Source organism: Dokdonella fugitiva (assembly GCF_004342425.1).
GTDB lineage: Bacteria > Pseudomonadota > Gammaproteobacteria > Xanthomonadales > Rhodanobacteraceae > Dokdonella_A > Dokdonella_A fugitiva.
On sequence record NZ_SLWQ01000002.1, the window covers coordinates 341,415 to 396,405 of the forward strand.

At 66.7% G+C, this 54,991-nt stretch carries 60 protein-coding genes and 3 tRNA genes (1 of these 63 running past the window's edge); 5 read left to right on the plus strand and 58 right to left on the minus strand.

What is annotated here, in order from left to right; genetic code table 11:
- The 3 genes from EV148_RS05760 to EV148_RS05770 all read left to right on the plus strand — a co-directional run.
- A protein-coding gene (locus EV148_RS05760; protein WP_131994849.1) for an NADPH-dependent 2,4-dienoyl-CoA reductase crosses the window boundary here: on the plus strand, positions 1–741 show its end. 1,272 nt of this gene lie to the left of the window's left edge; only the last 741 of its 2,013 coding nucleotides appear in the window; its start codon lies off the left edge, out of view; it ends in the stop codon at positions 739–741.
- Positions 742–830: 89 nt separating this feature from the next.
- Positions 831–1,586, plus strand: coding sequence for a M15 family metallopeptidase (locus EV148_RS05765; protein ID WP_241987994.1), 756 nt, complete (start codon positions 831–833; stop codon positions 1,584–1,586).
- Between the two features lie 78 nt (positions 1,587–1,664).
- The gene (locus EV148_RS05770; protein ID WP_131994855.1) at positions 1,665–2,276 is read left to right on the plus strand and encodes a glutathione S-transferase family protein; all 612 of its coding nucleotides are present in this window, start codon (positions 1,665–1,667) and stop codon (positions 2,274–2,276) included.
- A gap of 129 nt (positions 2,277–2,405) precedes the next feature.
- On the opposite strand, the gene EV148_RS05775 is transcribed toward EV148_RS05770, so the two are convergent.
- The 8 genes from EV148_RS05775 to EV148_RS05810 form a co-directional block, all read right to left on the minus strand.
- A complete protein-coding gene (locus tag EV148_RS05775) occupies positions 2,406–2,882 on the minus strand; it encodes a hypothetical protein (protein ID WP_131994858.1) in 477 nt (158 codons plus the stop codon).
- 54 nt (positions 2,883–2,936) lie between these two features.
- Positions 2,937–4,088, minus strand: coding sequence for a bifunctional 2-methylcitrate synthase/citrate synthase (prpC, locus tag EV148_RS05780; RefSeq protein WP_131994861.1), 1,152 nt, complete (start codon positions 4,086–4,088; stop codon positions 2,937–2,939).
- Positions 4,089–4,128: 40 nt separating this feature from the next.
- Complete coding sequence (locus tag EV148_RS05785) at positions 4,129–4,692, minus strand: hypothetical protein (RefSeq protein WP_131994864.1); 564 nt, start codon at positions 4,690–4,692, stop codon at positions 4,129–4,131.
- A gap of 17 nt (positions 4,693–4,709) precedes the next feature.
- A complete protein-coding gene (prpB, locus tag EV148_RS05790; protein WP_131994867.1) occupies positions 4,710–5,600 on the minus strand; it encodes a methylisocitrate lyase in 891 nt (296 codons plus the stop codon).
- Positions 5,601–5,679: 79 nt separating this feature from the next.
- Positions 5,680–8,625 carry a bifunctional diguanylate cyclase/phosphodiesterase gene (locus EV148_RS05795; RefSeq protein ID WP_131994870.1) on the minus strand — a complete coding sequence of 982 codons (2,946 nt, stop codon included), beginning with the start codon at positions 8,623–8,625 and terminating at the stop codon, positions 5,680–5,682.
- Between the two features lie 160 nt (positions 8,626–8,785).
- Positions 8,786–10,855 carry a S46 family peptidase gene (locus EV148_RS05800; RefSeq protein WP_131994873.1) on the minus strand — a complete coding sequence of 690 codons (2,070 nt, stop codon included), beginning with the start codon at positions 10,853–10,855 and terminating at the stop codon, positions 8,786–8,788.
- 158 nt (positions 10,856–11,013) lie between these two features.
- Positions 11,014–12,000, minus strand: coding sequence for a malate dehydrogenase (locus tag EV148_RS05805; protein ID WP_131994876.1), 987 nt, complete (start codon positions 11,998–12,000; stop codon positions 11,014–11,016).
- Positions 12,001–12,060: 60 nt separating this feature from the next.
- Positions 12,061–13,257 carry an aminotransferase class I/II-fold pyridoxal phosphate-dependent enzyme gene (locus EV148_RS05810; RefSeq protein ID WP_131994879.1) on the minus strand — a complete coding sequence of 399 codons (1,197 nt, stop codon included), beginning with the start codon at positions 13,255–13,257 and terminating at the stop codon, positions 12,061–12,063.
- Between the two features lie 180 nt (positions 13,258–13,437).
- Here EV148_RS05810 and EV148_RS05815 point away from each other — a divergent pair, with 180 nt between their 5' ends.
- Positions 13,438–13,704 carry a GlsB/YeaQ/YmgE family stress response membrane protein gene (locus EV148_RS05815; RefSeq protein WP_131994882.1) on the plus strand — a complete coding sequence of 89 codons (267 nt, stop codon included), beginning with the start codon at positions 13,438–13,440 and terminating at the stop codon, positions 13,702–13,704.
- 167 nt (positions 13,705–13,871) lie between these two features.
- On the opposite strand, the gene EV148_RS05820 is transcribed toward EV148_RS05815, so the two are convergent.
- From EV148_RS05820 to EV148_RS05835, 4 genes are all read right to left on the minus strand, one after another.
- A complete protein-coding gene (locus EV148_RS05820; RefSeq protein WP_206750688.1) occupies positions 13,872–14,300 on the minus strand; it encodes a hypothetical protein in 429 nt (142 codons plus the stop codon).
- Between the two features lie 7 nt (positions 14,301–14,307).
- Positions 14,308–14,784 carry a GNAT family N-acetyltransferase gene (locus tag EV148_RS05825; protein ID WP_131994888.1) on the minus strand — a complete coding sequence of 159 codons (477 nt, stop codon included), beginning with the start codon at positions 14,782–14,784 and terminating at the stop codon, positions 14,308–14,310.
- 76 nt (positions 14,785–14,860) lie between these two features.
- The gene (locus tag EV148_RS05830) at positions 14,861–15,565 is read right to left on the minus strand and encodes a GNAT family N-acetyltransferase (protein ID WP_199222721.1); all 705 of its coding nucleotides are present in this window, start codon (positions 15,563–15,565) and stop codon (positions 14,861–14,863) included.
- Between the two features lie 130 nt (positions 15,566–15,695).
- Entirely contained in the window at positions 15,696–16,223 is a 528-nt protein-coding gene (locus tag EV148_RS05835; RefSeq protein ID WP_131994891.1) for a peptidylprolyl isomerase, read from the minus strand.
- A 169-nt stretch (positions 16,224–16,392) separates the two neighbouring features.
- Between EV148_RS05835 and typA the strand changes: the two genes are divergently transcribed.
- Positions 16,393–18,225 (plus strand): translational GTPase TypA, encoded by a 1,833-nt coding sequence (gene typA / locus EV148_RS05840; RefSeq protein WP_131994894.1) that lies wholly within the window; start codon positions 16,393–16,395, stop codon positions 18,223–18,225.
- A gap of 84 nt (positions 18,226–18,309) precedes the next feature.
- Here the strand turns inward: typA and EV148_RS05845 are convergent, their stop codons facing one another.
- The 46 genes from EV148_RS05845 to EV148_RS06070 form a co-directional block, all read right to left on the minus strand.
- Positions 18,310–19,698, minus strand: a complete 1,389-nt coding sequence (locus EV148_RS05845; protein ID WP_131994897.1) for a class II 3-deoxy-7-phosphoheptulonate synthase — start codon at positions 19,696–19,698, stop codon at positions 18,310–18,312.
- An 82-nt stretch (positions 19,699–19,780) separates the two neighbouring features.
- A complete protein-coding gene (locus EV148_RS05850) occupies positions 19,781–20,299 on the minus strand; it encodes a disulfide bond formation protein B (RefSeq protein WP_131994900.1) in 519 nt (172 codons plus the stop codon).
- A gap of 45 nt (positions 20,300–20,344) precedes the next feature.
- Entirely contained in the window at positions 20,345–21,631 is a 1,287-nt protein-coding gene (locus tag EV148_RS05855; RefSeq protein WP_158287343.1) for a Dol-P-Glc:Glc(2)Man(9)GlcNAc(2)-PP-Dol alpha-1,2-glucosyltransferase, read from the minus strand.
- On the minus strand, positions 21,628–22,017 hold the full coding sequence (gene rplQ / locus EV148_RS05860; protein ID WP_131994906.1) for a 50S ribosomal protein L17: 390 nt from the start codon (positions 22,015–22,017) through the stop codon (positions 21,628–21,630). The genes EV148_RS05855 and rplQ overlap by 4 nt, the downstream gene beginning before the upstream one ends.
- A 260-nt stretch (positions 22,018–22,277) precedes the next feature.
- Positions 22,278–23,276 carry a DNA-directed RNA polymerase subunit alpha gene (locus EV148_RS05865; RefSeq protein ID WP_131994909.1) on the minus strand — a complete coding sequence of 333 codons (999 nt, stop codon included), beginning with the start codon at positions 23,274–23,276 and terminating at the stop codon, positions 22,278–22,280.
- Positions 23,277–23,353: 77 nt separating this feature from the next.
- Positions 23,354–23,986: a 30S ribosomal protein S4 gene (gene rpsD, locus EV148_RS05870; protein WP_131994912.1), complete on the minus strand. Its 633-nt coding sequence runs from the start codon at positions 23,984–23,986 to the stop codon at positions 23,354–23,356.
- Between the two features lie 15 nt (positions 23,987–24,001).
- Positions 24,002–24,394, minus strand: coding sequence for a 30S ribosomal protein S11 (rpsK, locus tag EV148_RS05875; RefSeq protein ID WP_131994915.1), 393 nt, complete (start codon positions 24,392–24,394; stop codon positions 24,002–24,004).
- A gap of 18 nt (positions 24,395–24,412) precedes the next feature.
- Positions 24,413–24,769, minus strand: coding sequence for a 30S ribosomal protein S13 (gene rpsM, locus EV148_RS05880; RefSeq protein WP_131994918.1), 357 nt, complete (start codon positions 24,767–24,769; stop codon positions 24,413–24,415).
- 114 nt (positions 24,770–24,883) lie between these two features.
- The gene (gene secY / locus EV148_RS05885; RefSeq protein ID WP_131994921.1) at positions 24,884–26,197 is read right to left on the minus strand and encodes a preprotein translocase subunit SecY; all 1,314 of its coding nucleotides are present in this window, start codon (positions 26,195–26,197) and stop codon (positions 24,884–24,886) included.
- A 4-nt stretch (positions 26,198–26,201) separates the two neighbouring features.
- Positions 26,202–26,642 carry a 50S ribosomal protein L15 gene (rplO, locus tag EV148_RS05890; RefSeq protein WP_182517943.1) on the minus strand — a complete coding sequence of 147 codons (441 nt, stop codon included), beginning with the start codon at positions 26,640–26,642 and terminating at the stop codon, positions 26,202–26,204.
- A 59-nt stretch (positions 26,643–26,701) separates the two neighbouring features.
- Complete coding sequence (gene rpmD / locus EV148_RS05895) at positions 26,702–26,908, minus strand: 50S ribosomal protein L30 (RefSeq protein WP_131994927.1); 207 nt, start codon at positions 26,906–26,908, stop codon at positions 26,702–26,704.
- Entirely contained in the window at positions 26,901–27,413 is a 513-nt protein-coding gene (gene rpsE, locus EV148_RS05900) for a 30S ribosomal protein S5 (RefSeq protein ID WP_131994930.1), read from the minus strand. The genes rpmD and rpsE overlap by 8 nt, the downstream gene beginning before the upstream one ends.
- A 176-nt stretch (positions 27,414–27,589) precedes the next feature.
- The gene (gene rplR, locus EV148_RS05905; protein ID WP_131994933.1) at positions 27,590–27,943 is read right to left on the minus strand and encodes a 50S ribosomal protein L18; all 354 of its coding nucleotides are present in this window, start codon (positions 27,941–27,943) and stop codon (positions 27,590–27,592) included.
- 80 nt (positions 27,944–28,023) lie between these two features.
- A complete protein-coding gene (gene rplF, locus EV148_RS05910) occupies positions 28,024–28,551 on the minus strand; it encodes a 50S ribosomal protein L6 (RefSeq protein ID WP_131994936.1) in 528 nt (175 codons plus the stop codon).
- A gap of 20 nt (positions 28,552–28,571) precedes the next feature.
- Complete coding sequence (gene rpsH, locus EV148_RS05915; protein WP_131994939.1) at positions 28,572–28,967, minus strand: 30S ribosomal protein S8; 396 nt, start codon at positions 28,965–28,967, stop codon at positions 28,572–28,574.
- A 102-nt stretch (positions 28,968–29,069) separates the two neighbouring features.
- Positions 29,070–29,375, minus strand: coding sequence for a 30S ribosomal protein S14 (gene rpsN / locus EV148_RS05920; RefSeq protein WP_131994941.1), 306 nt, complete (start codon positions 29,373–29,375; stop codon positions 29,070–29,072).
- A gap of 22 nt (positions 29,376–29,397) precedes the next feature.
- A complete protein-coding gene (gene rplE, locus EV148_RS05925; RefSeq protein WP_131994944.1) occupies positions 29,398–29,937 on the minus strand; it encodes a 50S ribosomal protein L5 in 540 nt (179 codons plus the stop codon).
- 11 nt (positions 29,938–29,948) lie between these two features.
- Positions 29,949–30,263, minus strand: a complete 315-nt coding sequence (rplX, locus tag EV148_RS05930) for a 50S ribosomal protein L24 (RefSeq protein WP_131994947.1) — start codon at positions 30,261–30,263, stop codon at positions 29,949–29,951.
- 13 nt (positions 30,264–30,276) lie between these two features.
- Positions 30,277–30,645: a 50S ribosomal protein L14 gene (gene rplN, locus EV148_RS05935; RefSeq protein WP_131994950.1), complete on the minus strand. Its 369-nt coding sequence runs from the start codon at positions 30,643–30,645 to the stop codon at positions 30,277–30,279.
- 28 nt (positions 30,646–30,673) lie between these two features.
- Positions 30,674–30,937: a 30S ribosomal protein S17 gene (rpsQ, locus tag EV148_RS05940; RefSeq protein ID WP_131994953.1), complete on the minus strand. Its 264-nt coding sequence runs from the start codon at positions 30,935–30,937 to the stop codon at positions 30,674–30,676.
- 1 nt (position 30,938) lies between these two features.
- Positions 30,939–31,133, minus strand: a complete 195-nt coding sequence (gene rpmC, locus EV148_RS05945) for a 50S ribosomal protein L29 (RefSeq protein WP_131994956.1) — start codon at positions 31,131–31,133, stop codon at positions 30,939–30,941.
- On the minus strand, positions 31,133–31,546 hold the full coding sequence (gene rplP, locus EV148_RS05950; protein WP_131994959.1) for a 50S ribosomal protein L16: 414 nt from the start codon (positions 31,544–31,546) through the stop codon (positions 31,133–31,135). Before rplP ends, rpmC begins: the two co-directional genes overlap by 1 nt.
- Positions 31,547–31,549: 3 nt before the next feature.
- A complete protein-coding gene (rpsC, locus tag EV148_RS05955) occupies positions 31,550–32,257 on the minus strand; it encodes a 30S ribosomal protein S3 (protein WP_131994962.1) in 708 nt (235 codons plus the stop codon).
- A 17-nt stretch (positions 32,258–32,274) separates the two neighbouring features.
- Positions 32,275–32,604 (minus strand): 50S ribosomal protein L22, encoded by a 330-nt coding sequence (rplV, locus tag EV148_RS05960; protein WP_131995520.1) that lies wholly within the window; start codon positions 32,602–32,604, stop codon positions 32,275–32,277.
- An 11-nt stretch (positions 32,605–32,615) separates the two neighbouring features.
- Positions 32,616–32,894, minus strand: coding sequence for a 30S ribosomal protein S19 (gene rpsS, locus EV148_RS05965; RefSeq protein ID WP_131994965.1), 279 nt, complete (start codon positions 32,892–32,894; stop codon positions 32,616–32,618).
- Between the two features lie 3 nt (positions 32,895–32,897).
- Positions 32,898–33,725, minus strand: a complete 828-nt coding sequence (gene rplB, locus EV148_RS05970) for a 50S ribosomal protein L2 (RefSeq protein ID WP_131994968.1) — start codon at positions 33,723–33,725, stop codon at positions 32,898–32,900.
- Positions 33,726–33,773: 48 nt separating this feature from the next.
- Positions 33,774–34,064 (minus strand): 50S ribosomal protein L23, encoded by a 291-nt coding sequence (gene rplW / locus EV148_RS05975; protein ID WP_131994971.1) that lies wholly within the window; start codon positions 34,062–34,064, stop codon positions 33,774–33,776.
- Complete coding sequence (gene rplD / locus EV148_RS05980) at positions 34,061–34,663, minus strand: 50S ribosomal protein L4 (RefSeq protein ID WP_131994974.1); 603 nt, start codon at positions 34,661–34,663, stop codon at positions 34,061–34,063. The genes rplW and rplD overlap by 4 nt, the downstream gene beginning before the upstream one ends.
- Before the next feature lie 10 nt (positions 34,664–34,673).
- Entirely contained in the window at positions 34,674–35,318 is a 645-nt protein-coding gene (gene rplC, locus EV148_RS05985) for a 50S ribosomal protein L3 (protein ID WP_131994977.1), read from the minus strand.
- 22 nt (positions 35,319–35,340) lie between these two features.
- The gene (gene rpsJ / locus EV148_RS05990) at positions 35,341–35,652 is read right to left on the minus strand and encodes a 30S ribosomal protein S10 (RefSeq protein WP_131994980.1); all 312 of its coding nucleotides are present in this window, start codon (positions 35,650–35,652) and stop codon (positions 35,341–35,343) included.
- A gap of 387 nt (positions 35,653–36,039) precedes the next feature.
- Positions 36,040–37,230 carry an elongation factor Tu gene (gene tuf / locus EV148_RS05995; protein WP_131994983.1) on the minus strand — a complete coding sequence of 397 codons (1,191 nt, stop codon included), beginning with the start codon at positions 37,228–37,230 and terminating at the stop codon, positions 36,040–36,042.
- A gap of 90 nt (positions 37,231–37,320) precedes the next feature.
- Positions 37,321–39,411, minus strand: a complete 2,091-nt coding sequence (gene fusA / locus EV148_RS06000) for an elongation factor G (RefSeq protein ID WP_131994986.1) — start codon at positions 39,409–39,411, stop codon at positions 37,321–37,323.
- Between the two features lie 131 nt (positions 39,412–39,542).
- Positions 39,543–40,010, minus strand: coding sequence for a 30S ribosomal protein S7 (rpsG, locus tag EV148_RS06005; RefSeq protein ID WP_131994989.1), 468 nt, complete (start codon positions 40,008–40,010; stop codon positions 39,543–39,545).
- Between the two features lie 79 nt (positions 40,011–40,089).
- Positions 40,090–40,464 (minus strand): 30S ribosomal protein S12, encoded by a 375-nt coding sequence (gene rpsL, locus EV148_RS06010; protein WP_131994993.1) that lies wholly within the window; start codon positions 40,462–40,464, stop codon positions 40,090–40,092.
- Between the two features lie 300 nt (positions 40,465–40,764).
- Positions 40,765–44,970, minus strand: a complete 4,206-nt coding sequence (gene rpoC / locus EV148_RS06015) for a DNA-directed RNA polymerase subunit beta' (RefSeq protein ID WP_131994996.1) — start codon at positions 44,968–44,970, stop codon at positions 40,765–40,767.
- A 118-nt stretch (positions 44,971–45,088) separates the two neighbouring features.
- Positions 45,089–49,258, minus strand: a complete 4,170-nt coding sequence (rpoB, locus tag EV148_RS06020; protein ID WP_131994999.1) for a DNA-directed RNA polymerase subunit beta — start codon at positions 49,256–49,258, stop codon at positions 45,089–45,091.
- Between the two features lie 302 nt (positions 49,259–49,560).
- A complete protein-coding gene (gene rplL, locus EV148_RS06025; RefSeq protein ID WP_131995002.1) occupies positions 49,561–49,932 on the minus strand; it encodes a 50S ribosomal protein L7/L12 in 372 nt (123 codons plus the stop codon).
- A gap of 57 nt (positions 49,933–49,989) precedes the next feature.
- The gene (gene rplJ, locus EV148_RS06030; protein ID WP_131995005.1) at positions 49,990–50,508 is read right to left on the minus strand and encodes a 50S ribosomal protein L10; all 519 of its coding nucleotides are present in this window, start codon (positions 50,506–50,508) and stop codon (positions 49,990–49,992) included.
- Positions 50,509–50,905: 397 nt separating this feature from the next.
- Positions 50,906–51,607, minus strand: a complete 702-nt coding sequence (gene rplA, locus EV148_RS06035) for a 50S ribosomal protein L1 (RefSeq protein WP_131995008.1) — start codon at positions 51,605–51,607, stop codon at positions 50,906–50,908.
- A gap of 2 nt (positions 51,608–51,609) precedes the next feature.
- Positions 51,610–52,038, minus strand: coding sequence for a 50S ribosomal protein L11 (gene rplK, locus EV148_RS06040; protein WP_131995011.1), 429 nt, complete (start codon positions 52,036–52,038; stop codon positions 51,610–51,612).
- A gap of 187 nt (positions 52,039–52,225) precedes the next feature.
- The gene (gene nusG, locus EV148_RS06045; RefSeq protein ID WP_131995014.1) at positions 52,226–52,786 is read right to left on the minus strand and encodes a transcription termination/antitermination protein NusG; all 561 of its coding nucleotides are present in this window, start codon (positions 52,784–52,786) and stop codon (positions 52,226–52,228) included.
- Between the two features lie 9 nt (positions 52,787–52,795).
- Positions 52,796–53,182: a preprotein translocase subunit SecE gene (secE, locus tag EV148_RS06050; RefSeq protein WP_131995017.1), complete on the minus strand. Its 387-nt coding sequence runs from the start codon at positions 53,180–53,182 to the stop codon at positions 52,796–52,798.
- Positions 53,183–53,261: 79 nt separating this feature from the next.
- A tRNA-Trp gene (locus EV148_RS06055) sits at positions 53,262–53,337 on the minus strand.
- 128 nt (positions 53,338–53,465) lie between these two features.
- The gene (gene tuf, locus EV148_RS06060) at positions 53,466–54,656 is read right to left on the minus strand and encodes an elongation factor Tu (RefSeq protein WP_131994983.1); all 1,191 of its coding nucleotides are present in this window, start codon (positions 54,654–54,656) and stop codon (positions 53,466–53,468) included.
- A gap of 63 nt (positions 54,657–54,719) precedes the next feature.
- A tRNA-Thr gene (locus EV148_RS06065) sits at positions 54,720–54,795 on the minus strand.
- Between the two features lie 120 nt (positions 54,796–54,915).
- Positions 54,916–54,989, minus strand: a tRNA-Gly gene (locus EV148_RS06070).
- Between the last annotated feature and the right edge of the window lie 2 nt (positions 54,990–54,991).

The following is a 54,991-nucleotide window of genomic DNA, read 5'->3' on the forward strand; positions in this document are numbered from 1 at the left end:
TTCCACGAGACGCTTCGCTACTACGCGCGTCGCATCGAGCGCGATGGCATCGAGCTGCGCCTCGGCACGCGCGCGACGCCGGAGCAGCTGCAGGGTTACGACGAGGTCGTGCTGGCGACCGGCGTGACGCCGCGCGCGATCACGATTCCGGGCAGCGAGCGGCCCAACGTCGTCAGCTACGTCGACGTGCTGCTGCACGGCGCGTCGGTCGGTGCCCGCGTCGCGATCATCGGCGCGGGCGGCATCGGCTTCGACGTCGCCGAATTCCTCGTCGAACCATCGCCGTCGCCGACTACCGACGTGGCGCGCTGGACGCGCGAATGGGGCGTCGACATGACGCTTGGCGCGCGCGCGGGCCTCGCCAAACCCGCACCGGAAGCGCCTGCGCGCGAGGTCTGGCTGCTGCAGCGCTCGCCGGGGAAGCCCGGCAAGCGCCTCAACAAGACCACCGGCTGGGTGCACCGGGCGACGCTCGCGGCGAAGCGCGTGACGATGCTCGGCGGCGTTTCCTACGAACGCATCGACGACGAGGGATTGCACATCCGCGCCGGTGACGAGGCGCGCGTGCTCGCGGTCGACACCGTGGTCGTCTGCGCGGGCCAGGAACCGAATCGCGCGCTGCACGCGGCGTTCGGCGGCGACGCTGCGCGCGTTCACCTCATCGGTGGCGCCGACGTCGCGGCCGAACTCGATGCGAAGCGCGCGATCGAACAGGGCACGCGCCTCGCCGCACGCCTGTGAGCGCGGCCGCTCGCCGGCGATCGGTGCAGGCGCGAATCCAGCGCGCGCGCGTATGGCAGAATGATGCAGGCACACCGTCGAGGACGACCGTGCACGCACGCCCCCTGCCGATCCGCATCCTTGCGCTCGCCCTGTGCGCTGGCGCCACCGCGTTCGCCCACGCGCGCGAGCCTGCCGCGCCGGCAGCGTATTTCCACATCGAACCGGTGCGACCGGTCGCCGAGCTGTTGCCGATCGCGCTTGCGGCGAAGCCACCGGTCGAGCGTGGCGAATTCCGCGCCCCCGACCTCGTCGAGCTGGCCGGGCTCGACCCGCGCATCCATCTCGACATCCGCTACGCGAGCTCGCGCAACTTCCTCGGCACGCCGCTGTACAGCGAGGCGCGGGCGTTCCTGCAACGCCCCGCGGCCGAGGCGCTCGTGCGCGTGGGCGATGCGCTCGCGCGCGACGGCTACGGCCTGCTCGTGCACGACGCGTACCGGCCGTGGTACGTGACGCGCCTGTTCTGGGACGCGACGCCGGCCGACAAGCACGACTTCGTCGCCGATCCGGACAAGGGCTCGCGCCACAATCGCGGCTGCGCGGTCGACCTCACCCTGTACGACCTGGCGAGCGGCGAAGCGGTCGAAATGCCGAGCCTCTACGACGAGATGACCGAGCGCGCCTACCCGGGCTACGCCGGCGGAACCGCCACGCAACGCGCACGCCGCGACCTGCTGCGCCGGCGCATGGAAGCGGAAGGGTTCAGCGTGTATGCAACCGAATGGTGGCATTTCGACTATCGCGGCTGGCGCGCCTACGCGATCCAGAACGTCCGTTTCGAGGACATCACGCCCAGGCCCTGACCACGCCGGCAAGCGCCGGTTCGCTGCCCGTCGGCAGCGGGCGGCGGCACGCACCGTTTTTCACCCATGGAGACCCGCATGAAACTCTACTACTCGCCCGGCGCGTGCTCGCTCGCCGACCACATCGTGCTGGAATGGATCGGCAAGCCGTACGAGACGCAGCGCGTGAGCCGCGAGGAGCGCGCGAGTGCCGACTACAAGCAGCGCATCAACCCGGCCGGCGCCGTGCCCGTACTCGAAGAGGACGGCTGGTTGCTGACGCAGAACGCGGCGATCCTCAACTACCTGGCCGACCGCTTCCCGGAAGCGAATCTCGGCGGCGACGGCACGCCGAAGGGCCGCGCCGAGGTGAACCGCTGGCTCGCATTCGTCAATTCCGACGTGCATCCGGCATTCAAGCCGCTGTTCGGCGCGACCGCGTATCTCGAAGATCCGGCGACGATCGAGAGGACCAAGGACGCGGCGCGCAAGAGCCTGCGCGTGTTGTTCGAACGCGCAGACGCGCAGCTCGCCGGGCGCGAATGGATCGCCGGCGAACGCTCGATCGCCGATCCGTACCTGTTCGTGACCCTGCGCTGGGCGAAGGGCCAGGACATCGACCTCGGCGGGCTCGACAACCTCGCGAAGTTCGTCGCGCGCATGGAGGCGGACGCGGCGGTGCGGAAGGTGCTGGCGGAAGAAGCCGCCTGATGGTTCGTGGCCGTGCCGGCGCTCCTGCCTTGCGGGCGGGCATTTTTCGAGCGCCCGGCGGGACCCGGGTGGATGCGCTCGCATCGATGGGCAGAGGCGTGCTCGCTGCGTCCAGCCCTACGACGCCCCCTACGCGATGGCGGAGCGGACGATGCGTTCCCATTCCTGCGCGAATTCGGCGCTGCGCGCCTTCGCGATCGCGGCGGTGACGTCAGGCAGCAGGGCGAGCAATTCGTCCGCGCTGCCGCAGCGCTCGATGCGCAGCTGGGTCATGAAGCCGCGCAGGCCGAGGTGCTCCCTCACCGCCTCCGACATCAGGCCGCTCAGCGTGATGTAGCGCTGTGCGGCCGGCGAAGGCACCGTCGACGCCGGCTCGGGAGCCGCGGCGGCCGAACCGAGCGGCGCGATCAGGCCGAGCGTCGCGAGCTGGTCGATCGCGTCGGCGGGCGCGCGCAGGGTTTCGCCGATGCGCCGCAGCTGCACGATGTCGCGCTGACCGTCGACGAGCAGCAACAACGAGCGCACGGGTGATGCGAGCTTGTGCTGGCGCGTGCCGATTTCGGCACGGCCGGCTTCGGTCTTGGCGTAGACGATGGCTGCCTGCATGCGCCCCCCGGCGCGGCTGCTCTCGATTCCAGTATCGCCGCGCGCAGCGATCCGTCAAGGGCGTTTTTCGATCGGCACGAAGGCCAGGTCCTCGGGCCCGGTGTAGTTTGCGCTCGGGCGGATGATCTTGCCGTCGATGCGCTGCTCCACCACGTGCGCGCTCCAGCCGGAGGTGCGCGCGATGACGAACAGCGGCGTGAACATCGCGGTCGGCACGCCCATCATGTGGTAGCTGACCGCGCTGAACCAGTCGAGGTTAGGGAACATCTTCTTGATGTCCCACATGGTCGCTTCGAGCCGCTCGGCGATGTCGAACATCTTCATGTTCTGCTGCGCCGCCGAAAGCTCGCGCGCGACCTCCTTGATCACCTTGTTGCGCGGGTCGCTCATCGTGTAGACGGGATGGCCGAAGCCGATCACGACCTCCTTGCGCTCGACGCGCGCGCGGATGTCCGCCTCGGCTTCGTCAGGCGCGTCGTAGCGCTTCTGGATCTCGAACGCGACCTCGTTGGCGCCGCCGTGCTTGGGGCCGCGCAGCGCGCCGATCGCGCCGGCGATCGCCGAGTACATGTCGCTGCCGGTACCGGCGATCACGCGCGCGGTGAACGTCGACGCGTTGAACTCGTGCTCGGCGTAGAGGATCAGCGAGGTGTGCATCGCGCGCACCCACAGCGCGCTCGGCTTCTCGCCGTGCAGCAGGTGCAGGAAGTGGCCGCCGATCGAGTCGTCGTCGGTCTCGACCTCGATGCGCTTGCCGTTCACGGCGAAGTGGTACCAGTAGAGCAGGATCGAGCCGAGCGAGGCCATCAGGCGATCGGCGATGTCGCGCGCCCCCGGATGGTTGTGGTCGTCCTTCTCCGGCAGCGCGCAACCGAGCGCGGAAACGCCCGTGCGCATCACGTCCATCGGATGCGCCGAGGCCGGCAACTGCTCCAGCACGGCCTTCACCGAGGCAGGGATGCCGCGCAGCGCCTTCAGCTTCGCCTTGTAGCCGGCGAGTTCCGCGCGGTTGGGCAGCTTGCCGTGCACGAGCAGGTGCGCGATCTCCTCGAACTCGCAGGTGGTCGCGACGTCGAGGATGTCGTAGCCGCGGTAGTGCAGGTCGTTGCCGCTGCGACCGACCGTGCACAGCGCCGTGTTGCCGGCGGCGACGCCGGACAGGGCGACGGACTTCTTGGGTTTGAACGGCGTGGCGGTGTCGGTCATGGTGTTCTCTCGTGATGGCTCTTTCGCATGCACATTTGCGTCAATCCCCGAAGGCTTCCGCAGCGGGAAGTGCCGGGCAGGAATCGACGGGTTTCTGGATCGCCTGGGCGGTCGGGTCGTCGGCCGCATACGCCCAGCATTCGTCGAGGGTCGAGCAGTAGCAGATGTCGACGGCGGTGTGGCCGCGGCTGGCGGCGCGGAACCGGTGATAGGTGTCGGCGTCGCCGAGCACGAGCATCGGCACCACCTCGCCGCCGCTGATCACGTTGCCGCCGATCGTCGAGGTGCGCAGCGGGACATGGCCGAGGCCGAGCGCGTCGGTCACCTCGCGCCAGGTCCGCATCGGCTTGCCGTCGACGCGTACGCGCACGCTCCTGACGATCGCGGGCCCCACGCCCTTGTTGAGCAGCTTGACCGAATTCTCCGTGTCGTAGCTCGCGAGCATGAGATAGGGCCACACCTGCGCGCGCACCTGGCTGCGCTGCAGGTAGGCCGTGTAGCCGGACACGAGCAGCGCGAGCGCGCCGACCAGCGACGCGATCACGGCAGCGAGCGCGTCCCAGTTGCGCGCACGGGCCTGCCCGGGGGACGGCGAACCGCTCATCGATCGTCGCCCGCCGGTCAGCCGTCCGAACGCCCGCCGGCGAACAGCGCGTCGAGCTTCTGCTCGTAGGCGTGGTAGCCGAGGAAATCGTACAGCTCCGCGCGCGTCTGCATGCTCGGTACCACGGCCTTCTGCGTGCCGTCGCGGCGCACGGCCTCGTAGAAGTTCAGGGCCGCCTTGTTCATCGCGCGATACGCGCCGCAGCAGTACAGCGCGATGTCGACCTCGGCGCCACGCAACTCGCCGGTGGTGAAGAACGGCGTCGAACCGAACTCGGTGAGATTGGCGAGGATCGGCACCTTCACCGCGCGGCGGAAGCGGCGGTAGTCCTCGAGCGTCTGCATCGCTTCCGGGAAGATCATGTCGGCGCCCGCCTCGACGTAGGCGACCGCGCGCTCGATCGCCGCGTCGATGCCCTCGACCGCGGCCGCATCGGTGCGCGCCATGATCACGAACGTCGGGTCGGTACGCGCGTCGACCGCCGCCTTCACGCGGTCGACCATCTCGTCCTTCGACACGACTTCCTTGCCCGGCCGATGACCGCAGCGCTTCTGCCCGACCTGGTCCTCCATGTGCACGGCGGCGACGCCGGCGTTGACGAACGAGCGGATCGTGCGCGCGATGTTGAAGGCGCCGCCCCAGCCCGTGTCGATGTCGACGAGCAGGGGCATCTGCGTCGCGTCGACGATGCGGCGCGCGTCGGTGAGCACGTCTTCCATCGTGCTGATGCCGAGGTCCGGCATGCCGAGCGAATTCGCCGCCACGCCACCGCCGGACAGGTACAGCGCCTTGTAACCCACGCGCTTGGCCATGAGGCCGGCGTAGGCGGTGATCGCGCCGACGACCTGCAGTGGCCGCTCTTCGGCGACGGCTGCGCGGAACTTCGCGCCGGCGGAAAGGCTGGTCATGAGGGTGCTCCGGATGCTGACGATGCGCCAGCCCGGCATTTTAACCCACCCGGGTCCCGCGCAACCCGAACGTCGTGCCTCAGCCGGCGCCGGCCACCGCCGCGGGCACCGCGTCGGCCCAGCGCTCGATCGGCGCCGGGCGGCCGAGCAGGAAGCCCTGGCCGAACTCGCAGCCCATGCGCAGCAACGCATTGCGCTGCGCCGGCGTCTCGATGCCCTCGGCGATGACCTGGATGCCGAGCGCGCGCGCGAGCGCGAGGATCGCCGCGACGACGGTGGTCGTCGCCGGCGTGCCTTCGTCGAGCGCGTGCACGAACGAGCGGTCGATCTTCAGCATGCGCAGCGGCAGCGAGTGCAGGTAGCTCAGCGACGAATAGCCGGTGCCGAAATCGTCGAGCGCCGCGCCCACGGCGAGCCCGCGCAGCCGCTCCAGCGTGCCGCGCACGCGCTCCGGGTCGTCGAGCAGCGAGCCCTCGGTGACCTCGATGATGAGGCGTGCGGGATCGAGGCCGGTGCGCTCGAGCAGGCGCACGAGGCGGCGATCGAAGTCGGCGTGCTGCAGGTGCAGGGCCGAGACGTTGATGGTGAGGAACGGCCGGGTCCCGTGCAGTTGCTGGATTGCGCTGCAGGCGGCCTCGAACACGCGCCAGTCGATCGCCTCGATGTGGCCGCCGTCCTGCGCGACGCGCAGGAACGTGGCCGGGCCGAGCACGCCGTCGCGCGGATGGTTCCAGCGCATGAGCGCCTCGTAGCCGACCACCTCGCCGTCGGCGAGGCGGCAGAACGGCTGGAAATACGGCTGGAATTCGCCGCGACGCAGCGCCTGGCGCAGTTCGCCCTCCATCGCGAGCACGTCGATCGCGGATTTCGCAAGCGTGTCGTCGAACAGCATGTAGCGCTTGCGGCCGAGCTCCTTGGCGCGGTACAGCGCGATGTCGGCGTCGCGCAACAGTTCGTCGGCGACGATGTAGTTGCCGTCGCCGATCGCGATGCCGATGCTCACTGACGGGTCCAGTTCGCGCCCGGCGAGCTGCAGCGGCACCCCGAGCGTGTCGAGCACGCGCCGCGCGACGTCTTCGGCCGCGGCGCGGTCGCCGACGTCCTCGATGAGCACCGCGAACTCGTCGCCGGACAGGCGCGCGACCATGTCCGGCGCACGCACGCACTTGAGCAACCGGCCTGCGACGGCCTTCAGCATCTCGTCGCCGGCCAGGTGGCCGAGGCTGTCGTTGACGACCTTGAATCGGTCGACGTCGAGGTACAGCAACGCACAGCGCCGGCCCGGCTCCTCGCGCAGGCGACCGAGGATGTGGTCGAGCCGCTCGCGCAGGAAGCCCCGGTTGGGCAGGCCGGTCAAGGCATCGTGCATGACCTGGTGCTTGAGCTGGTCCTGCGCGCGCTCGCGCTGCAGGATCTGTTCGCTCAGCTCGCGCGTACGCTCGGCGACGCGTTGCTCGAGCTCCGCGTTCGCGCGCTGCAGGGTCGCGGCCGAACGGCGGCGGTGGATGCTGTTGGCGATCTGCAGCGCGGCGAAGCTGAGCAGTTCCTGGTCGGCCGCGCCGTAGGACACCGACTCGGTGTAGCTCTGCACGACGACGACGCCGATCGGCTGGTCGTCGACGCGCAGCGGCACGCCGAGCCAGCAGAACGCGGGGCGGCCGATGCGCGCCGGGTCGACCTCGCCCCGGCGGCCGAGCTCGGCGATGCGCTCACTGTCGCCGAGCAGCGCCACGCCCGTGCGCAGCACGTATTCGGTGAGGCCACGGCCGACCTCGCGCGACGCGGTGCGGCGCGCACCCGCATCGACGTAGTACGGGAACGACAGGATGCGGCGGTCGTCCGAGAGCAGCGCGATGAAGAAGTTCTCGGCATTGAGCAGCTCGCCGACCACTGCATGCAGGCGTTCGTAGAACTCGTTCTCGTCGATGTCCGCGGTGGCAAGCTGCGCAATGTGGAACAGTGCCGCCTGCAGGCGCTCCGCGCGCTGTCGTTCGAGTACTTCGAGCTGCAGGCCGCGGTTCGCCTCGGCCAGCTCGAGCGTGCGCAGGCGCACCTCCTGCTCGAGGTCCTCCTGGTTGCGCTTGCGTTCGAGCGCGGTGAGGATGTGGCTGCCGACGAACTCGAGCAGGGCGCGATCCTCGGGCGTGAAGCGCAGGCCCTCCCGGTAACTCTGCACGACGAGCGCGCCACGCGCCTTGCCGTTGCGCAGCATCGGCACGCCGAGCCAGTCGTGGCTGTCGGGGCCGACCGGCTTCAGCGGCGCGGCGACCTGCTTGCGCAGCTCGTCCATCGTGCCCATCAGCGCCCTGCCCTCGATGATGAGGTGCCAGGTCAGCGTGCCGCGCAGGCTTTCCATCGGGATGTCGCGCGAGGTGTCGGGCACTTCCTTGTCCTCGACGTCGGCGAAGTAGAGGAAGCGCAAGCTGTCGCTCTCCGCGTCGTAGCGGACGATGAAGAAGTTCTCCGCGTACATCAGCGTGCTGACGATGCGATGGATGCCGCGCAGCAGGTCCGGCATGTCGCGGTCGGAACCGGCGAGGTCGGAGATCGCGAACAGCGCGCGCTGCAGTGCCTCGGAGTGCTCGAGCTGCTTGTGTGATTCGTGCAGGTCCTGCAGCTGCAGGGCCCGGCGCAGGTGGATGCCGGCGAGGCGCATGCACGGCGCGAGTGCGTCGAGCACGGGCGCCGACACCTCGTTGGGGAACAGCAGCAACAGGGCGGCGCGATCGTCGTCGAGGCGCACGTCGACGCGGCGGCCATCGACGCGCAGCGGCTCCTCGCCGGCCATCAGCGCGGCGACGCGCTGCATGTCGGCCCGGTCCGGGCGCCCGCCCCCCTCGATGCCGATCGCCTCCGCGACGTCCTCGAGCCACATGACGACGCGCGCGCTGCAGCCGAAGTGGCGCTGCACCATGTCCACGATCGCCCGCGCGGTTTCGCGCGGCGCGGTCAGCTCGACCAGTCGCAGTAGGCACTCCAGCTGCACCGCGTCGCCCGACGGCAGGTTTGTGGAACAGTGGACCATGGGACTCCGCCCGTGCATGGCAGGCTGCGGCCGCGGCACCCCTTCGCCGCAGGACGCCACCAGTGCAGCGCGCGGCGCTGCAGGTGTCAATAGTGGACGCGCCGGGACGACCGCGATCACGGCCCGGCACCCGGTCGACCCCGGCCGGCTGCCCGGCGGATCAGTACCGAGCGGACTCGAGTTCGCGCACGAGGCGCTCCGCGCCGTAGACCTTGCCGAGCGCTTCGAGGATCGCGCTGCTGTGCACGGACACGGTGCGGTTGAGCCGCTCGTCGTACCAGTAGTTGCCGCCGAGGGAATGGATGTTGCCGTCGAACACGAGGCCGACGATCTCGCCGCGGGCATTGACGAGCGGGCTGCCCGAGTTGCCGCCGATGATGTCGTTGGTCGTCACGAGGTTCATGCGCTTGCGCAGGTCGAGGCGGTCCTTCGCGGCGAGCCACGATGCCGGCAGCGCGAACGGATAGGAACCGGTCGCATGGGCGAACGTGCCGGCGATGTCGGTGAACGGCGGCACCGCCGTGCCGTTCTCGTCCCAGCCGCGCACCTCACCGAACGAGAAGCGCTGGGTGAAGGTCGCGTCGGGATAAACGCTCGCGCCGTATTTCTCGAAACGCGCGCCGGCAATGAGTTCCGAATTCTTGTCGACGACCGCCTCGACGTCGTTCTCGTAGCGCGCGCGGATCGCGCGCGCCTCGGGGTCGACGGTGCGCGCGAGCACGATGAACGGATCGTCCGACTTCGCCACGGCTTCGGCGCCGCCGTCCCAGAGCGCCTTGCGGACGGCCGGGTCGCCGAGCCGCGTGCCGGCGACGAGGCGACGGGCGACCGCGTCGGGCGCCTCGTTGCCGAGGATCTTGCGCACGAGGGCATCGTCCGTGCCGAGCGCCTCGCGCAGCTTGGCGAGCGACCAGCCGAGCGTCACCTGCTCGTAGTCAGGGTAGACCGGCGCACTCGACAGCAGGTGCTGCGTCACGCTGGGCAGCTTCGAGTCGGTGTACTCGCGCAGGCGCTCCGCGTTAGGCTTGCCGCGCTCGAGCGTGCCACGCACCAGCGTACGCGCGTGCGCGTAGTATTCGGAGAAGAAGCCGCGGCGCGCTTCGAGGTACTTGTAGCGCGTTGCGATCGAGCGATACGCATCCATCGCCCCGGCGATCGCCTCCCACGCGCCGCCGTACTTCGCCTTCCGCGCGGGGTCGGCGTCGACGAACGCGCGCAGCTCGGCTTCCTGCTTGCGCTTGAGCGCGAAGACGGCCGGATCCTGCAGCGCGAGCAGGCGCCCGCGCAGTGCCTTGAACGCGTTCTCCACGCTGAACAGGTCGTGCTGGCCGATACGCCAGTGTTCGGGCGATTCGCTGCGGAACTGCGTGATCAGGCCGCGTTGCTCGGCGAGCAGGAACAGGCGCGGCACGAGGTCGAGGTCGCGCGCCGATTCGAGCTCGGCGATCGTGAGCTGGCGATCGGTGCCGCCGGGATTGCCGATCGTGACGACCATCTCGCCTTCGGCGGCGCCGTCCTTCGAGAACGGGAAATAGTCGGCGACCACGGCCGGCTTGTCGTTTTCCCACGCGCGCAGCATGCCCACGTCGAGGTCGTAACGCGGGAAGTTGAAGTTGTCCGGATCACCGCCGAAGAACGCCATCTCGAACTCGGGCGCGAACACGAGGCGCACGTCCTGGTAGCGGTGGTACTTGTAGAGGGCGTAGACGCCGCCGTGGTAGAGGTCGACCACGTCGCAGCGCGTGCCGGCGCTGTCCTGGGCGACGCATTCCTTCTCGATCTCGGACTTGATCGCCTTGTCGGCCTTGCTGAACGCCTGTCCGCTCCTGCCGGCGGTCGCCTTCTTCACGCGCGCGGTCACGTCGGTGATCGTGTCGAGTCGGTTGAGCTCGATCTCGGGGCACTTGATCTCGTCCTTTTCCTCCCTGGCGAGGAAGCCGGACTTGATGAAGTCCCGGTCGGCGGTCGACAACTGCTGCACGCACGAATTGACGCAGTGGTGGTTGGTCAGCACGAGGCCTTTGGGCGAGACGAACGAGCCCGAACAGCCGCCGGCGAGGCGCAGCGCCGCGTGCTGCGCATGCGCGGTCCATTCGGCGGTCGGCGTGAAGCCGTACTTCGCCTGCAGTTGCGCCGTCGGCAGGTTGTCCGGCGTCCACATGCCTTCGCCGGCGAGCGCGGCCGAACCGGTCGCGAACGCGAGGAAGATGCCGACTGCGAGCTTGTACATGACCACTCCTTCGGTTCGAGCCCGCGCCGGAAGGCGCGCGCTGAGGGCACGTCACGGTCGCTTCGTGGGGCAACCGGCCGTCGAAACGAACCGCCGGGCCGCGCCGCGACACGGCAGGAAAACACGGGCGCTGCCCGAGCGGGCGGCGCCCTCGTGGATCAGCGCTGGGCGAACAGATGCTCGACGCCGGCGCGCTCCTCGCGCAGTTCCTTGTCGGTCGCGTCCATGCGCTCGCGCGAGAACGTGCCGATCTCGAGGCCCTGCACGATCGTGAACCTGCCGTCCTTGATCGTGACCGGGTAACCGTAGATCACGCCGGGCCGGATGCCGTAGGAACCGTCGGACGGGATGCCCATCGAGACCCAGTCGCCGTCCGCCGTGCCACGCGCCCAGTCGCGCATGTGGTCGATCGCCGCCGATGCGGCCGACGCCGCCGACGATGCGCCGCGCGCCTTGATGATCGCCGCGCCACGCTGCTGCACGGTCGGGATGAACGTGTCCTTGTACCAGGCGCCGTCGACCGCATCGATCGCCGGCCTGCCCTTGATCGTCGCGTGATGGATGTCCGGGTACTGCGTCGAGCTGTGGTTGCCCCAGATCGTCATGCGCTTGATGTCGGTCGTGTGCGCACCGGTCTTCTCGGCGAGCTGCGACAGCGCACGGTTGTGGTCAAGGCGCACCATGGCGGTGAAGCAGTTCGGGTCGAGGTCCGGCGCGTTCTGCTGTGCGATCAGCGCATTCGTGTTGGCCGGATTGCCGACCACCAGCACCTTGACGTCGCGCTTGGCGTGGTCGTTGAGCGCCTTGCCCTGCGGCGCGAAGATCGCACCGTTCGCCTCGAGCAGGTCCTTGCGCTCCATGCCCGGGCCGCGCGGGCGCGCGCCGACGAGCAGCGCGTAGTCGACGTCCTTGAACGCGACGTTGACGTCATCGGTGGCGACCACGCCGGCGAGCGTCGGGAACGCGCAGTCGTTCAGTTCCATCACCACGCCCTGCAGCGCGGGCAGCGCCGGCGTGATCTCGAGCAGGTGCAGGATCACCGGCTGGTCAGGGCCGAGCATGTCGCCGGCGGCGATGCGGAACAGCAGGGCGTAGCCGATCTGGCCGGCGGCGCCGGTGACGGCAACACGGACGGGGGTCTTCATGGGGTGCTCCAGTGAACGTTGAACGGGATCGGCGCGCGGCGCTCGCGGCGCCGCGTGCACTCACTTCAGTTCGGCGAAGAACTCGCGGAACCGCTTCAGCCCTTCCGGCAGCTGCGCCGTCGGGCAGGTGTAGGAGATGCGCAGCGCGTTCGGCTCGCCGAACGCGGAGCCCGGTACGCAGGCGACGCCCTTGACCTCGAGCAGCGCGTCGCAGAGGTCCACGTCGTTGGCGATCGTGCGCTCGCCGTGGCGCTTGCCGAACGCGCAGGAGATGTCGGGGAACACGTAGAACGCGCCCTGCGGACGCGGGCAGACCACGCCCGGGATCGCGTTCATGGCCGCGAGCACCTGGTCGCGCTTGGCCTGGAACTCGGCGCACTTCTGCGTCGGCACGTCCTGCGGACCGGCGAGCGCGGCGACCGCGGCCGCGGTGACGATCTCGGGCACGTTGGTGATGTGGTTGGAATTGAGCGTGACGAACGCCTGCGCGACCTTTTCCGGGGCGGCGATGAAGCCGACGCGCCAGCCCGGCATGCCGTACGTCTTGGAGATCGAGTCGACGTGGATCGTGCGCTCGCGCAGTTCCGGCCGCGCATTGACGAAGTTGTGGTAGCCGATGCCGTCGAACACCATGCGGTTGTAGATGTCGTCGCAGACGATCCACACGTCCGGATGCTTCACCAGCACGTCGGCGAGCGCGGCGATCTCGTCCTTGGTGTAGACCATGCCGGTCGGGTTGTTCGGGTTGTTGAACAGGAACACCTTCACGCCCGGCAACGCGGCATCGAGCTGGGCCGGCGTCAGCTTGTAGTTCTGGCTGGCCGGGCACGGCATCAGGCGCATCTTCGCGTCGACGATCTCGGCGATGTCGACGTAGGTGGTCCAGTACGGCACCGCGAACGCGATCGTGTCGCCCGGATCGAGCAGGGCCTCGGCGAGGTTGTAGAGCACGTGCTTGGCCCCGATGCCGGCGGCGACGTTCTTGCGCGTGTAACCGCCGAGGCCGGTGCCCTCGAGGTGGTGCAGGAAGGCATCCAGCAGCGCATCGGCACCGCGGTTGGAACCGTACTGGCCGCTGTCCTTGGCGAGCGCGTCGCGGACCGCGGCATACACGTGCTCACCGGGCAGGAAGTTCGGCACGCCGATCGAGAAACTGACGATGTCGCGACCTTCGGCCTTGAGTTGCTTGGCCTTTTCGGCGACCGCCATGATGGCACTGGGCTTGGCGCGGCTCATGCGCGCAGCGAGAGTCGGCATGCGATTCCTCGGCAGGAGACGGGGCTCGAAATGGAGCCGGACAGCCCAAAATTCTAGCACAGCGTCGCGTCCGGCCCGGCCGGCGTGGCGATGCCCGTGCGGGCGACGCGTCGCAACAAGCCATGCCTCGGGCGCATGCGCTAGAGTGCCAGCGGCCTTTCGCCGCCAGGAGGAGTTGCCATGCACTACCTGTGGATGTTCATCGTCGGCCTGCTCGTCGGCATCGTCGCGAAGTTCCTCATGCCCGGGAAGGATCCGGGCGGCTTCTTCGTCACCGGCCTGCTCGGCGTCGCCGGCATGTTCGTCGGCGGCTTCCTCGCCCAGACGCTCGGCTTCAAATCCGCGGTCAGCGGCACGATCGAACCGTCCGGCTTCATCGGCGGCGTGATCGGCGCGATCATCCTGTTGATCATCTACCGCCTGTTCCGTCGCAACCGCCCTGCCTGACGAACAGGGCAGGCAACGAGAGGGCCGCGCGAGGCCCTTCCAGCGAAGTGTCGAATCGCCATCAGCCTCCGCTGGTGGCATTTTTTTCGTCGCGGAGCCCAAGCCGGCGTCACCGACGTGACGCGGGGCTTGGCCGCCGGGCGTCCGGACCGAGACTTCGTCGGGCGCTAGCAGGCCATCGCGGCCAGTTTGCGCGGCGCAAGATGCAGGTAGCTCCGGCGCACGAGCTCGCTCACGTCTGCCCAGTCGATCGGATCATCGAGCTCCAGCCCCATGATGTCGGGAAACCACTTCGGCCGGAAGAACGGCGGCGCGTTGAAGCGTTCCGGCTGGAACGCCTTCTCCACCGTCCGGAACGTGATGAGGCAGGCCGGCCCCTGCAGACCGGAGGCTTCGGCGTAAGCGGGCGGCCATCCTTCATCCAGCATCAGGACATGCGCGAAGGTTTTCTGGCGCACGCGCCAGCGAACGCCGACCCACGCGTTCTCCTCGCAGCTTTCCGGAAGGCCAGCGCAGATCTTCCGGAGATTTGCCAGCACCGGCTGCGGCGGAAGGGCCGCTTGCCTGCCACCGTGGAATCGCTTCATGGCGCCCATGCCCGTTTCACGTGGGCGGCTCGAGCGCACGACGCAGGATGACGACCGGAATCGCGCGGGCGTCGACCTCGAAGCCGACGATCTGGAAGCCGCTGCGCAGGTTGAGCACGATCATCGGATTGTTGGCGGCACGCGCACGGGTCTCGATGAACGGATAGCCGAGTTTCGCAACACGCTCGTGCTGCAGGCGCATCAACGCGGCGGCCACGCCCGTCCGGCGCGCTACCGGGCGTACGCCACCCAGCCAACTGTAGAAGAGATGGGCACCGCGGCGGTAGCCGAGCTTGAACCCGATCACCTCGTCCCGATGCGAGGCGAACAGCAATAGCGGGTCGGCCACGTTTTTCAGCCGGTCGAGGTAGGTCGGGTCGAACCCGGGAAAGATCTCGCTGCAAACGGGCAGCAACAACGCAGCGACTTCGCTCGGTTCAATATCGGGAAAACGATATTCCACGTCTTCGGGACGGATGGCGGGAGCATTCATCGGATATCGACTGGTCCGTGGCGGTTCGAGCCTGCGCATCCAATCCGGAACACGGGGACATCGAAGGGGCCGGTGATCAAGCCGGTGACATTCCGCGCGCCCCGCCCGAGGCGGTATCGACGCCGAGCGCGCGCTCGAACCGCCAGACGTCGAGCGGGAAAGGACCTTCGGCCGTGTCGGCAGGCACGCACTCCACGCCGGTCATCGTCCAACCGGCCTTGCGATAGAAGCGGGCCGCACGCTCGTTGCCGATCGCGCAGGCAAGCCAGGGCCGGGCGATTCCCCTGGCGAGGAAGCGTGCCTCGGCATCGGCCATCAAGGCCTGCGCCACGCCTTGGCCACGAGCCTCGGCGGCAACGTAGATCTGGTAAAGCTCGTCACCCTTGATCCAGTGGAAGCCGAGCGGCGCGCCGGGTTCGCCGACGGTCCTCACCGACTCCATCGCGGGGCGCAGGCGTTCCACGAAGCTCTCCGCGGTCCTGAGCCGTGCCAGTGCCACGGGCAGGATGTCCGCATGCGCATCGGTCCACCCGTGGTGCCACAGGCGAGCGAGCGGGAGCAGGTCCTCACCCAGCGCGTCACGTACTTCCATCCGCACCTCGCGACCAGATGATCGAAGCCGGCGTTCGCCGATTTGAACACGGAGCACACGAGGCACACAGGACGAAAATTTGCCCGATTTGCTTTCTTCGTGTGCCGGGCGTGCTTCGTGTTCCGAGCCTTGTTTGCGCGCCGGCAGCCGGCTGCGGTTCGGCTGCCGCACGGGTTCCGCAATGCGCATGCGGCGAAGGCGACGGCTGCGAGCGATCGCGCGGATCGGTGATGCCGTCGTGCCACCCAGGCGGCGTTCGGCCGATCCGGCGCATGCGCCGGATCGGCAGGCCGGGACTTGCTCCTGCCGGCGCGGAGCCTCAGGCGCGGTCGAGCACCGCGTTCCACGCATCGAGGTGGGCCTTTTCCTGGGCGAACAGGGGCGCGGTGTCGCCCTGGATCGTGATCGACTCGATGCGGTCGCCGCCCTTGATCCTGTCGACGATCGCCTGGTCCGCCGGACCGACGACGCTGCCGAACACGCTGTGCTTGCCGTCGAGCCACGGGGTCGGCACGTGGGTGATGAAGAACTGGCTGCCGTTGGTGCCGCGGCCCATGCGCGAGCCGGCGTTGGCCATCGACAGGATGCCCGGGCGGTCATGCTTGAGCGCCGGCACGATCTCGTCGTCGAACTGGTAGCCCGGTCCGCCCGTGCCACTGCCCTGCGGGCAACCGCCCTGGATCATGAAGTCCGGGATCACGCGGTGGAACGTCTTGCCGTCGTAGAAGCCGCGGCGCGCGAGGTTGGCGAAGCTCGCGACCGTCATCGGGACCTGGTCGGCGAACAGGTGCAGGTGGATCGTGCCGTGCGCGGTGGCGATTTCGGCGGTCAGCTCGGGGAGGGACATCGGGGTGCTCCGGGTTCGTGGGACGCGCAGCCTAACCGATCCGCGCGCGGGATTCCCGGCCGGCCCGGCAGCGCCCGCGAATTCCCGCTATACTATCCGGCTGACTTTGCGGCTTCGCCGCCCTCCCACCCCAGACCGGCCGCACCGACGGCCGCAGGCCCCCGCCCCGATGTCCATCGAAAACCTCCGCAACATCGCGATCGTCGCCCACGTCGACCACGGCAAGACCACCCTCGTCGACTGCCTGCTCAAGCAGTCCGGCACGTTCAGCGAACGCACCGTGCTCGCCGAGCGCGTGATGGACTCGAACGACCAGGAAAAGGAGCGTGGCATCACGATCCTGTCGAAGAACACCGCGATCACCTGGCAGGGCAACCGCATCAACATCGTCGACACGCCGGGACACGCCGACTTCGGCGGCGAGGTCGAGCGCGTGTTGTCGATGGTGGACACCGTGCTGATCCTCGTCGATGCGATGGACGGGCCGATGCCGCAGACGCGCTTCGTCACGCAGAAGGCGTTCCAGATGGGTTTCCGCCCGATCGTCGTGATCAACAAGATCGACCGCCCTGGCGCGCGCCCCGACTGGGTGCTCAACCAGACCTTCGACCTGTTCGACCGCCTCGGCGCGACCAATGAGCAGCTCGACTTCCCGGTGGTCTACGCCTCGGCGCTGCACGGCTACGCGAGCCTCGACCCGGAAGCGCGCTCGGGCGACATGACGCCGCTCTACGAGGCGATCATGCAGCACGTGTCGCCGCCGCAGGTCGACCTCGACGGCCCGTTCCAGATGCGCATCAGCCAGCTCGACTACAACAACTACGTCGGCCTGATCGGCATCGGCCGCGTGCAGCGCGGCAAGGTGCGCACCAACATGCCGGTCACGATCATCGACCGCGAGGGCAAGCGCCGCAACGCCAAGGTGCTGCAGGTGCTCGGCTTCATGGGCCTCGAGCGGCGCGAAGTCGCCGAAGCGGAAGCCGGCGACATCATCGCGGTCAACGGCATCGAGGCACTCGGCATCTCCGACACGATCTGCGCGCCGGAAGCACCCGAGCAGCTGCCGGTGCTGACCGTCGACGAGCCGACGATCAGCATGACGTTCCAGGTCAACAACTCGCCGTTCGCGGGCAATCGCGACCACAGCGGCGGCAAGTTCCTCACCTCGCGCCAGCTGCGCGACCGCCTGCTGCGCGAAACCCTGCACAACGTCGCGCTCAGGGTCGAGGAAACCGACGACCCGGACAAGTTCAAGGTGTCCGGCCGCGGCGAACTGCACCTGTCGGTGCTGATCGAGACGATGCGTCGCGAGGGCTATGAGCTCGCCGTGTCGCGCCCGGAAGTCATCATCAAGGACATCGACGGCGTGCCGAGCGAGCCGATCGAACAGCTCGTGTGCGACCTCGAGGAGCAGTACCAGGGCGGCGTGATGGAGCGCCTCGGCATGCGCCGCGGCCAGCTCGTCAACATGGAGCCCGACGGCAAGGGCCGCGTGCGCCTCGAGTACATGATCCCGGCGCGTGGCCTGATCGGCTTCCAGACCGAGTTCCGCACGATCACCGCGGGCACCGGCCTGCTGTTCCACGTGTTCGACCACTACGGCCCGAAGGCGGAAGGCGCGATCGCCAAGCGCCCGAACGGCGTGATGATCTCGAATGGCCAGGGGCCGGCGCCGGCCTACGCGCTGGTCGGCCTGCAGGAACGTGGCCGCCTGCTGGTGAGCGAAGGCGACGAGATCTACGAGGGCCAGCTCGTCGGCATCCACGCCAAGGACAACGACCTCACGGTCAATGCGCTGCGCGCGAAGCAGCTCACCAACATCCGTGCCGCCGGCAAGGACGACAACGTGCAGCTGACGCCGCCGATCCGCATGTCGCTCGAGCAGGCGCTCGAGTTCATCGAGGACGACGAACTCGTCGAGGTCACGCCGAAGGCGATCCGCCTGCGCAAGAAGCACCTCACCGAGAACGACCGCAAGCGCGCCTCGCGCCAGGCGGCCTGACGGTCCGCACGGGTGCCGCACCGCGCGCCTCGCACGAGGCGCGCCGGCAAATGCGGCGGCGGCGATTCGATCGCCGCGCGAGGATCAGCGACTCGCCTGCAACGCGCCGCGCTTGCGCACGATCAGCATCGCCAGCTCGAGCGATTGTTCGTAGTTGAGGCGCGGGTCGACCTGCGACTTGTACGCGCGCGCGAGATCGGTCTCGGTGAGGTCGCGCGCGCCTCCCATGCATTCGGTGACATTCTCGCCGGTGAGCTCGAGGTGCACGCCGCCCAGGCGCGTACCCGCCGCGGCATGCACGTCGAAGGCGCTGTCGAGCTCGCCGCGGATGTTCTCGAAGCGGCGCGTCTTGACGCCATTGCCGACCGTCTCGGTATTGCCGTGCATCGGATCGCACACCCACAGCGGCGTGCGCCCGCTCGCCTTCATCGCGGCCAGCAGCGGTGGCAATGCGTCGCCGATCCTGGTCGCCCCCATGCGGTGGATCAGCGTGAGGCGCCCGGGCTCGCGCTCGGGGTCGAGCACGTCGGCGAGTCGGCGCAGCTGGTCCGGCGTCACCGACGGGCCGATCTTGACCGCGATCGGGTTGCGGATGCCGCGGAAGTACTCGACGTGCGCGCCGTCGATCGCCGCGGTGCGCATGCCGATCCACGGGAAGTGCGTCGACAGGTTGAACCAGCCCGCCTGGCGCGGCACCTGGCGCGTGAGCGCCTGCTCGTAGTGCAGCACCAGCGCTTCATGCGACGTGTAGAAGTCCACGCGCTGGAAACTGCCGAGCGGCTCGCCGGCGAGCGTTTCCATGAAGCGCAGCGAATTGCCGATCGACTCGACCATCGCGCGGTATTCGTCCTGCAACGGCGAGTGCTTGACCCAGCCGAGGTCCCAGTACTCGGGGTGGTGCAGGTCGGCGAAACCGCCGTCGACGAGCGCGCGCACGAAATTCATCGTCATCGCCGAACGCGCATGGCCACGGATGAGGCGCTGCGGGTCCGCGCGTCGCGCCTCCGCGGTGAAGGCGGCCGCGTTGACGAGGTCGCCGCGGTAGCTCGGCAGCGTGACGCCGTCGCGCGTCTCGCTGTCCGCCGAGCGCGGCTTGGCGTACTGGCCGGCGAAGCGGCCGACGCGCACGACCGGCAGCTTGAGACCGTGCACGAGCACGAGGCTCATCTGCAACATGACCTTGAGCCGGTTGGAGATCAGCGGCGAACTGCAGTCGTCGAAGCTCTCCGCGCAATCACCGCCCTGCAGCAGGAAGCGCTCGCCGGCCGCCGCTTCGGCGAGCAGCCGCTTGAGCGAGAGGATTTCCCACGACGTGACCAGCGGCGGCAGCTGCGACAGCTGGGCGAGCGCGCGCTCGAGTTCGGTCGCGTCCGCGTACGCGGGCTGCTGCGCCTGCGGGCAGGCCTGCCACGACGACGGCGACCATTCGGCGGGAGCGGTGCTGAGCGATGCAATGCGTTCCGGAGCGGCCATGGCGATCGTCGTTTGCTGCAATGCGGAAAACGATCATGCCACAGCCTTCGGCGCCGTCATACAGACGGCGGCGTATCGGCGGCTAGGCGATCCGCCGGCGGAATCCGGCCCAGAGTGCGCCCGTGCCGAGCAGCACGTAGCTGATCAGGGTCCAGCCGGGCATCGTGATGCCGAGCAGGCGCCAGCTGCTTTCGCTGCAGTCGCCGCTCGCCATGAAGGCCTTGCGGATCGCCTGGGAAAGCGGGAAGCGGTTGTCGAACAGCGTGTAGAAGTCCATGCCGCAGCCGCCCATGAGCGGGTCGGGCGGGTTGAGCTGCATCCACAGGTGTTGCACCGCGATCACGCCGCCGACGAGCGCGAACAGCGCGACGAGCGCGGCGTACACGCGCCGCCCCAGCGCGCCCGGATCGTGCAGCGCGCCGGCGAGGAAGAACACGCCCATGCCGACGAAGGCGCCACGCTGGAACATGCATTTCGGGCACGGCACGATGCCCTGCTGGCGTTCGAGGATGAAGTACGCGTAGGCGACCAGGCCGAAGCAGATCAACGCACCGAGCGCGAACTGCGAACGGAAGGACCAGGCGAACGGATTGGGGTTCATGCGTGCTCCGGGGTCGAGGCGGAAAATTCTAGCGTCACGGCCGCGCTACAGGAAAAGCCGTAGCGTCAGCGTGCCGAGGTACATGCAGACCGCAAGCGCGAGCCAAAGTGCCCAGGTCGCATACTCGACCGCGCGCGAGCGGTGTTCGCGGAACGCGAGCCAGAACACGAGCGGCACCAGCGCATAGCGCAATTCCACCAGCCACGAGGCGGCGAGGAACAGCAGCCCGACCGGGAACAGCCCGTACGCCCCGGCCGGCCGCAGGCGGAACGTCGCGAGCGCACAGGCCGCCGCGGCGGCCACGAGTGCCGCGAGCGCGCGTGCGAGTTGCCGTTGTTCGATGAGCAACGGCAGGTGGTTGTGCACGTAGTACGACGGGTAGGCGCTGTTGTACGGATGATCGGCGTGGAAGCCGAACCAGAACCCGCACGCGACGAACACGGGGACCGCCGCGAGCAGCCAGTTGCGACGTCGCCGGCGCAAGGCCGCAATGCACGCCACGAGCCCCTGCAGCACCTGCAGCGGCAGCACCAGCCCCGCGACGAGCAACGCGAACAGCGGATTGCCCGCGTGCAGCGTCGCGTCGGGATGCAACGCGGCCTGCGTGCGCGACAGCGAGATCGATCCGTTCCAGGCCCAGAACGCGACGAATACGGCAACCGGCACCGCATACGGCCAGAGCGAGGCGAGCAAGCGGCGCGGCTCGCTGCGCAGGCGACCCGCGTCATCGCCGAGAGCGAGCAGCACCAGCAGCCCGGTCCAGACGACTTCGTGCTGGCGCACGCCGACGAGCGCGGTCGCGAACAGTGCCGCGAGCACGTGCCTGCGCGACACGCTCGCCCATGCCGCCCACAACAGCAGCGCCAGCGCGAGCACGTCGGTATAGACGAGGAACAGCAACGGCACGAGGATCGGCAGCACGAGCACTTGCGCGGTCGCGAGCGTCTCGGTGCCCGGCCACGCACGCCGGCGCAGCGCATGGAAGCCCGCGACGGCGAACAGGCCGAAGCCGGCATTGGCGAGGCGCGCGGCATCGAGCGAATCCGCGCCGCACGCGCGCATGATCGCCGCCACCAGCGCGTGGTAACCCGGAATCGTCGTGAGTTCCGTCAGGATTCGATTCGTGCCACGCAGGAACTGCGTGATCTGGGTGAAGTGGTCGATCTCGTCGGTGAACGGCGCGCGCAGGCGCAGCGCGACGATCCCGGCGACGTAGAGGGCGCCGAGCAGCAGCCCGAACGCCCACGCGCCCGGCGGCGAAGATGCGCGTTCCAGAAACGAAAAACCCCGGACAGGCCGGGGCTTTTCGCTGGTTGGCGACTGCGGCGTCAATCCGCCGACTCGTTGCCCGCGTCGGAACGCGGACGATCGACCAGTTCGACGTACGCCATCGGCGCGTTGTCGCCGGCGCGGAAGCCGCACTTCAGCAGGCGAAGGTAGCCGCCCTTGCGCTCGCGGTAACGCGGGCCGAGTTCGACGAACAGCTTGCCGACCGCTTCCTTGTCGCGCAGGCGCGCGAACGCGAGGCGGCGGTTGGCCACGCCGTCGGTCTTTGCGAGCGTGATGAGCGGCTCGGCGACGCGGCGCAGCTCCTTCGCCTTCGGCAGGGTGGTGCGGATGAGCTCGTGCTTGAACAGCGACGCAGCCATGTTCTTGAACATCGCTTCGCGATGGCTGCTCGTGCGGTTGAACTTGCGACCGGCCTTCTGGTGGCGCATGGAAGAATCCTCTCGTTTCGATTGTTATGGGACGCCGGGGAGCATGTCCCGGACACCCGCGGTTACCCGCTGATGATCGGCCCTTTCAGTACGGGCCGTACTCTGGCGATGCGGCCCACGATGGCCGCTCCTGGACTTCGACGGGAATGCCGGGGCATCCCCTCGCGGCCAAACCGGCCGCCATGGCGATCAAGGGCGATCGCACCGAATGAACAGCGGCCATGGGCGACGAACGTCACTCATGGCCGCGGAGAAACGAATCAACCGAGCTGCATGCCGTGGACGAGCCCCGGCGGCGGCCAGCTGTCGAGCTTCATGCCGAGCTGCAGGCCGCGCTGGTACAGCACGTCCTTGATCTCGGTCAGCGACTTCTTGCCGAGGTTCGGCGTCTTCAGCAGCTCGACCTCGGTCTTCTGCACGAGGTCGCCGATGTAGTAGATGCTCTCGGCCTTGAGGCAGTTGGCCGAACGCACGGTCAGTTCGAGGTCGTCGATCGGGCGCAGCAGCACCGGGTCGACGCCGCTCTTGTCGGTCTTCGCGTCGGTGCTTTCGCGACGCGCGAAGTCGCCGAACACGCTGATCTGGTCCTGCAGGATCTCGGCGGCCTTGCGCACCGCTTCCTCGGCGTCGATCGCACCGTTCGTCTCGACGTCGAGCACGAGCTTGTCGAGGTCGGTGCGCTGCTCGAGGCGGGCGCTGTCGACGTTATAGGCAACGCGACGGACCGGGCAGAACGAGGCGTCGAGTTGCAGGCGACCGATCGGACGCGCTTCCTCGTCCGGCAGGCGGCGCGCCGTCGCCGGCTGGTAGCCGACGCCGCGCACGACCTTGAGGCGCATGTTGAGCGCGATATCCTTGGTCAGGTGGCAGATCACGTGGTCGGGATTGACGATCTCGACCGAGTGATCGACCTTGATGTCGCCCGCGACGACGACGCCCTTGCCCTTCTTGCTGAGCGTGAGCGTGGTTTCGTCCTGGCCGTGCATGCGGATGGCGACGTCCTTGAGGTTGAGCAGCACCTCGATGACGTCTTCCTGCAGGCCCTCGAGCGTGGTGTACTCGTGGAGCACGCCGTCGATTTCGACTTCGATGATCGCGCTACCGGGGATGGACGACAGCAGCACGCGACGCAGCGCATTGCCGAGGGTGTGGCCGAAACCGCGCTCCAGCGGCTCGACCACGACCTTGGCGCGGTCGGTACCGAGGCGTTCGACTTGGATGCCGCGCGGACGCAGCACGTTGGTGGACGATCCCGCCATATGCAGTTGACTCCAAGAATCCTCGCGGATTCCTCAGTGATGTGTTCCTGCGAAGGTCCGGGCGAAGCCCGGCCTTCTTACTTCGAGTAAAGCTCGATGATCAGGCTTTCGTTGATGTCCGACGGCAGGTCGGAACGCTCCGGCAGCGCCTTGAACAGGCCGCTCGCCTTCTTCGCGTCGACCTCGACCCACGACGGAACGAGATCCATTTCCTGCGACACGGTCAGCGATTCCTGCACGCGCAGCTGGCTCTTGGCGCGCTCGCTCAGGGCGATCTCGTCGCCCGGGCGCACCTGGTACGACGGCAGGTTGACCTTCTTGCCATTCACGCGGACGGCGGCATGCGACACCAGCTGGCGCGCGGCCGCGCGCGTCACGGCGAAGCCCATGCGGAACACGACGTTGTCGAGGCGCGACTCGAGCATGCGCAGCAGGTTCTCGCCCGTGTTGCCCTTCTGGCCCGAGGCCTTCTGGTAGTACGAACGGAACTGGCGCTCGAGCAGGCCGTAGATGCGCTTGACCTTCTGCTTCTCGCGCAGCTGCACGCCGTAGTCCGACAGGCGGCCGCGCTTGGCGCCGGCGGCGCCGTGCTGGCCGGGCTTCTGCTCCAGCTTGCACTTCGAATCGAGCGCGCGCGCGGGGCTCTTGAGGCTGAGGTCGGCGCCTTCGCGGCGCGCGAGCTTGCAGGTGGGTCCGAGATAACGAGCCATGGTTCCTGATTCCCCTTACACGCGACGCTTCTTCGGCGGACGGCAACCGTTGTGCGGGATCGGCGTCACGTCGATGATGTTGGTGACCTTGAAGCCCGCATTGTTGAGCGAGCGCACGGCCGATTCACGACCCGGACCCGGGCCCTTGATGCGGACTTCGACCGTCTTCACGCCGTAGTCGGCGGCGACGCGCGCGGCCTTGTCCGCAGCGACCTGCGCGGCGAACGGCGTCGACTTGCGCGAGCCACGGAAACCGGCGCCGCCGGCGGTCGCCCACGAGAGCGCATTGCCCTGGCGGTCGGTGATCGTGACGATCGTGTTGTTGAACGAAGCCTGCACGTGGGCGACGGCGTCCGTCACCACACGCTTGGTCTTCTTCTTCGGCTTGGCTGCAGCGGGTTTGTTCATTTGCCCGGATATCCTGGATTACTTCTTGATGGCGCGGCGCGGGCCCTTGCGGGTGCGCGCGTTGGTACGGGTGCGCTGGCCACGCAGCGGCAGGCCGCGGCGATGGCGCAGGCCACGGTAGGTACCGAGGTCGATCAGGCGCTTGATCGACATGCCCACTTCGCGGCGCAGGTCGCCCTCGACCGTGAACTTGCCGACCTCATGGCGCAGCTTGTCGACCTCGGCCTCGGTCAAGTCCTTGATCTTGGCCGCAGGATTGACGCCCGCGTCGGCGCAGACCTTCTTCGCGCGCGAACGGCCGACGCCGAAAATGCTCTGCAGGCCGATCACGACATGCTTCTGAACCGGCAGATTGACACCCGCAATGCGTGCCATGCTTGTTGATCTCCAGAAAAACTACTTAAGTGCGCAGAGAACTTGACATTATATCCGGTTTGCCCCGGCCGGGGAACCCCCAGCCGGACGGCCCCGAATCTGGACCTTTGCCGCTCAACGGCCGCGCAAATTCGCCTTCTTGAGCAGACTTTCGTACTGGTGCGAGACCAGGTGCGCCTGGATCTGCGCCGTGAAATCCATGACCACGACCACGACGATCAGCAGGGACGTGCCACCGAAGTAGAACGGCACGTGCCAGGCGTTGCGCAGGATGTCCGGCACCAGGCACACCGCCACCAGGTACAGCGCCCCGGCGCCGGTCAGGCGGGTCAGCACGCCATCGATGTAGTCGGCCGTCGCCTTGCCCGGGCGCAGTCCCGGGATCAGCGCGCCCGAGCGCTTGAGGTTGTCCGCGGTTTCCTGCGAATTGAACGTAAGCGCCGTGTAGAAGTACGCGAACACGATGATGAGCAGCGCGTACAGCAGCATGTGCAGCGGCTCGCCCGGCCCGAGGGACGCGGTCAGCACCTGCAGCCAATGGATCTCGTTCGAGTTGTTGAACCAGGTCGCGGCCGTCGCCGGGAACATCAGCAGCGACGAGGCGAAGATCGGCGGGATCACGCCCGACATGTTGATCTTCAGCGGCAGGTGCGAACTCTGGTTCATGTACGCCTTGCCCGCCCCGCCCTGGCGACGCGCATAGTTCACGGTGATGCGGCGCTGGCCGCGCTCCATGAACACCACGAACGCGGTCACCGCGAGCACGATCACGAACACGATCAGCACGCGCAGGATCGGCAGCTCGCCGGTCTGCGCCATGCCCAGCGTGTGCACCACCGCGGCCGGCAGGCCGGCGACGATGCCGGCGAAGATCAGCAGCGAGATGCCGTTGCCGATGCCGCGCTCGGTGATCTGCTCGCCGAGCCACATCAGGAACATCGTGCCGGCGGTGAGGCCGACGACGGTCGTGAAGATGAAGCTCGGCCCCGGAGCGTAGACGATGCCCGTCTGCGCCTGCAGCATCGAGGCCACGCCGAAGGACTGGAACAACGCCAGCGCGACGGTGCCGAAACGCGTGTAGGTGGTCAGCTTGCGCCGCCCCGCCTCGCCTTCCTTGCGCAACTGCTGCCAGCTCGGGATCACCGACGCGAACATCTGCACGATGATCGACGCCGAGATGTAGGGGATCACGCCGAGGGCGAAGATCGACAGTCGGCTCAGCGCGCCGCCCGAGAACATGTTGAACATGTCGAGCAGGCCGCCGCCCTGCTGGATGCGGCGCGCCATCTCTTCCGGGTCGACGCCCGGGACCGGGATGAACGAGCCGAGCCGGTACACGACCAGCGCGCCGATCACGAACAGCAGGCGCTGCTTCAGTTCCGTCAGCTTGCCGAGCGAAGCGAGCGGATTGGACTGCGAAGACGCCACGCGCTTACTCCACGCTGCCGCCGGCAGCCTCGATCGCGGCCTTGGCGCCGGCGGTGATCGCCACGCCCTTGAGCTTCACCGCACGCTTGATCTCGCCCTTCTTCACGATCTTCGCGCGCGCGGCGCGGGTTTCGATCAGGCCGGCGGCCTTGAGCACGTCGAAATCGACCACGTCGGCCTTGAGCGAATCGAGCTTGTACAGCAGCACTTCGCTGACCTCGTGTGCCTTCTTCGAACGGAAACCAACCTTCGGCAGGCGGCGCTGCAGCGGCATCTGGCCGCCTTCGAAACCGGCCTTGACCTTGCCCTTGCCGGCGCGCGCGTACTGGCCCTTGTGGCCACGGCCGGCCGTCTTGCCAAGGCCGGAACCGATGCCGCGACCGACGCGGACGCGATCCTTGCGGGCACCTGCAGCGGGCTTGAGTGTATTGAGACGCATGTCGATCGACTCCAGAGAAATTGCTAGGTCGAGGCACCGAACGCGAGTTCAATGCCCCGGGCGCCTCAGGCGCTTTCCTCGATGCGCACCAGATAGCTGACCTGGTTCACCAGGCCGCGCACCGACGGCGAATCCACCAGCTCACGCACGTCGTTGAGCTTGCGCAGGCCGAGCGCGCGCACGCTGACGCGATGGCGCTCCTGGCAGCCGTTGATGCTCTTGAACAGGCGGACGCGGATCGTCTTGGCCGCCGTAGCCTTCGTCTTAGCCATTGCCCATCACCTCGTCGACCGACTTGCCGCGCTTGGACGCGATGCGCGCCGGCGACACCATTGCCTGCAGGCCGTTGATCGTCGCGCGCACCAGATTGATCGGGTTGCGCGAACCAACCGCCTTGGCCAGGACGTTCTTCACGCCGACCACTTCGAGCACGGCGCGCATCGCGCCGCCGGCGATCACGCCGGTACCTTCCGACGCGGGCTGCATGAACACCTTGGCGGCGCCATGGTTCGCCTTCACCGCATGGAACAGCGTGCCGTTGTTGAGTTCGACCTTGACCATGCCCTTGCGCGCGCGCTCCATCGCCTTCGAGATCGCGACCGGCACTTCGCGCGCCTTGCCGTAGCCGAAGCCGACGCGGCCATCGCCGTCGCCGACGACGGTCAGGGCCGTGAAGCTCATCTGGCGGCCACCCTTGACGGTCTTCGCCACGCGGTTCACCGCGATCAGCTTCTCGAGGAAGCCGTCGCTGTTCTCACGTTCGTTCGTATTCGCCATGTTTCACCTGTCATGCCGCCCGCCGGAGCGGTTGCGGACTTCTGCTTGCGGCATCGCCGCTTGGAGTTGTGATGGAACGGTTCCGGAACGGCTCAATCCGGTTGTCGCTGCGCCTGCCCTGGCGCCCGGCACGAGGCCGGATTCGTCGCGTCACGCGGCCGCGGGGCCGCGCGCGATCAGAACTTCAGGCCCGCCTCGCGCGCCGCTTCCGCGAGCGCCTGGATGCGGCCGTGATAGCGGAAACCCGAGCGGTCGAACGCGACCTTCTCGACGCCCGCCTTCAGGGCAGCTTCGGCGACGGCCTTGCCCACGGCAGCGGCGGCGGCCTTGTTCTTCGTGCCCTTGAGGCCTTCGGCGATCGCCTTCTGCGTGGTCGACGCGGCCGCGATGACCTTGTCGCCCTCTGCAGTCTGCACCTGCGCGTAGATGTGCTGCGCGCTGCGATGCACGCTCAGGCGCGGCACGCCCAGCGTACGGATGTGCGCGCGGGTCGACTTGGCGCGGCGGAGTCTTGCGATGTTCTTTTCCATGGTCTTGATTCCAGAAGCGGATCGGCTGCTCTAGTGAGAAGTCCGGCCAGGGATGGCCGGGCCCTTGCGGGGGAACCGCACTATGCCTTCTTGGCCTCTTTGAGGGTGATCTTTTCGCCCGAGTAACGCACGCCCTTGCCCTTGTAGGGTTCCGGCGGACGGAATGCGCGGATCTTCGCGGCGACTTCGCCGACGCGCTGCTTGTCCGCACCGGCGATCAGGATTTCGGTCTGTGCCGGAACCGTGATCGTGATGCCCTCCGGCGCCTGGAAGACGACCGGATGCGAGAAGCCGAGCGTGAGGCTGAGGTCCTTGCCCTGCAGCGCCGCGCGGTAGCCGACGCCGACCAGCTCCAGCTTGCGCTGGTAGCCTTCACTCACGCCGGTGACCATGTTGTTGATCAGCGCACGGGCGGTGCCCGCCATTTTCATGTCGCTCGCGTTCTTCACGCTGAGCTGGATCGTGCCGCCGTCGACGGCGACGTCGACACCGGCCGGGGCGGGCAGCGCGAGCGTGCCCTTCGGGCCCTTCACGGTGATCGCATCGGCCTTGACCTGGCACTCGACGCCCTTGGGCAGGTTGATGGGTTTCTTGGCAACGCGGGACATGTCTTATTTCTCCAAGAAACTTAGGCGACCAGGCCGATGACTTCGCCGCCGAGGCCCTTCTTGCGGGCCTGCGCGTCGGTCATGATGCCGGACGACGTGGAAACGATCGAAATGCCGAGGCCGTTGAGCACCTTCGGCAGCTCGTCCTTGCCGCGGTACACGCGCAGGCCCGAACGGCTGATGCGCTCGATGCGCTCGATGACCGGCTTGCCTTCGTAATACTTGAGGGCGATCTCGAGCTTCGCCTTGCCTTCGACCGTGCTCGTCTGCACGTCGGCGACGTAGCCCTCGTCCTTCAGCAGGTTGGCGATCGCGTGCTTGACGCGTGAGGCCGGCATCGCCACGGAACGCTTGCCCGTGGCCTGCGCATTGCGAATGCGCGTGAACATGTCGGCGATGGGATCAGTCATGCTCATGAAAAACTACCTCTGAGTGCACCGATATCCGCGGAATGCGAATGATCTGATTTTTTGGAAGCCCGGCCACGCGTGCCCGGGCTCGTGCGGAGATTCCGCGTGTTACCAGCTCGCCTTGCGCAGGCCCGGGACGTCGCCACGCATGGTCGCTTCACGCAGCTTGTGGCGCGCGAGGCCGAACTTGCTGTAGACGCCACGCGAGCGGCCGGTCAGTTCGCAACGGTTGCGCTGGCGGGACGGACTCGAGTCGCGCGGCAGCTTCTGCAGCTTCACCGCCGCGGCGATCTTCTCGTCGTACGACGCCGTCGTGCTGGAAACGATCTTCTTGAGCTCCTCGCGCTTGGCGGCATGCCGCTTCACGAGCTTGGCGCGCTTGAGATCGCGGTTGATCATCGAGGTCTTGGCCATAATCCTGGATCCTGCTGCGCTGTCAGTTGCGGAACGGGAAGCTGAACGCTTCGAGCAGCGCCTTCGCTTCTTCGTCGGTACGGGCGGTCGTCGTGATCGCGATGTCCATGCCGCGCAGCGCGTCGATCTGGTCGAAATCGATCTCGGGGAAGATGATCTGTTCCTTCAGGCCCATGTTGAAGTTGCCGCGGCCGTCGAACGAACGCCCCGAGATGCCGCGGAAGTCACGCACGCGCGGCAGCGAGATGTTGATCAGGCGGTCGAAGAACTCGTACATGCGATGGCGGCGCAGGGTCACCTTGCAGCCGATCGGCCAGTTCTCGCGGATCTTGAACGTCGCATGCGCCTTGCGCGACAGCGTCACGATCGGCTTCTGGCCTGCGATCTTCGCCATGTCGGCCACGGCGTTCTCGAGGATCTTCTTGTTGCCGACCGCCTCGCCCACGCCCATGTTGAGCGTGATCTTGGTCAGGCGCGGCACCTGCATCGGGTTGGTGTAGCCGAAACGCTGGGTCAGCTTCGGCACGACCTGTTCTTTGTAGATCTTTTCAAGGCGGGTCATGTCGGCAGGCCTCAGGCGTCGACCACTTCGCCGGACGAGCGATACACGCGGACCTTGCGCCCGTTCTCGAGCGTCTTGAAGCCCACGCGCTCACCCTTGCCGGTGGCGGTGTTGAACAGCATTACGTTGGAAATATGGATCGGCGCCTCGCGCTCGACGATGCCGCCCGGCTGGTTCGCCTGCGGATTCGGCTTGGTGTGGCGCTTGACCAGGTTGACGTTCTGCACGAACACGGATTCACCCGCGACGCGCGTCACCTCGCCCTTCTGGCCCTTGTTCTTGCCGGCGATCACCAGGACCTGGTCGCCCTTGCGGATACGGTTCATGGCATCAACCTCGTTACAGTACTTCCGGCGCCAGCGAGACGATCTTCATGAATCGCTCGCCACGCAGCTCGCGCGTGACCGGCCCGAAGATGCGGGTGCCGATCGGCTCGAGCTTGTTGTTCAGCAGGACGGCCGCATTGCCGTCGAAGCGGATCAGCGAACCGTCGGCACGACGCACGCCCTTGCGGGTGCGCACCACGACGGCGTCGTAGACCTCGCCCTTCTTCACCTTGCCGCGCGGAATCGCTTCGCGCACGGAAACCTTGATCACGTCGCCGATCTGCGCGTACCGGCGCTTGGAGCCGCCGAGTACCTTGATGCACATCAGTTCGCGCGCACCGCTGTTGTCCGCCGCGGCCAGCGTGGTCTGCATCTGGATCATGTCGCCTTCTCCTCCAGTCCCGCCACGCTCAGGCTTCAGCGCGCGTGACGACTTTCACGACGCGCCAGTTCTTGGTCTTCGACAGCGGACGGCATTCCGCGATGCGGACGACGTCGCCTTCCTTGCACTCGCTCGCCTCGTCGTGCGCATGCACCTTGGTGGAGCGGCGCACGATCTTGCCGTACAGCGGGTGCTGCACCTGGCGCTCGAGCAGGACGGTCACGGTCTTGGCCATCTTGTTGCTGACCACGCGCCCCTCGAGGGTGCGCTGCTTCTTCTCATTCTCGCTCATGTCACTGCCCCTGCTTCTTCGCGCCGAGCAGGTGCTTGACCTGCGCGATCTCGCGACGGACGCGGCCGAACTGGTGGGTCTGCGTGAGCTGGCCGGAGCCCTTCTGCATGCGCAGGTTGAATTGTTCGCGGCGCAGTTCGCCGAGGTGCTCGGCAAGCTGTTCTGCGTTCTTCTGGCGGAGTTCTTTCAGTTCCATCACAGCACCGTCCGGGCCACGAATTGGGTCTGCACCGAAAGCTTGGCGGCGGCGAGACGGAACGCCTCGCGAGCCTCGACTTCGGCGATGCCCTCGATTTCATACAACATGCGGCCCGGCTGAACCGGCGCCACCCAATACTCGACGTTGCCCTTGCCGTTGCCCATTCGGACTTCGATCGGCTTCTTCGAGATCGGCTTGTCGGGGAACACGCGGATCCACAGCTTGCCGCCGCGCTTGACGTAGCGCGTGATGCAGCGGCGGGCCGCTTCGATCTGGCGCGCGGTCAGGTGGCCGTGCGTGGTCGCCTTCAGGCCGAATTCGCCGAAGCTGACCTTGTTGGAGACATAGGACAGGCCACGGTTACGGGCCTTCTGGACCTTGCGGTACTTGGTGCGCTTGGGTTGCAGCATGACTTACGCTCCCGCCTTCGGCGCGCGACGCTGCGGACGCTCTTCAGCGGCCTCGGCCTTGGCTTCCTGCTGAGATGCATGGAGGTCGAAGATCTCGCCCTTGAAGACCCACACCTTCACGCCGATGATTCCGTACGTGGTCTTCGCCTCGGCGAAGCCGTAATCGATGTCCGCGCGCAGCGTATGCAGCGGCACGCGACCTTCGCGGTACCACTCCGAACGCGCGATCTCGGCGCCGTTGAGGCGGCCGGCGACGTTGACCTTGATGCCGAGCGCGCCGAGGCGCATCGCGTTCTGCACCGAGCGCTTCATCGCGCGACGGAACATGATGCGGCGCTCGAGCTGCTGCGCGATCGATTCCGCGACCAGCTGCGCATCGAGCTCGGGCTTGCGCACTTCCGTCACGTTGATGTGCGCCGGGACGCCCATCACGTTCGAGACTTCCTTGCGCAGCTTCTCGATGTCCTCGCCCTTCTTGCCGATGACGACGCCCGGACGAGCCGTGTGGATCGTCACGCGGGCGGTCTTGGCCGGACGCTCGATCTGGATCCGGGAGATGCCGGCCTGGGCGAGCTTCTTCTTCAGCAACTCGCGGACCTTGAGGTCCGCGCCGAGGTATTCGGCGTATTCGCGCTTGTTCGCGAACCACTTCGAATTCCAGTCCTTGGCGATGCCGAGGCGGATGCCGATCGGATTGACTTTGTGACCCATCGTAGTCGTCCTGTGCCTTATTCGCCGACAACCACGGTGATGTGGCTGGTACGCTTGGAGATGCGCGAGCCGCGGCCCTTCGCGCGTGCATGCATGCGCTTGAGGATCGCGCCTTCGTCGACGAAGATCTTCGCGACCTTCAGCTCGTCGACGTCCGCACCGAGGTTGTTTTCGGCATTCGCGACGGCCGACAGCAGCACCTTCTTGATCAGGTGCGCCGCCTTCTTGTCGCTGAACTGCAGCAGGTTGGTCGCACGACCGACCGGCATGCCACGCACCTGGTCGGCGACCAGGCGGGCCTTCTGCGGGGAAATGCGCGCGCTGCGCAGGATCGCTTTGGCTTCCATCGTGCTCACCGTCACTTCTTGGCCTCGGCGGCCTTCTTGTCGCCACCGTGCCCCTTGAACGTGCGGGTGACCGCAAATTCGCCGAGCTTGTGGCCGACCATGTTTTCATTGACCAGCACGGGCACGTGCTGGCGGCCGTTGTGGATCGCGAGCGTGAAGCCCACCATCTCCGGCACGATCATCGAACGACGCGACCAGGTCTTGATCGGCTTCTTCGTGGTACCCGCCGCTTCCACCTTCTTCATCAGGTGATGATCGACGAACGGGCCTTTCTTCAGAGAACGAGCCATTGCTTAACCCCTGCGGTCGCGAACGATGAACTGCGTCGTGCGCTTGTTCTTGCGCGTCTTGTAACCCTTCGTCGGCATGCCCCACGGCGAAACCGGATGCGGATTACCCTGGCCGGCCTTCGCCTCGCCACCGCCGTGCGGATGGTCGACCGGGTTCATCGCGGCACCGCGAACGGTCGGACGCACGCCACGCCAGCGCGACGCACCCGCCTTGCCCAGCTTCTCGAGGTTGTGCTCGCTGTTGCCGACTTCACCGATCGTAGCGCGGCATTCCGCCGGCACCTTGCGCATTTCGCCGGAGCGGAGGCGCAACGTGGCGTAACCCTGCTCGCGCGCGACCAGCTGCGCCGAGGCGCCCGCCGAACGCGCGATCTGCGCGCCCTTGCCCGGCTTCATCTCGATGCAGTGCACGGTCGAGCCGATCGGGATGTTGCGCAGCGGCAGCGAGTTGCCGACCTTGATCGGCGCGTCGTGGCCGGACATGAGCTGGTCGCCGACCTTCGCGCCCTTCGGCGCGATGATGTAGCGGCGCTCGCCATCGACGAAGCACAGCAGCGCGATGTGCGCGGTGCGGTTCGGATCGTATTCGATGCGCTCGATGCGGCAGGCGATGCCTTCCTTGTCGCGCTTGAAGTCGATCACGCGGTAGTGCTGCTTCGAACCGCCGCCCTTGTGGCGGGTCGTGATGCGGCCGTAGTGGTTGCGGCCGCCGGTCTTGGACTGCGACTCGGTCAGCGGTGCGTACGGCGCGCCCTTGTGCAGGCCAGGCGTGGCCACGCGTACGACGGCGCGGCGTCCGGCGGAGGTGGGTTTGACTGTAATCAGTGCCATGATGTTTTTTCCTGATTTCCATGGACGCTCGTCGCGCCCATATCCACCTTAGGCCGTGGCCGTCACGTCGATGGTCTGGCCATCGGCGAGTCGGACATAGGCCTTGCGCTTGTTGCTGCGCGTGCCGGCGCGGTTGCGGAATGCCCTGGCCTTGCCCTTGACGTTGACCAGGTTGACCGACTGGACTTCGACGCTGAACAGGCCTTCCACGGCCGCCTTCACGTCGGCCTTGGTCGCGGCCGGCGCGACTTCGAACACGTACTGGTTGTTTTCCTGCAGCCGCGCGCTCTTCTCGGAGATGTGCGGCGCGCGCAGGACGGTGTAGAGATGCTCTTTCACGCCAGCCACTCCTCGATACGCTTGAGCGATTCGACCGTCATGACGATCTTGTCCGCGCCGACCAGGCTGACTGGATCCAGCGCGGCGACGTCGACGACGTGCAGGTACGGCACGTTGCGCGCGGCGAGATACAGCGCTTCCGGCGCGTTCTCGGCCACCAGCACCACGCGACCCTCGGCCTTCAGCTCGGCGAGCTTGGCGACCATCTGCTTGGTCTTGGGCTGCTCGATGCCGAACGATTCGACGACCGAGATGCGGCCCTGGCGATTGAGCTCCGACAGGATCGAAACCATCGCGCCGCGGAACATCTTGCGGTTGACCTTCTGCGCGAAGCTGCGCGGGCGGGCGGCGAACGTGACGCCACCGCCGACGAAGATCGGGGCGCGGAAGTCGCCGTGACGCGCGCCGCCGCCCTTCTGCTTCTTGAACTTCTTGGTCGTGCCGGACAGGTCCGAGCGCGACTTCTGCGCCTTCGTGCCCGCGCGACCGGCGTTGCGATACGCAACGACGACCTGGTGCACGAGGTCTTCGCGGAATTCCTTGCCGAATACCGCCTCGGAGACGGAGACCGGCTTGGCGCCGATGACGTTGAGTTCCATGGCGTCCTCCTTACTTCGTCTTCACGGCGGGACGCACGATCACGTCGCCACCCGGCGCACCCGGCACCGAGCCCTTGATCGCGATCAGATGACGCTCGGTATCGATCTTGACGATCTCGAGGTTCATCGACGAACGGGTCACCGCGCCCATGTGGCCGGCCATCTTCTTGCCCGGGAACACGCGGCCCGGCGTCTGGCGCTGGCCGATCGAGCCCGGCGCGCGATGCGACAGCGAGTTGCCGTGCGTCGCGTCACCCATGGTGAAGTGATGGCGCTTGATCGTGCCCTGGAAGCCCTTGCCCTTGCTGACGCCCTGCACGTCGACCTTCTGGCCGACCGTGAAGACCTCGTCGGCCTTGACCTCGCCACCGACGGCGAACTTGCCGAGCTCGCCGGCTTCGACGCGGAACTCCCACAGGCCACGACCTGCCGTCACGCTCGCCTTGGCGAAGTGCCCGGCGAGCGGCTTGTTGATCAGCGCAGCGCGCTTCGCGCCGGCGGTGACCTGGACGGCGCTGTAGCCGTCGACCTCGACGGTCTTCACCTGCGTCACGCGGTTCGGCGTCGCTTCGATCAGCGTCACCGGCACCGAGCGACCATCTTCGGTGAAGACGCGGCTCATGCCGCATTTACGACCTACCAACCCGATACTCATCGTCGTATCCCGTTACTTTGCTTCAGTGCAGCTTGATCTGGACGTCGACGCCGGCCGCGAGGTCGAGCTTCATCAGCGCGTCCACGGTCTTGTCGTTCGGGTCGACGATGTCCATCACGCGCTTGTGCACGCGCGTCTCGTACTGGTCGCGCGCATCCTTGTCGGCGTGCGGCGACACAAGAATGGTGTAGCGCTCGATCTTGGTCGGCAGCGGAATCGGTCCGCGAACCTGTGCGCCGGTGCGCTTCGCCGTCTCGACGATTTCGCTCGCCGAGCGATCGATCAGGCGATGATCGAATGCCTTGAGCCGGATACGAATCTTCTGGTCCGCCATTGCCGTGTCCTTGAATCTGAAAGAACGCTGTTCATCGACGACGGGGTTCACTGAACCCCGCCCGCCGCACCCGCATGGGGCGGCCTTCGTACGCCTGTGCAACTACGCGAAAGAATGAGCGGACCGTTGCCGGTCCGCTCAAACTTGGGAAACATCCTCGCAGCCGACCCCTCCTCGAGGCGGACCCCAGGCGGGGCCGGTGCGGTCGACATCCTGTCGGCGAACTCGAAGCGCTTCCTGCGCCTCATTTCGCTGTCTGTTGCCGCCTTCGGCGAAGCCGCAGCGGCGGTGAGTTGCCTACTATAGCAAGACGCCCACGAAATGTGAAGCTTTTCGAAACCGGAGTCCCGGAACGTCCGTCCCGGGACCCGCAGGCCCTTTCGGACCTTACTGGATGATCTTCGCCACCACGCCCGCGCCGACCGTACGGCCGCCTTCGCGGATCGCGAAGCGCAGGCCCTCGTCCATCGCGATCGGCGCGATCAGCGTCACGACCATCTTCACGTTGTCGCCCGGCATGACCATTTCCACGCCTTCCGGCAGCTCGCACGCACCCGTCACGTCCGTCGTGCGGAAGTAGAACTGCGGGCGGTAGCCCTTGAAGAACGGCGTGTGGCGACCGCCCTCGTCCTTCGACAGTACGTACACTTCCGCCTCGAACTTCGTGTGCGGCGTGATCGAACCCGGCTTCGCCAGCACCTGGCCGCGCTCCACTTCGTCACGCTTCGTGCCGCGCAGCAGCAGGCCCGCGTTGTCGCCCGCCTGGCCCTGGTCCAGCAGCTTGCGGAACATCTCCACGCCCGTCACCGTCGTCTTCTGCGTCGGACGGATGCCCACGATCTCGATTTCGTCGCCCACCTTGATCACGCCGCGCTCGATGCGGCCCGTCACCACCGTGCCGCGGCCCGAGATCGAGAACACGTCCTCGACCGGCATCAGGAACGGCTTGTCGATGTCACGCTGCGGCTCCGGAATCCACGCGTCCAGCGCTTCCACCAGCTTGATGATCGCCGGCACGCCGATTTCGCTCTGGTCACCTTCCAGCGCCTTCAGCGCCGAACCCTTCACGATCGGCGTGTCGTCGCCCGGGAAGTTGTACTTCGACAGCAGCTCGCGGACCTCCATCTCGACCAGCTCCAGCAGCTCCGCGTCGTCGACCATGTCCGCCTTGTTCAGGAACACCACGATGTACGGCACGCCCACCTGGCGCGCCAGCAGGATGTGCTCGCGCGTCTGCGGCATCGGGCCGTCCGCCGCCGAACACACCAGGATCGCGCCGTCCATCTGCGCCGCACCCGTGATCATGTTCTTCACGTAGTCCGCGTGACCCGGGCAGTCCACGTGCGCGTAGTGCCGCGTCGGGCTCTCGTATTCCACGTGCGCCGTCGAAATCGTGATGCCGCGCGCCTTCTCTTCCGGCGCCGCGTCGATCTGGTCGTACGCCTTGAACTCGCCACCGAAGCGCTCCGCGCCGATCTTCGTCAGCGCCGCCGTCAGCGTCGTCTTGCCGTGGTCAACGTGGCCGATCGTGCCCACGTTCACGTGCGGCTTCTTGCGCTCGAATTTTTCCTTCGACATGACTTGCAACCTCAAAGCAGACTATTTGGACAATGCGGCCCCGCAGGGCCGCTTCTCGAAAATTCCGGCGATCCCGCGTGATCGCGCCGGTCAACCCTTCTTGATGACCGCTTCGGCGATGTTGTTCGGCGCTTCGGCGTAGTGGTCGAACTCCATGGTGAAGGTCGCGCGACCCTGCGACATCGAGCGCAGGCTCGTCGCGTAACCGAACATCTCGCCGAGCGGCACCATCGCGTTGATGACCTTGCCCGACGGCGAGTCGTCCGAACCCTGCAGCACGCCACGCCGGCGGCTGAGGTCACCCATGACGTCACCCATGTAGTCCTCGGGCGTCACCACCTCGACCTTCATGATCGGCTCGAGCAGGACCGGGTTGGCCTTGTTGAAGCCTTCCTTGAAGCCCATCGAACCGGCGATCTTGAACGCCATTTCGTTCGAGTCGACCTCGTGGTACGAACCATCGACGAGCTTGATCTTGATGTCGACGACCGGGAAGCCCGCCATCGGGCCGCTGGTCATCGCCTCGCGGATGCCCTTGTCGACCGCCGGGACGTACTCCTTCGGCACCGAGCCACCGACCGTCAGGTTCTCGAACACGTAACCCGCGCCACGCTCCTGCGGCTCGATCTCGAGCACGACGTGGCCGTACTGGCCCTTGCCGCCCGACTGGCGCACGAACTTGCCTTCCTGCTTGACGGCCTTGCGGATCGTCTCGCGGTAGGCCACCTGCGGCTTGCCGACGTTCGCCTCGACGTTGAATTCGCGCTTCATGCGGTCGACGATGATTTCGAGGTGCAGCTCGCCCATGCCGGCGATGATCGTCTGGCCCGACTCCTCGTCCGAGCGGACGCGGAACGACGGATCTTCCTGCGCGAGGCGCGACAGGGCGATACCCATCTTTTCCTGGTCCGACTTCGTCTTCGGCTCCACTGCCATCGCGATGACCGGATCCGGGAACGTCATGCGCTCGAGCGTGATCACGTTGTCCGTCGCGCACAGCGTGTCGCCGGTCGTGACGTCCTTCAGGCCGACCGCCGCGGCGATGTCGCCCGCGCGGACTTCCTTGATCTCGCTGCGCTCCGCCGCGTGCATCTGCAGGATGCGGCCGACGCGTTCCTTCTTGCTCTTGACCGGGTTGTACACCGTGTCGCCCGAGTTCAGCACGCCCGAATAGACGCGGAAGAACGTCAGCGAGCCGACGAACGGATCGGTCATGATCTTGAACGCGAGCGCGGAGAACGGCGCGCCATCATCGGCGTTGCGCGAATCTTCCTTCTCGTTCTCGTCGATGCCCTTGACCGGCGGGCGGTCGGACGGGGCCGGCAGGTAGCGCACGACCGCGTCGAGCATCGCCTGGACGCCCTTGTTCTTGAACGCGGTGCCGCAGAACACCGGGATCAGCTTGTTGCCGATCACCGCTTCGCGGATGCCCGCGTGGATCTCGTCCTCGGAAAGCGAACCTTCCTCGAGGTACTTGTTCATCAGCTCCTCGGACGTCTCGGCGGCCGACTCGACGAGGAACGAATGAGCCTTCTCGCAGACGTCCTTGAGGTGCGCAGGGATGTCGCGGTATTCGAACGACATGCCCTGCGACTCGGCGTCCCAGTAGATCGCCTTCATCTTGACGAGGTCGACCACGCCCTCGAACGCGTCCTCGGCGCCGATCGGCACCTGCATCGGGACCGGGTGCGCGCCGAGGCGCGACTTCAGCTGGCCGACGACCTTGTCGAAGTCGGCGCCGGTGCGATCCATCTTGTTGACGAACGCGAGACGCGGCACGCCGTACTTGTTGGCCTGGCGCCACACCGTCTCGGACTGCGGCTGCACGCCGCCGACCGCGCACAGCACGAACACCGCGCCGTCGAGCACGCGCAACGAACGCTCGACTTCGATTGTGAAGTCGACGTGCCCGGGGGTGTCGATGATGTTGAAGCGGTGCTGCGGGAACGAACGGTCCATGCCGGTCCAGAAGCAGGTCGTCGCGGCCGACGTGATCGTGATGCCGCGTTCCTGTTCCTGTTCCATCCAGTCCATCGTCGCGGCGCCCTCGTGCACCTCGCCGATCTTGTGATTGACGCCGGTGTAATAGAGGATGCGCTCGGTCGTGGTGGTCTTTCCGGCATCGATGTGGGCCATGATGCCGAAATTGCGATAGCGCTCGATAGGAGTGGTGCGAGCCATTGTGATTACCTTTCCCGGGATTGTTCCCTATCCCGCGATGAAGCAGCCGTCCCGGCTGCCGTGCATGTCCAGACGCGGGGCATCGAGCCCCGCATGCCGCGATACGGGCGAAGCGCGCGCGAGAAAACCGCTTACCAGCGGTAGTGCGAGAACGCCTTGTTCGCTTCCGCCATGCGGTGCGTCTCCTCGCGCTTCTTCACCGCGCCACCGCGGTTTTCGGAAGCTTCGAGCAGCTCGGCCGCGAGCTTGCGCGGCATGGTGTTCTCGCCGCGCTTGCGCGCCGCGTCGATGAGCCAGCGCATCGCCAGCGCGGTGCGGCGCGTCGAGCGCACTTCGACCGGAACCTGGTAGGTCGCGCCACCGACGCGGCGGGACTTGACCTCGACCGCCGGGGCGACGTTGTTGAGCGCCTTCTCGACCAGGGCGACCGGCTCGGCGTGCTTCTCGCCGATGTGGTCGAGTGCGCCATAGACGATCTTTTCAGCGACCGACTTCTTGCCGCTCTGCATCACCATGTTGATGAAGCGGGCGATCACCTGGCTGCCGTGCTTGGGATCGGGCAGGAGGGTACGAGTCGGGGTTTGACCTTTGCGTGACATGGATTTCTTCTCAATGATGCGGCCACACGGGCCGCTTGATACTCAAGCGCCGGAGCGCCTGTCGTGGAATGCGGGCGGATCAGCCCTTCGGGCGCTTTGCGCCGTACTTGGAACGGCTCTTGCGACGCTTGGTCACGCCGGCCGCATCGAGGCTGCCGCGCACGGTGTGGTAGCGCACGCCCGGCAGGTCCTTGACACGGCCGCCGCGGATCAGCACCACCGAGTGCTCCTGCAGGTTATGGCCTTCGCCGCCGATGTAGCTGATGACTTCGAAGCCGTTCGTCAGGCGCACCTTGGCGACCTTGCGAAGGGCCGAATTCGGCTTCTTCGGCGTGGTCGTGTAGACGCGCGTGCAGACGCCGCGACGCTGCGGGCAATTCGCGAGAGCCGGGGACGCGCTCTTGTACGTCTTCGGACTGCGCGGCTTGCGTACCAGCTGATTGACTGTTGACATGCGTTTGAACCGTGCCTGCGAGATCTTGGAAGAAGACCCGGAATGATCCGGGAAACAAAAGGCAGGCCGAATGAATTCGGCCTGCCAAGACAAAAGAGTATAACGCGCGCCTAACGCGACGGTCAACCCGCCGCGCGTCCAGCGCTCTGCTCCCTGCCCTCGAACACGAGGCGAATCCTTCGCCTCTTTTCGATGTCGTCGCATCGCCCCTGCTGGTCGCCACCCCGCCACGGGGAGGTCCGGTTCATCCGGACGCCTGCTCTCGCAGGCCTGGTCGACTCAGCCCACACGGGGCCTGGATCAGTGCGAATCGCCGTCTTCGGCGACCGCCTCGGCCACCGAACTCGTGGCCCCCAGCGTTTCGCGTTCCTGCTCGGTCAACGCGCCTGCCTTGCTGCGCCGCTGGGCGTGGTAGGCGAGACCCGTACCGGCCGGAATCAAGCGTCCGACGATAACATTTTCCTTGAGGCCCCGCAAGGTATCGCGGGTGCCACGCACGGCCGCTTCGGTCAGCACGCGCGTCGTTTCCTGGAACGAAGCCGCCGAAATGAACGACTCGGTCGCGAGCGACGCCTTGGTGATGCCGAGCAGCACCGGCAGCATTTCGGCCGGGCGTTCGTTGCGGGCCTCCGCCCGCGCGTTCTCCTCCACCAGACGCGAGCGGTCGATCTGCTCGCCACGCAGGAAGCGCGTGTCGCCCGGCTCGGCGATCTCCACCTTGCGCAGCATCTGGCGAATGATCGCCTCGATGTGCTTGTCGTTGATCTTCACGCCCTGCAGGCGGTAGACGTCCTGGATCTCCTTGACGAGGTAGGCCGCCAGCGGCTCGACGCCGAGCAGGCGCAGGATGTCGTGCGGGTTGGGCTCGCCGTCGACGATCGTTTCACCCTTCTCCACGTGCTCGCCTTCGAACACGATCACGTGACGCCACTTCGGGATGAGCTCTTCGTGCTCGTTGCCGTCCGTGTCGCGGATGATCAGGCGCTGCTTGCCCTTGGTGTCCTTGCCGAAGCTGATGATGCCCGAGCGCTCGGCGAGGATCGCCGGCTCCTTCGGCTTGCGTGCTTCGAACAGGTCGGCCACGCGCGGCAGGCCGCCGGTGATGTCGCGGGTCTTCGACGTTTCCTGCGGGATACGCGCGACGACGTCGCCGACGCCGACCTCGGAGCCATTCTGCAGCGACACGATCGCTCCCGCAGGCAGGAAGTACTGCGCGGGAATGTCCGTGCCGGGCAGGCGCAGTTCGCCGCCCTTCTTGTCGACGAGGCGCACCATCGGACGCAGGTCCTTGGCGGTGCCGCCACGGCGCTTCGGGTCGGTGACGACCGCGCTGGCGAGGCCGGTCAGTTCGTCGACCTGCTCCTGCACGGTGATGCCGTCCTGGAAGTCGATGAAGCGGACCACGCCGGCGACTTCCGACACGATCGGATGGGTGTGCGGATCCCACTTCGCGACCGTCTGGCCGGCCTTCACCGCGGCGCCGTCGCGCGCGTCGATGACCGCGCCGTACGGCACCTTGTAGCGCTCGCGCTCGCGGCCATGGTTGTCCATGACCGACAGTTCGCCCGAACGCGACACGGCGACGAGGTGGCCGGCACTGTGCGCGACCGTCTTGAGGTTGGTGAACTTCAGCGTACCGGTGGTCTTCACCTGCACGTTGTCGACCGCGGCGGCTCGCGACGCGGCGCCACCGATGTGGAACGTACGCATCGTCAGCTGCGTGCCCGGCTCGCCGATCGACTGCGCGGCGATCACGCCGACCGCTTCGCCGATGTTGACGAGGTGGCCACGCGCGAGGTCGCGGCCGTAGCACATCGCGCAGACGCCGAAGCGCGCGTCGCAGGTGATCGGCGAACGCACCAGCACCGACTGCACGCCGGCGACTTCGAGCTTCTCGACCATCGCTTCGTCGAGCAGCGTGTTGCGCGCGACGATTGGGTCCTCGTCGTTGCCCGGGGCGAACACGTCCTCGGCGACCACCCGGCCGAGCACGCGATCCTTCAGCGCCTCGACCACGTCGCCGCCTTCGACGATCGGGGCCATCGTGAGGCCGGCCTTGGTGCCGCAGTCGGTCTCGGTCACGACGACGTCCTGCGCGACGTCGACGAGGCGGCGCGTCAGGTAGCCGGAGTTCGCGGTCTTCAGCGCGGTATCCGCGAGGCCCTTTCGGGCACCGTGGGTCGAGTTGAAGTACTGCAGGACGTTGAGGCCCTCGCGGAAGTTCGCCTTGATCGGCGTCTCGATGATCGAGCCGTCCGGACGCGCCATCAGGCCGCGCATGCCGGCGAGCTGGCGGATCTGCGCCGCGCTGCCGCGCGCGCCCGAGTCGGCCATGATGAACAGCGAGTTCATCGACTTCTGCTCGACCACCTCGCCCTTCGCGTTCTTGACCTTGTCCGAGCCGATGCCGTCCATCATCGCCTTGGCGACGCGCTCGTTGGTGCGCGACCAGATGTCGACGACCTTGTTGTAGCGCTCGCCGGCGGTGACGAGGCCGGACTGGTACTGCTGCTGGATCTCGGTGACTTCCTTTTCCGCTTCCTCGAGGATGCCCTTCTTCTCGCCAGGGATCTTCATGTCGTCGATGCCGATCGACATGCCCGCGCGGGTCGCGTAGTGGAAGCCCGTGTACATGAGCTGGTCCGCGAAAACGACCGTGTCCTTCAGGCCGAGGCGGCGATAGCACTGGTTGATCAGGCGCGAGATCGCCTTCTTGGTCAACTCGATGTTGACCAGCGCGAACGGCAGCCCTTCCGGCAGGATCTCGGCGAGCAGCGCGCGACCGACAGTGGTGTCGACCAGCGACGACTTCTCGACGCGGTTGCCTTCCTCGTCGAACTCGACCTGGTGCAGGCGCACCTTGACCTTCGCGTGCAGCTCGACCGCGCGGTTGTCGTAGGCGCGGTGGACTTCGGCGACGTTCGAGAACGCCATCCCTTCGCCCTTGGCGTTTTCCAGCGCGCGCGTCATGTAGTACAGGCCGAGGACCACGTCCTGGGTCGGCACGATGATCGGCTCGCCGTTCGCCGGCGACAGGATGTTGTTGGTCGACATCATCAGCGCACGCGCTTCGAGCTGCGCCTCGAGCGACAGCGGCACGTGCACGGCCATCTGGTCGCCGTCGAAGTCCGCGTTGAACGCGGTGCAGACGAGCGGATGCAGCTGGATCGCCTTGCCTTCGATCAGCACCGGCTCGAACGCCTGGATACCGAGTCGATGCAGCGTCGGCGCGCGGTTGAGGAGCACCGGATGCTCGCGGATCACCTCTTCGAGGATGTCCCACACCTCGGCGCTCTCGCGCTCGACGAGCTTCTTCGCCGCCTTGATCGTGGTGGCGAGGCCGCGGCGCTGCAGCTTGGAGAAGATGAAGGGCTTGAACAGCTCGAGCGCCATCTTCTTCGGCAGGCCGCACTGGTGCAGCTTGAGCGTCGGGCCGACCACGATGACCGAACGGCCGGAGTAGTCCACGCGCTTGCCGAGCAGGTTCTGGCGGAAACGGCCCTGCTTGCCCTTGATCATGTCGGCGAGCGACTTCAGCGGGCGCTTGTTCGTGCCCGTGATGGCGCGGCCACGACGGCCGTTGTCCATCAGCGCGTCGACCGCTTCCTGCAGCATGCGCTTCTCGTTGCGCACGATGATGTCGGGCGCGTTGAGCTCGAGCAGGCGCTTGAGGCGGTTGTTGCGGTTGATGACGCGGCGGTACAGGTCGTTGAGGTCCGACGTCGCGAAACGGCCGCCGTCGAGCGGCACCAGCGGGCGCAGGTCGGGCGGCAGCACCGGCAGCACGGTCAGCACCATGAACTCCGGTCGGTTGCCGGACTCGAGGAACGCCTCGACCAGCTTGATGCGCTTGCTGAGGCGCTTGAGCTTGGTTTCCGAGTTCGTCGAGGCGATTTCCTCGCGCAGCTTGATCAGTTCCTGGTTGAGGTCGATCGTCTTGAGCAGCTCGTAGACGGCTTCGGCGCCCATGCGCGCGTCGAACTCGTCGCCGTGCTCCTCGACCGACTGCAGGTACTGCTCTTCGTTGAGCAGCTGGCCGCGCTCGAGCGCGGTCAGGCCCGGGTCGACCACGACGTAGGCTTCGAAGTAGAGGATGCGCTCGATGTCGCGCAGCGTCATGTCCAGCATGAGGCCGATGCGCGACGGCAGCGACTTCAGGAACCAGATGTGCGCGGTCGGCGAGGCGAGCTCGATGTGGCCCATGCGCTCGCGGCGCACCTTGGCCAGCGTCACTTCCGTCCCGCATTTCTCGCAGACGACGCCGCGGTGCTTCATGCGCTTGTACTTGCCGCACAGGCACTCGTAGTCCTTGATCGGACCGAAGATCGCCGCGCAGAACAGGCCGTCACGCTCGGGCTTGAACGTGCGGTAGTTGATCGTCTCGGGCTTCTTCACCTCGCCGAACGACCACGAGCGGATCAGGTCGGGCGAAGCCAGCGCGATCTTGATCGAATCGAAATCGAGCGACTGGCGCTGCTGGTTGAAGAGATTGAGCAGGTCTTTCATGTGGATCTCCGGGAATCGGGAATTGGGAATCGGGAATCGTTGGATGCGGGGAACCGGGTCCATGCGGGATCGTCGAAGCTTCTCGACGATTCCCTATTCCCGATTCCCCATTCCCGCTTCACCTTTCTTCCAGCTCCATGTTGATCGCCAGCGAGCGGATTTCCTTCACGAGCACGTTGAAGGATTCCGGCATGCCAGCGACCATCTCGTGGTCGCCATCGACGATGTTCTTGTACATCTGGTTGCGGCCGGAGACGTCGTCGGACTTCACCGTCAGCATTTCCTGCAGCGTGTACGCCGCGCCGTAGGCCTCGAGCGCCCAGACTTCCATCTCGCCGAAACGCTGGCCGCCGAACTGCGCCTTGCCGCCCAGCGGCTGCTGGGTGACGAGCGAGTACGGACCGGTCGAGCGCGCGTGCATCTTGTCGTCGACGAGGTGGTTCAGCTTGAGCATGTGCATGTAGCCGACCGTGACCGGGCGATCGAAAGCCTCGCCGGTGCGGCCGTCGTACAGCGTGGTCTGGCCCGATTCGGGCAGGTCCGCGAGCTTGAGCATCGCCTTGATCTCTTCCTCGAACGCACCGTCGAACACCGGCGTCGCCATCGGCACGCCATCGGTGAGGTTCTGCGCGAGGGCGAGCAGTTCCTCGTCGGTGAGCGACTTCAGGTTGACGTGGTGGCCGGCCGCGGCTTCCTTGCTCGCGTTCGAGTTGTAGACCTCGTCGAGGAACTTGCGCAGGTCCGCGACCTTCGCCTGTGCCTTGAGCATGCGATCGATCTTCTCGCCGAGCCCCTTCGCCGCCCAGCCGAGGTGCACCTCGAGGATCTGGCCGATGTTCATTCGCGACGGCACGCCGAGCGGGTTCAACACGATGTCGACCGGACGGCCGTCCTTCGCGTACGGCATGTCCTCGACCGGCACGATCATCGACACGACGCCCTTGTTGCCGTGGCGGCCGGCCATCTTGTCGCCCGGCTGGATGCGGCGCTTCACGGCCAGGTAGACCTTGACCATCTTGAGCACGCCCGGGGCGAGGTCGTCACCGGCGGTGATCTTCGCCTGCTTCGCCTTGAAGCGCTGCTCGAACTCCTCCTTGTGGCGCTTGACCTGCTCCTGCGCGCGCTCGAGGAACTCGGCCGCGTCCTCGTCCTTCATGCGGATCGCGAACCACTCGTCCTTCTTGAGGCCATCGAGGTACTCGTCGGTGATCTCGGCGCCCTTCTTGAGCGAACCGGGGCCACCGTTGGCGACCTTGCCGACGAGCGCCGCGCGCAGGCGGTTGTAGATCGCGCCTTCGAGGATGCGGAACTGGTCGTCGAAGTCCTTCTTGATGCGCTTGATCTCCATCTCTTCGATCTGGCGCGCACGCTTGTCCTTCTCGATGCCGTCCCGGGTGAACACGGTGACGTCGATGACGGTACCGTCCATGCCCGGCGGCACGCGCAGCGAGCTGTCCTTAACGTCGGAGGCCTTCTCGCCGAAGATCGCGCGCAGCAGCTTCTCTTCCGGCGTCAGCTGCGACTCGCCCTTTGGCGTGACCTTGCCGACGAGGATGTCGCCCGCCTTGACCTCGGCGCCGATGTAGACGACGCCCGACTCGTCCAGGCGCGCAAGCGCCTGCTCGCCGACGTTCGGGATGTCGGCCGAGATTTCCTCCGGGCCGAGCTTGGTGTCGCGCGCGACGCAGGTGAGCTCCTCGATGTGGATCGTCGTGTAGCGATCCTCCTCGACCACGCGCTCGGAGAGCAGGATCGAGTCCTCGAAGTTGTAGCCGTTCCACGGCATGAACGCGACCAGCATGTTCTGGCCGAGCGCGAGCTCGCCGAGGTCGGTCGACGAACCGTCGGCCAGAACGTCGCCGCGCTCGACGCGGTCGCCCACGTTGACCAGCGGGCGCTGGTTGAGGTTCGTGTTCTGGTTGGAACGCGTGTACTTGGTCAGCGTGTAGATGTCGACGCCGGCGTCGTTCTCGCCGATCTCGTCCTCATTCACGCGCACGACGATGCGGCCCGCGTCGACCTGGTCGATCACGCCGGCGCGCTTGGCGGCGACGGTGACGCCGGAGTCGCGCGCCACCGCGCGCTCGATGCCGGTGCCGACCAGCGGCGTCTGCGAGCGCAGCGTCGGCACGGCCTGGCGCTGCATGTTCGCGCCCATCAGCGCGCGGTTCGCGTCGTCGTGCTCGAGGAACGGGACCAGCGCCGCCGCGACCGACACGGTCTGCATCGGCGACACGTCCATGTAGTTGATCTCGCTCGCCGGGCGCAGCTCCGATTCGCCGCGGAAGCGGCAAGAGACGAAGTCTTCGACGAACGTGCCATCCTTGTTGAGCGGCGAGTTCGCCTGCGCAATCACGTATTCGCCTTCGTCGATCGCCGACAGGTACTCGACCTGATTGGTGATCTTGCCGTTGTTGACCTTGCGGTACGGGGTCTCGAGGAAGCCGTAGTCGTTGGTGCGCGCGTACACGGCGAGCGAGTTGATCAGGCCGATGTTCGGGCCTTCCGGCGTCTCGATCGTGCAGACGCGGCCGTAATGCGTCGGGTGCACGTCGCGCACCTCGAAGCCGGCGCGCTCGCGCGTGAGGCCGCCCGGGCCGAGCGCCGAGACGCGGCGCTTGTGCGTCACTTCCGACAGCGGGTTGTTCTGGTCCATGAACTGCGACAGCTGCGAGGAGCCGAAGAACTCCTTCACCGCGGCCGCGACCGGCTTGGCGTTGATGAGGTCCTGCGGCGTGAGGCCGTCGGCCTCGGCCAGCGACAGGCGCTCCTTCACCGCGCGCTCGACGCGCACGAGGCCAATGCGGAACACGTTCTCGGCCATCTCGCCGACCGAGCGCACGCGACGGTTGCCGAGGTGGTCGATGTCGTCGACGATGCCGCGGCCGTTGCGGATCTCGATCAGCACCTTGATCACGTCGAGGATGTCGGAGCCCGCGCCGAATTCCTTCACCAGCGCCTTCGACAGCTCGTCGCTACGCTCGCCGAAATACTTGCCGTCGTAGAGGATGCCCGGGCCCCTGTCGTCCTTGCGTCCGACGCGGCGGTTGAACTTCATGCGGCCGACGCGATCGAGGTCATAGCGCTCGGCCGAGAAGAACAGGTTCTGGAACAGGTTCTGCGCCGCATCCTTGGTCGGCGGCTCGCCCGGACGCATCATGCGGTAGATCTCGACGAGCGCCTCGAGCGGCGTCTTCGACGGATCGATACGCAGGGTCTTGGAGATGTAGTCGCCGCGGTCGAGGTCGTTGACCCACAGCGTGGCGATCTTGTCGACGCCCGCCTTGCGGAACGCCTCGAGGTGCGCGTCATTGAGCTCGTCGTTGGCCGACGCGAGCAGCTCGCCGGTCTTGGTGTCCACGACGTCGTGGGCGAGGATGCGGCCGATGAGGTATTCGTCGGGCACCTCGAGCGACTTGATCGAGGCCTTCTCGAGCTGCTTGACGTGGCGCGCGGTGATGCGCTTGCCCGCCTCGACGATGACGCTGTCGTCGACGCGCAGGTCGAAGTTGAGCGTTTCGCCGCGCAGGCGCTCGGCGACGAGGTCCAGCCTGGCGCCGTCCTTCTTGCCGAGGTGGAACACGTTGTGCTCGAAGAAGATGGCGAGCATCTCTTCGTTGGTGTAGCCGAGCGCGCGCAGCAGTACCGTCACCGGCAGCTTGCGGCGACGGTCGATGCGGGTGAACAGCGCGTCCTTCGGATCGAACTCGAAGTCGAGCCACGAGCCACGGTAGGGAATCACGCGGGCGCTGTAGAGCAGCTTGCCCGAGCTGTGCGTCTTGCCGCGGTCGTGGTCGAAGAACACGCCCGGCGAACGGTGCAGCTGCGAGACGATGACGCGCTCGGTACCGTTGACGATGAAGGTGCCGGTGTCGGTCATGAGCGGCAGTTCGCCCATGTACACCTCCTGCTCCTTCACGTACTTGATCGCCTTGTTCGACGACTCCTTGTCGTAGATCACCAGGCGCACGGTCACGCGCAGCGGCGCGCCGTAGCTCATGCCGCGCGAGCGGCATTCGCGCTCGTCGAACGGCGGCTCGCCGAGGCGGTAATTGACGTACTCGAGCGCCGCGCTACCGGAGTAGCTGGTGATCGGGAACACCGAACGCAGCGCCGCGTGCAGGCCCTTGTCCTCGCGCGCGTTCGGGTCGACCTCGGCCTGCAGGAACTCGCGGTACGAGTCGACCTGGATGGCCAGCAGGAAAGGGACACCGAGCACCGGCGGACGCTTGCCGAAATCCTTGCGGATACGCTTCTTTTCGGTGAAGGAGTAGGTCGTCTGGGTCATGAGGGGCACACCTCGTACAGCGCGCGACGGCGGCACGTCGCTGGAAGAAAACCGGCGGGTAAACGGACATCGGAAATGGCGCGGGGAACCCCCTCATATGAGGACTCCATCGCAATTTCCCATGCCCGCTTCGGCGTCGCCGCAACGGGCAAAGCCCGGGAGCTTTCGCCCCCAGGCTTCGGGTTCGTCATTCCGGCGGAGGCCGGAATCCAGTCTTTGCTTTTCGTCTTCCTGTACTCATCAAGAGCTGGACCCCGGATCAACGCACGTCCTGTGCCGTCCGGGGTGACGCCATCCTGGCGTCACTTGACTTCGACGGTGGCGCCGGCAGCCTCGAGATCCTTCTTGAACTTCGCGGCGTCGTCCTTCGAGACGCCTTCCTTCAGGACGCCGCCGGCCTCGGTGAGGTCCTTGGCTTCCTTCAGGCCGAGGCCCGTGATCGCGCGGACGGCCTTGATCACGTCGACCTTCTTGTCACCCGCGCTCTTCAGCACGACGGTGAATTCGGTCTGCTCTTCGGCCGGAGCGGCGGCGGCGGCAGCCGGGCCAGCGACGGCGACCGGAGCGGCGGCGGAGACGCCGAACTTCTCTTCGATCGCCTTGACCAGCTCCATGACTTCCATGAGGGTCTTCGAGGCGACGGCTTCGACGATTTGTTCGTTGGAAAGGGACATTGATGGTTACCTCGGTGAATATTCTGGAATGGGTTCAGCGTGGGGCGGCGGAAAGGCTCAGGCCGTTTCGGCCGGAGCGGCTTCGCCGCCGCCCTGCTTGTCGGCGACCGCCTTGACGGCGCGCGCGAACATGGCTGCCGGTTCGGCGAGTGCACGCGCCAGCATGCCGAGCGCCTGCTCGAGGGTCGGCAGCGAAGCGAGCACGTCGACGTGGCTGGCCGGATACATCTGGCCACCCATCGCGACGACCTTCGCCTTCAGCTTGTCGTTGCTCTTGGAGAATTCCTTGATCAGGCGACCGGCTGCACCCGGCTCCTCTTTCGAGAAGGCGTACAGCAGCGGACCGACCAGCGAATCCTTGACGCACTCGTACTCGGTACCGGCGACGGCGCGCGAGGCGAGCGTGTTCTTCGCAACCTTGAGGAACACGCCCGTTTCGCGGGCCTTCTTGCGCATCGCGGTCATCTGCTCGACCGTGGTGCCCGCGTATTCGACGGCAACGAGGGAGTGGGCCTTGGCGGCGACCTCTGCCAGTTCGGCGACAACTTCTTTCTTCTGGGACAGATTGAGAGCCATTAGCACTCCTCCAATTGAACTCCGCGCACGGCTCGCGCCGCTTGCGGTCCTGAACGGCATCCTTCCTGGACGCCGGGGATGCGGGAAGCATCCCGGTGGTGGCCCGTTCCGACTGGTCTGCCCAGAGGCGTTGAACCAGATTTCCACGAGGCGACACCATCTACGCAGGCTGGGCTTTTGAGGCCTCGCCGGCAGGATCGGGACGATCCCTGCACTTCTCGCATCCCTGCGTCCCGATCGCGCCGTCACGGCCGCCTGCGGTCTTTGACGGCTCCCGCTCGCGCGGTCGCCCTCAAAATTTTCGATACAGCCCGGCGATCCCCCGGATCGCCGTCACGCCCTGCCGCCAGCGGCAGGCGAACCGGCGCGAACCACCGCGCCGGCCCTCATTTCTCGATCAGGCGACGACCGACGACGGATCGACGGGGACGCCGACGCCCATCGTGCTGGAGATCGACACCTTCTGCAGGTACTGGCCCTTCGCCGTCGCCGGCTTGGCCTTCTGCAGGTCGGCGAGCAGCGCGCTCAGGTTGTCCTTCAGTGCGCTCGCCTCGAACGAGGCCTTGCCGATCGAGCAGTGCACGATGCCGGCCTTGTCGTTGCGGAACTTGACCTGGCCCGCCTTCGCGTTCTTCACCGCGGTGACGACATCGGCCGCGACCGAGCCGTCCTTCGGGTTCGGCATGAGGCCACGCGGGCCGAGCAGCTGGCCGAGCTTGCCGACCACGCGCATCGCATCCGGCGTCGCGATCACGCGACCGAAGTCGAGGTCACCGCCCTGCATGCGCTCGGCGAGGTCTTCCATGCCGACCGCGTCGGCGCCGGCGGCCTTCGCCGCTTCCGCCTTCTCGCCCGGCGGGCAGAACACCGCCACCTTGACCGTCTTGCCCGTGCCGTGCGGCAGCATCACCGAACCGCGAACGCCCTGGTCGGACTTCTTCGCGTCGATGCCGAGTCGGACCGCTACGTCGACCGACTCCGGGAACTTCGCCTTGGCGCCGTCCTTGACGATCTGCAGGGCTTCGTCGATCGAGTAGACCTTGCCCGGGGTGACCTTCGCGCTGAGCGCCTTGTAACGCTTGCTGATCTTCGTGCTCATGTTCAGATCTCCGCCACCAGGCCCATGCTGCGCGCGCTGCCCGCGATCGTGCGGACGGCGGCATCGAGATCGGCCGCGGTCAGGTCGGGCTCCTTCGCCTTCGCGATGTCCTCGAGCTGCTTGCGGGTGACCTTGCCCACCTTCTCGGTGTTCGGACGCTTCGAACCGGACGTGATGCCTGCCGCCTTCTTGAGCAGGATCGTCGCCGGCGGGGTCTTCGTGATGAATGTGAACGTGCGATCTGAGTACGCGGTGATCACGACCGGAATCGGCAGGCCCGGCTCGAGCTTCTGCGTGGCGGCGTTGAACGCCTTGCAGAATTCCATGATGTTCAGGCCGCGCTGGCCGAGGGCGGGGCCCACCGGCGGCGAGGGGTTGGCCTGACCGGCCTTCACCTGCAATTTGATGTAACCGACGACTTTCTTTGCCATTGCTCTTCTCCGGGTGCAAGCGCCTGACGATTCAGGCTCCCCATCGCGCCGGGAATTTCACGTGTCCCGGCTTCACGCTTGTGAATCTCGCATGCGCCAACGGCCGCACGAGGCGGCCGGTCGCAGTCCCGGCCAGGCAGGGAGCCGGAAAGTATAGCAGGTTTCGAGCGTCCGTCGGCAGCGACGCTCAGGCCTTTTCGACCTGGCCGAATTCCAGCTCGACCGGCGTCGACCGGCCGAAAATCAGCACCGCAACGCGCAGGCGGCTCTTCTCGTAGTTGACTTCCTCGACCACGCCATTGAAGTCGTTGAACGGACCTTCGATGACGCGCACCATCTCGCCCGGCTCGAACAGCACCTTCGGGCGCGGCTTCTCGGCGCCTTCCTGCACGCGCTGCAGGATGCCTTCCGCCTCGGAATCCTTGATCGGCAACGGACGGTCGGCGGTACCGCCGATGAAGCCCATCACCTTCGGTGTCTCCTTGACGAGGTGCCAGGATTCGTCGTCGATCTTCAGCGCCTTGCCTTCGTCGTGCGTCTCGATCTGCACGAGCACGTAGCCGGGGAAGAACTTGCGCTCGCTACGGCGCTTCTGGCCGCCGCGCATCTCGATGACTTCCTCGGTCGGCACCAGCACTTCGCCGAACTTCTCCTGCATGCCGGCGCGCGCGACGCGCTCCTTCAAGGAGCGGGCGACCGTATGCTCGAAGCCCGAGTAGGCGTGCACGACGTACCAACGCTTGCTCATGCCGGCACCTCAGCGCCCGATCTTCAGCAGGTGGTCGAGGACCGCCCACTTCAGCAGCAGGTCGATCAGGCCGAGCAGGAGGCTCAGGATGATCACGACGACGACGATGACCAGCGTGGTGCGCAGGGTCTCGTCCATCGTCGGCCACACGACCTTGCGCAGTTCGAACTGCGACTCGGTGATGTATTCACGCACCGTGCGGCCGACGCCGGTGAACGCGCCGACCGCCGCGGCGGCGATCACGCCGACCGCGAGCATGCCCAGGCGCGCCCAGCCGTTCCAGTCCGCGAAGTAGTAGTACGCGACCAGACCCGCGACGAGCAGCGCGCCGGCAAGCACGAGCTTCACGACGTCGAGCGCATTCGATGCGCCCGCTTTTTCGACCTTGGCGTTCATATCTCGTGGCGACTTCCCGGTGCTGTGGTCGCGCTTGCGCGCCTATCAGCGGGTCCCCGCCTGTTTCCTCGTCGTCGTATGGCACGCCAGGAGGGACTCGAACCCCCAACCTGCGGTTTTGGAGACCGCTGCTCTGCCAATTGAGCTACTGGCGTAGGCTTTTGCGATCTTCCCTGATCGCAAGGAACAGACCAGCATCCATGCTGGACATCTCACGAACAGCGATTCCGATGCGGCGACTCGTCGATTCGCTTCCGGCGAGCCGCCAACCCGGCGTTGGTTCTTACTGGATGATCTTCGCCACCACGCCCGCGCCGACCGTACGGCCGCCTTCGCGGATCGCGAAGCGCAGGCCCTCGTCCATCGCGATCGGCGCGATCAGCGTCACGACCATCTTCACGTTGTCGCCCGGCATGACCATTTCCACGCCTTCCGGCAGCTCGCACGCACCCGTCACGTCCGTCGTGCGGAAGTAGAACTGCGGGCGGTAGCCCTTGAAGAACGGCGTGTGGCGACCGCCCTCGTCCTTCGACAGTACGTACACTTCCGCCTCGAACTTCGTGTGCGGCGTGATCGAACCCGGCTTCGCCAGCACCTGGCCGCGCTCCACTTCGTCACGCTTCGTGCCGCGCAGCAGCAGGCCCGCGTTGTCGCCCGCCTGGCCCTGGTCCAGCAGCTTGCGGAACATCTCCACGCCCGTCACCGTCGTCTTCTGCGTCGGACGGATGCCCACGATCTCGATTTCGTCGCCCACCTTGATCACGCCGCGCTCGATGCGGCCCGTCACCACCGTGCCGCGGCCCGAGATCGAGAACACGTCCTCGACCGGCATCAGGAACGGCTTGTCGATGTCACGCTGCGGCTCCGGAATCCACGCGTCCAGCGCTTCCACCAGCTTGATGATCGCCGGCACGCCGATTTCGCTCTGGTCACCTTCCAGCGCCTTCAGCGCCGAACCCTTCACGATCGGCGTGTCGTCGCCCGGGAAGTTGTACTTCGACAGCAGCTCGCGGACCTCCATCTCGACCAGCTCCAGCAGCTCCGCGTCGTCGACCATGTCCGCCTTGTTCAGGAACACCACGATGTACGGCACGCCCACCTGGCGCGCCAGCAGGATGTGCTCGCGCGTCTGCGGCATCGGGCCGTCCGCCGCCGAACACACCAGGATCGCGCCGTCCATCTGCGCCGCACCCGTGATCATGTTCTTCACGTAGTCCGCGTGACCCGGGCAGTCCACGTGCGCGTAGTGCCGCGTCGGGCTCTCGTATTCCACGTGCGCCGTCGAAATCGTGATGCCGCGCGCCTTCTCTTCCGGCGCCGCGTCGATCTGGTCGTACGCCTTGAACTCGCCACCGAAGCGCTCCGCGCCGATCTTCGTCAGCGCCGCCGTCAGCGTCGTCTTGCCGTGGTCAACGTGGCCGATCGTGCCCACGTTCACGTGCGGCTTCTTGCGCTCGAATTTTTCCTTGGACATGGCGAAAACCCCGATCTGGTGTAAACGACTGATTGGATGGCGTGGCGAAACCGACCGCTTGGATGGTGCTCACGAATGGAATCGAACCATCGACCTCCTCCTTACCAAGGAGGTGCTCTACCGACTGAGCTACGTGAGCATGTACTTCGGCGGCCCTCCATGACCGCTTGGAACGGACCGACATCCAGTCGGACCTTCGAACGACATCATGCCCGTCTGCGACGCTTCGAAGCCGCCTGCTTCGAAAGCTGGAGCGCAATGGAGCGGGAGACGGGAATCGAACCCGCGCTAGTAGCTTGGAAGGCTACAGTTCTACCATTGAACTACTCCCGCGC

Excerpts from the sequence above, each read along its gene's own strand:
- EV148_RS05825 (WP_131994888.1), bottom strand. The coding sequence starts at position 14,784 with ATGAATGCTCCCGCCATCCGTCCCGAAGACGTGGAATATCGTTTTCCC.
- EV148_RS05835 (WP_131994891.1), bottom strand. The coding sequence starts at position 16,223 with ATGTCCCTCCCCGAGCTGACCGCCGAAATCGCCACCGCGCACGGCACG.
- nusG (WP_131995014.1), bottom strand. The coding sequence starts at position 52,786 with ATGAGCAAGCGTTGGTACGTCGTGCACGCCTACTCGGGCTTCGAGCAT.
- rplD (WP_131994974.1), bottom strand. The coding sequence starts at position 34,663 with ATGGAACTCAACGTCATCGGCGCCAAGCCGGTCTCCGTCTCCGAGGCG.
- rplN (WP_131994950.1), bottom strand. The coding sequence starts at position 30,645 with ATGATCCAGATGCAGACCACGCTGGCCGCGGCGGACAACAGCGGTGCG.
- rplP (WP_131994959.1), bottom strand. The coding sequence starts at position 31,546 with ATGCTGCAACCCAAGCGCACCAAGTACCGCAAGGTCCAGAAGGCCCGT.
- rpsH (WP_131994939.1), bottom strand. The coding sequence starts at position 28,967 with ATGAGCATGACTGATCCCATCGCCGACATGTTCACGCGCATTCGCAAT.
- rpsJ (WP_131994980.1), bottom strand. The coding sequence starts at position 35,652 with ATGGCGGACCAGAAGATTCGTATCCGGCTCAAGGCATTCGATCATCGC.
- rpsS (WP_131994965.1), bottom strand. The coding sequence starts at position 32,894 with ATGGCTCGTTCTCTGAAGAAAGGCCCGTTCGTCGATCATCACCTGATG.
- rpsC (WP_131994962.1), bottom strand. The coding sequence starts at position 32,257 with ATGGGTCACAAAGTCAATCCGATCGGCATCCGCCTCGGCATCGCCAAG.
- EV148_RS05770 (WP_131994855.1), top strand. The coding sequence starts at position 1,665 with ATGAAACTCTACTACTCGCCCGGCGCGTGCTCGCTCGCCGACCACATC.
- rpoB (WP_131994999.1), bottom strand. The coding sequence starts at position 49,258 with ATGACCCAGACGACCTACTCCTTCACCGAAAAGAAGCGTATCCGCAAG.
- EV148_RS05800 (WP_131994873.1), bottom strand. The coding sequence starts at position 10,855 with ATGTACAAGCTCGCAGTCGGCATCTTCCTCGCGTTCGCGACCGGTTCG.
- rpoC (WP_131994996.1), bottom strand. The coding sequence starts at position 44,970 with ATGAAAGACCTGCTCAATCTCTTCAACCAGCAGCGCCAGTCGCTCGAT.
- rplA (WP_131995008.1), bottom strand. The coding sequence starts at position 51,607 with ATGAGCACGAAGATCAGCAAGCGTTACAAGGCGCTCAGCGCGAAGGTC.
- EV148_RS05810 (WP_131994879.1), bottom strand. The coding sequence starts at position 13,257 with ATGCCGACTCTCGCTGCGCGCATGAGCCGCGCCAAGCCCAGTGCCATC.
- EV148_RS05815 (WP_131994882.1), top strand. The coding sequence starts at position 13,438 with ATGCACTACCTGTGGATGTTCATCGTCGGCCTGCTCGTCGGCATCGTC.
- rplR (WP_131994933.1), bottom strand. The coding sequence starts at position 27,943 with ATGGAAAAGAACATCGCAAGACTCCGCCGCGCCAAGTCGACCCGCGCG.
- rpsG (WP_131994989.1), bottom strand. The coding sequence starts at position 40,010 with ATGTCACGCAAAGGTCAAACCCCGACTCGTACCCTCCTGCCCGATCCC.
- EV148_RS05865 (WP_131994909.1), bottom strand. The coding sequence starts at position 23,276 with ATGGCGGGATCGTCCACCAACGTGCTGCGTCCGCGCGGCATCCAAGTC.
- secE (WP_131995017.1), bottom strand. The coding sequence starts at position 53,182 with ATGAACGCCAAGGTCGAAAAAGCGGGCGCATCGAATGCGCTCGACGTC.
- EV148_RS05795 (WP_131994870.1), bottom strand. The coding sequence starts at position 8,625 with ATGGTCCACTGTTCCACAAACCTGCCGTCGGGCGACGCGGTGCAGCTG.
- rpmD (WP_131994927.1), bottom strand. The coding sequence starts at position 26,908 with ATGGCTAAGACGAAGGCTACGGCGGCCAAGACGATCCGCGTCCGCCTG.
- rplQ (WP_131994906.1), bottom strand. The coding sequence starts at position 22,017 with ATGCGCCACCAGAAGGCCGGTCGCAAGTTCAACCGCACGAGCAGCCAT.
- EV148_RS05805 (WP_131994876.1), bottom strand. The coding sequence starts at position 12,000 with ATGAAGACCCCCGTCCGTGTTGCCGTCACCGGCGCCGCCGGCCAGATC.
- rpsQ (WP_131994953.1), bottom strand. The coding sequence starts at position 30,937 with ATGAGCGAGAATGAGAAGAAGCAGCGCACCCTCGAGGGGCGCGTGGTC.
- EV148_RS05775 (WP_131994858.1), bottom strand. The coding sequence starts at position 2,882 with ATGCAGGCAGCCATCGTCTACGCCAAGACCGAAGCCGGCCGTGCCGAA.
- rpsM (WP_131994918.1), bottom strand. The coding sequence starts at position 24,769 with ATGGCACGCATTGCGGGTGTCAATCTGCCGGTTCAGAAGCATGTCGTG.
- EV148_RS05785 (WP_131994864.1), bottom strand. The coding sequence starts at position 4,692 with ATGAGCGGTTCGCCGTCCCCCGGGCAGGCCCGTGCGCGCAACTGGGAC.
- EV148_RS05845 (WP_131994897.1), bottom strand. The coding sequence starts at position 19,698 with ATGGCCGCTCCGGAACGCATTGCATCGCTCAGCACCGCTCCCGCCGAA.
- tuf (WP_131994983.1), bottom strand. The coding sequence starts at position 54,656 with ATGTCCAAGGAAAAATTCGAGCGCAAGAAGCCGCACGTGAACGTGGGC.
- typA (WP_131994894.1), top strand. The coding sequence starts at position 16,393 with ATGTCCATCGAAAACCTCCGCAACATCGCGATCGTCGCCCACGTCGAC.
- rplX (WP_131994947.1), bottom strand. The coding sequence starts at position 30,263 with ATGAACCGTATCCGCAAGGGCGACCAGGTCCTGGTGATCGCCGGCAAG.
- prpC (WP_131994861.1), bottom strand. The coding sequence starts at position 4,088 with ATGACCGACACCGCCACGCCGTTCAAACCCAAGAAGTCCGTCGCCCTG.
- EV148_RS05830 (WP_199222721.1), bottom strand. The coding sequence starts at position 15,565 with ATGCGCATTGCGGAACCCGTGCGGCAGCCGAACCGCAGCCGGCTGCCG.
- rplC (WP_131994977.1), bottom strand. The coding sequence starts at position 35,318 with ATGAGTATCGGGTTGGTAGGTCGTAAATGCGGCATGAGCCGCGTCTTC.
- rplF (WP_131994936.1), bottom strand. The coding sequence starts at position 28,551 with ATGTCCCGCGTTGCCAAGAAACCCATCAACCTGCCCAAGGGCGTCGAG.
- rplJ (WP_131995005.1), bottom strand. The coding sequence starts at position 50,508 with ATGGCTCTCAATCTGTCCCAGAAGAAAGAAGTTGTCGCCGAACTGGCA.
- rpsL (WP_131994993.1), bottom strand. The coding sequence starts at position 40,464 with ATGTCAACAGTCAATCAGCTGGTACGCAAGCCGCGCAGTCCGAAGACG.
- prpB (WP_131994867.1), bottom strand. The coding sequence starts at position 5,600 with ATGACCAGCCTTTCCGCCGGCGCGAAGTTCCGCGCAGCCGTCGCCGAA.
- rpsD (WP_131994912.1), bottom strand. The coding sequence starts at position 23,986 with ATGGCTCGTTATCTCGGACCCACCTGCAAGCTCGCGCGCCGCGAAGGC.
- rplV (WP_131995520.1), bottom strand. The coding sequence starts at position 32,604 with ATGGAAGCCAAAGCGATCCTGCGCAGCGCGCGCATTTCCCCGCAGAAG.
- EV148_RS05850 (WP_131994900.1), bottom strand. The coding sequence starts at position 20,299 with ATGAACCCCAATCCGTTCGCCTGGTCCTTCCGTTCGCAGTTCGCGCTC.
- rplK (WP_131995011.1), bottom strand. The coding sequence starts at position 52,038 with ATGGCAAAGAAAGTCGTCGGTTACATCAAATTGCAGGTGAAGGCCGGT.
- rpsK (WP_131994915.1), bottom strand. The coding sequence starts at position 24,394 with ATGAACAAACCCGCTGCAGCCAAGCCGAAGAAGAAGACCAAGCGTGTG.
- EV148_RS05820 (WP_206750688.1), bottom strand. The coding sequence starts at position 14,300 with ATGGGCGCCATGAAGCGATTCCACGGTGGCAGGCAAGCGGCCCTTCCG.
- rplL (WP_131995002.1), bottom strand. The coding sequence starts at position 49,932 with ATGTCCCTTTCCAACGAACAAATCGTCGAAGCCGTCGCCTCGAAGACC.
- rpsE (WP_131994930.1), bottom strand. The coding sequence starts at position 27,413 with ATGGCGAATACGAACGAACGTGAGAACAGCGACGGCTTCCTCGAGAAG.
- fusA (WP_131994986.1), bottom strand. The coding sequence starts at position 39,411 with ATGGCTCGCACCACTCCTATCGAGCGCTATCGCAATTTCGGCATCATG.
- rpsN (WP_131994941.1), bottom strand. The coding sequence starts at position 29,375 with ATGGCCAAGACCTCGATGATCAACCGCGATCTCAAGCGCGCCAAGCTC.
- rpmC (WP_131994956.1), bottom strand. The coding sequence starts at position 31,133 with ATGGAACTGAAAGAACTCCGCCAGAAGAACGCAGAACAGCTTGCCGAG.
- rplB (WP_131994968.1), bottom strand. The coding sequence starts at position 33,725 with ATGGCACTGATTACAGTCAAACCCACCTCCGCCGGACGCCGCGCCGTC.
- tuf (WP_131994983.1), bottom strand. The coding sequence starts at position 37,230 with ATGTCGAAGGAAAAATTCGAGCGCAAGAAGCCGCACGTGAACGTGGGC.
- rplE (WP_131994944.1), bottom strand. The coding sequence starts at position 29,937 with ATGACCCGCCTTGAAAAGATCTACAAAGAACAGGTCGTGCCGAAGCTG.